This is a genomic window from Pseudomonas sp. MIL19, assembly GCF_028680365.1.
Classification (GTDB): domain Bacteria; phylum Pseudomonadota; class Gammaproteobacteria; order Pseudomonadales; family Pseudomonadaceae; genus Aquipseudomonas; species Aquipseudomonas spirodelae.
In genome coordinates, this window is sequence record NZ_JAPPVG010000008.1 from 1 (window position 1) to 56,729 (window position 56,729).

Here is a 56,729-nt window from a genome sequence, read left to right on the forward strand (position 1 = left end):
CAGGAAGCCTTGGCTATGCGGCATGATGCTCCGGCTTCAATTCAATAACCGTGTTGCACTCAGCTCCTGCAACCGCCCAGGCATTAATGCACGCGCTGATCGTTGGAGTGCCTCGACACCGGCGCAGCCCGCATCGGCTGAAGTCGACAAAAACAATATAACGCCATCAAATCAGCCATAGAAAAGGTAGCCCCACCCGACGCTGTTTATTGCAGTGCGCTGAACATTATCTAGATTATTACCCGTACGCTTTCCGTTAAAAACTCAAGGCCATACTGCATACATAAAGTGCGCCTTCACACAGGGCGCCTACTGCGTAAAAAGCAATCGAGCAATAAAGGCTCGCACGGCACTAAAACAGCCCCTCTATCACCGTGAAAAACTAAAATACATTGCATTCGCAGAACTGGCAGCAGGCTGCCGAGCCCGCCAGGCGGCAGGCTTGCTTATATTCCTAGATGCATTATGGTAGCGCCCATAGGTTGCTGGCTGACAATAAAGCAATCTGTTTACTGCGCCGTTAAATAACCACTTATCTACCGACAAAAACGCCAAGAACGTCTAACTTCTTGCGTTGCATCGGCAATAGCTGATGAGTCATTAAATCTTAGACACAAGAAATATTATTAACCCAGAAACCTCACCAAACACCGAAGCCCGCCTATTTAACCCATTAATAAACACCCATAGCCGTCTGTTTATTTATCCGGTTTAATCCGGACTTGTTGCGTCTAGGAGACACCATGACGTTGCATACACGCAAAGCCCTGTTAAAAAACGCCCGCGTCTGTTTGATTGGTCCACGTGACCTGACGGCGCTAATCGGCAAACTTGAGCGTATCGAGCGCTTACGCTCGAGCGGCCACCTGGCTCAGGTAGCCAGCATCGGTAGCACGCTCAAGCTACTCGACCTTGAGGCCGACAGCATGGCCGAACTGACTTTGGTGGCAAACAGCCAAAGCAGCCCAGATATCCATGAAGTTTCAATCTTTTCGCCACTCGGCAGCGCGCTACTTGGCGCGGTATCAGGCGAGGTCATTTCCTTGCAAAACTTCGCAAGAGGCTGTCGCTACTTGGTAATCAGCGTGGCGGACGCAGACGCAGAGACCGACTAACCAGCCCCTCTGCGCTCCGCCTCGCAGACACTGCAGCTCGTTTCAGCGGCCATCCGGCTTATCGCTTGGCCGCTGCTCAGGCGCTATCGGCTGATAGGGACGCACCTGCCAAGCGCGCGCACTCGGGCGCGGAAACAGTCGAGCAATCTGCACGGCCAAATGCGCACCAAGCCGCGCATCCTCACGCAGCCCAACATAGCCGCTCACCGTGCATACCACAGGCGAAAAAAGCCTATAGCCACTAGCAGTGCGACCTGCCCCAGCGCCGCACACAAACTCAAGAACGATTGCACCACACGACTCTGGGCGGCGTTGACCAGCCCAGTTAGACCTTCCCAGAACGCCTCCGGCAACAGCAGCAGGCTCAACTGCGCCAGCGGTTGGCCGGTTAGCTGCAGGCCTTTGATCAGGTCAAACTGACCACAGAACATCAACCCCAATAGCCCCCCTATGGCCACTGCCAGGCCCAGGGTGAAACAGGCGGAAAACTGAATGAATAAGCGCATTGTGTTTATCTCTCCAAGGCGGGCGCAGCCTGAGCGGCGCCCTGGCTAAGTCAAAGGCTGCTGGCCGGACCCGCTTTACCCACGCCGTACCAGTCGAGTTTGCGCGTCAGCACCATCACCCCGGTCAGCACAGCAAACACCAGGAGCGAGCCCATCAGCAGGGCGTAATCCTCAGCCCCAAGCAGACCGAACAACATGCCGTAGAGCAGCGCCAACAAGGCGCCGAAACCCGCGCCGCGCAGGACGCTGTGCAACACGTAGCTGACGTAGAAACCAATCAGCAGCACACAGGCCGTCGCAGCAATGCCATAGGCCAAGGCAAAACTCAGGTGTTCAGAGAGCGACAACAGCAGCAGGTAAAACAGCGCCAGCGACATGCCCACCAGGGCGTATTGCACCGGGTGCACGGCCATGCGCTTGAGCACTTCAAAGAGGAAGAACACGGCGAAAGTCAGGCCGATAAACAGCAGCGCATATTTGATTGCCCGTTCGGTTTTCAGGTACTGGTCCACCGGGTCGACAAAACTCACGCCAAAGTGGCGAGTGGTCAACGCCTTGCAGCTGTCGCCCCGCACACAATCGGCCAACGCCTCTTCCAGGTTGGTGGCAAAGAAACTGGTCTGCCACTGTGCCTGGAAACCCTTGGCCGTGACTTCTCGGCTGCTCGGCAGGTATTCACCGATAAAGCTCGGATGCGGCCAGCTCGAGGTCAACTCAACCCGGCTATCACGGCCCACCGGGGTGATGCTCAGTTGCTCGGTGCCCTGCAGTTTCAGGTCAAAGGCAAACTCCAAGCTTTGCCCGCCTTGGATATTCAGCGCCGGCAACGGCGCATGCACACCCGCGCCGAAACGCTCATCGGCACTGCCAGGGGCAAAGCTCAGGTTTATCCCGTTGAAGCGCAATTGCAGGTCATTACTGATACCGCGAATGTCGCTGATGCCGACCGAGAGGAATGGCCGGTCGAACTGGTACAGCCCCAGATCGTCCCCCAAGCCAAGCCGAACCGGCAGCTTGAAGGCGCCACTGATCTGGTTGTCGCTGCGGTACAGCAAAGCCTTGTAGATGCCACGCGCACGCTCTTCGGTGCTGACCGTACCGTTGAGTACAAAACGCTCCGGCAGGAAGTACAAGCGGCCTCGACTCTTCTGCTCTTCCAGGTAGCGCTCGCCGGTCTTGGCGTGGGTTTTCCACTGGTTCCAGACCTTGGTGTAAGGCATGACCAGAATTGGCCCGGTGAGCTGTTGGCGATAACTGGAACTGCGGGCGATATCCTGCAACACCTGAGCCCGCTGCTGCTGCCGCTCGCCCACTAGCCCACCGATCATCAGCAACGGTATCAGCAACAACAGGATCAATAAGGCGATAGCGCCCAACTTGAAACCCAGAATACGGTTCATGGTGCAACTCTCCGCTACGGTTTAGGTAGGCAGAGTCTGGGCAGCGCAAGTGGGGGTTTTATGGCGGGAAGATGGAGAGTGTGTGGAGAGTCGCTGCAAACGGCCAAGCACCGCGCGCCGGTAAGTTGAACGGAGCCGCCCTGGTAAACCGGGGCGGTTTAGCCCTTAAAAACTCAAGTTAAAATTACCCGTGCCGAATATGCCGACTAAGCCGACCACAATCAGATAGATCGCCACGATGTAATTCAGCAAGCGCGGTACCACAAGGATCAAAATACCGGCGATAAGCGAAAGCAGCGGAGTAAGGGCTAGGGTCATGATCGTTACCTGAGGGTTATTGAACCGCCAGTATGCGCGCCACGCCCAGACCGCACAGCACTATCTACGCGCACGCGTTGGCGCTTACCCAATGGGTCAAGACAGGCTGCGCAGCCGCTGCAATGGCCCTACTCACCGCGGATATATTGCTCCAGCTGCTGAATCAGGCTGGCTTGTTCGGCGATGGTGGTTTTGACCAAGTCACCAATCGACAGCAGGCCGATAAGTTCGCCTTCAGCCAATACCGGCAAGTGGCGTAAATGGCGGTCAGTCATCAGCTGCATGCAATGCTGCGAGGTGTCGCGCGGGCTCACCGTTAAGACATCTGCTGTCATAATTTCGCTGATCGAAATGTCGCCTGCAGAGCGCTCCAGCAGCACCACTTTACGCGCGTAGTCACGTTCGCTGACGATGCCGGCCAGGCGGCCCTTGTCCAACACCACCAGCGCACCGATGCCTTTTTCGGCCATCAGCTTGATCGCTTCGAGTACCGAAGTGGTCGGGGTGACGCTATAAACCGCGGCCTGCGGCTTGGCACGGAGTATCTCGGCGACTGTGATCATGCAGTGGCTCCTGCTCAGTTTCTTCTTAGACAGTAAGGATAGTGCGCGGACTGGCCCTCGTCGCCAACCCAACGACTCGATCAGAGCATCTGCCCGAACTCAACGCAACCTGCAAACGCAGTACCAAGCGAACCGCTCACTCACCCAGGAAACGCGGTAATCGCAGGCACACCTCGACGCCGCCTTGCGCATTACAGATCTGCAAGGCGCCGCCGTGCAGTTGCATCACCTCCTCGACAAAGTTCAGCCCCAAGCCGGTGCTCTTGCGCCCGCTATTGGGGCGCGGCAGCGAATAGAACCGTTCGCTCAGGCGCGTTAAGGCGTAGTCGGGAATGGGCGAGCTCTGGTTGAACAAGCGCACTTCAACCTGCTCACCACGCGCCTGTGCACTAAAGCGAATCAGGCCGCCAGGGGGCGTGAAGTCCAGGGCGTTATCCAGCAGATTGGCCAACGCCTGACGCAGCAGAAACGCCTCACCGCAGACACTGAGCGCAGGCTCAATCAGGTTCTCAACTTGTAAGTCGCCGGCCTCGATGCGCGCCATCTGCGCCTGCAATAACGCGTCGATCAATGGCCGCAGCGGCACTTCCACCTGCTCTTCCAAGCCTTGACGTTGCTCGACCTGAGCCAGGTGCAGCAGGCGCTCAATCAGTTGCTGCATGCGCGCGCTTTCCTGCTCGATATTGGCCACGAAGCGCTGGTGTTGTGCAGCCGGCATTTCGCCGTCGAGTAATTCCGCCGCGCCGCGAATTGCTGCCAAGGGGCTTTTCAGTTCGTGGGTCAGCGTGTGCACGTAGCGCTCGACATAGGCCTTGCCTTCCAGCTCGGTGCGCATGTGTTCGATCGCCTCGGCCAGTTGCGCCAGTTCGCCACCGCGCACGCTGGGCAACTCTGCACGCTGCCCTGCGCTAACCGCCTGGGCGTAGTGGGTGAGCTTGCGCAGCGCGGCGCTGAGCCACCAGGACAGCAACGCACCAATCAACAAACCGAGCACGATCAGCCCACCGCCGAGCCAGGCCAGGCGTTGCTCGGAACGCTCGATATAGGGCTGTAGGGTGCGATTGGGTTTGGCCACCGAGACCACGCCGATAATCTGCGCGCCATCCATGATTGGCGCCGCCACGTACATCACCGAAGAATCGGGATCGCTTGGGTCTTCCTTGGTTGAACGCGCACCGTATTCACCGCGCAGAGTCAGCAGCACATCGTTCCAACGCGAATAATCCTGGCCCACCGCAGCGCCCGATGAGTCGAGCAACACAACGCCCTTGGCGTCGGTTACATAGATGCGGTGGTTAACCTGGGTTTTCTCCACACCCCAGATCTGCGCGCGCGGCTGACGTTGACCGTAGGCCTGTAGCACCTGCGGTAAACGGCTCTGTTGCAGGCGGCCGGCTTTGACCTCATCGCGCAGAATCTCCGCCAACAGGTTGGCGGTATCGACCAAGGTTTCCTCGGTGGACTGACGCACGCCGGGGCGGATTTCATCCATCACCGTGCTCAGGACAAACCAGCCGGCCAGGCCGACAAACAGGAAGTACACCAGAAAGATGCGAATCCCCAAGGACATCAGGCGTGCCTCGGTGAGTAGCTGTAACCCAGTCCGCGATGAGTCTGGATCGGCTCGGCATCAGCGCTCACCTGGCGCAGCTTGGCGCGCAGGCTTTTGATATGGCTGTCGATGCTGCGCTCGTAGCCGGCATCGGCGGCGACACCCAGACCATCAAGCAGTTGCTCGCGGGAAAACACCCGTTCGGGCTGGGCCAGCAGGCTTTGCAGTAGACGGAACTCATGACGGGTCAGGCTGAGTAATTGGCGGTGGTAGTGAATCTGCACCCGCTCGCTGTCGAGCTGGAACGGCCCGTCGACCGGGCTCGCTACGGGCATCTCACGCGGCGCCATACGCTTGAGGATGGCTTTGACCCGCGCCGCCACTTCACGCGGACTAAAGGGCTTGACCACGTAATCGTCAGCACCTATTTCCAGGCCCACCACACGGTCGATCTCCTCGCTGCGCGCGGTGAGAAAAATCACCGGCACCTCAGAGAACCGCCGTAGGCGCTTGCAGGCTTCAAAGCCGCTGATATCCGGCAGGCCAACATCGAGAATCAATAGATCCGCCGGATTGCGCTGCTGTTCGGCCAGAGCCTGCTCGGCCAGGCTTAGCCAGGTGGTGGTAAAGCCTTCGTTCTGCAGAGCGAAGATCAGGGTGTCGGCGATCGCAGCTTCGTCTTCGACAATCAGAATGTGCGGCATGGCGTCCTGCTCGTGGCAACTCGGCGAGGAGCCTGCGACAGCCAGCCGATAGCGTCAAGGTCGGGCGCGGAGCCGGTGGACAAGCTGCGCATTGTCCACCCTACACCGGCCTGGCCTTAATCGAGCTTGAAGCGCGCCGTGTTCTGCGCCAGCACCTGACTCCCCTGGCGCAGCTCTTCGGCCGCGTGACTCACCGCCTGCGCGCCTTCAAGCAAGGCACTGGCGGCCTGATCGACCTGCTGAATATTGCCACTGACTTCATCGGCCGTAGCGGCCTGCTGCTCGGCAGCCGTGGCGATTTGTGCCAGGCGGTCGGTCACCAACTGCACCGACTCGACAATCGCACTCAAGTCTTCGCCCATGGTCAGCACGCTGCCCACATCCCCTTCGGCCTGACGTACAGCCTCTTCCATCTGGGTGACTGACTGACCGACCACGCGGTGCAGGTTGGCTACCGTCTCGGCAATTTCCGCGGTGGAGTTTTGCGTGCGCTGCGACAGCGAACGCACCTCATCAGCGACCACCGCAAAACCGCGCCCCTGCTCACCGGCACGCGCGGCTTCAATGGCAGCATTGAGCGCCAGCAGGTTGGTTTGCTCGGCAATGCCCTTGATCACATCAACCACTCGGGTGATCTGTTCAGTCTGCGTGCGTAGTTGCTGCAAGGTGGTGGCGCTTTCACCCAGACGGCTACTGAGTATGCGCATGCTCTGGCTGGTGCGGGTGCTGCGCTGGTTACTTTGGCTGGCAATCTCACGGGTTTGATTGGCCTCCACCGCGGCTTGCTCGCAACTCTGTGCCACGCTTTGTGCGGTGGCGGCCATTTGTGTGGCGGCGGCGGCAATCTGGCTCATTTGCGCCTGCTGCTGCTCGACCGACGCCAGCGCATTGCGCGCTTCGCCATTGAGCACCTGCACCGTACCGCCTAACTGTTGGCTCTGCTGGTCAACCCCCTGCATGGAGCCACGTAACTGCTCGACAGCCGCATTCAGGGCCATGGCGATACTGGCCAGGTCATCCGCGCCGTGCACCTGCATGCGCACACGCAGATCGCCGTCACGCAGCCCCTCTGCAGCCTGGATGATGCCGGCCGTGCTGCGACGGATAGAGGCATTCAGGCAGAACAACACATACAGCGCCAGCACACTCAGCAGACTGAATACACCGACAACCTCAAGCATGGCGACCTGAGCCTTCTGCCGGTAATAACCGAGGCTGCCAGCAAACTGCTGGTACAGCGCGGCCTGCAAACCGAGCAGCTGACCCTGCAGGGTTTCAATGCGCTGCACGAACTGCTCGGGGGTCAGGGCCATCGGGCTGGCTTCGAACATGTCGCGATCGATACCCGCGAGGAAGGCCTCATAGCCCTGCAACGCTTCATCACAAGGACCTTGCAACTGCTGCATTGCGCGCGGCGCTTCGAGGCCAAGGGTCGATTGCGCCTTGAGTAGCTGACTGCGCGACTCATCCAGGCTGCGCCGCAGGTCGCGGATCAGTACGCGACTCTGCAGGGTGAAATGCTGCGACACCACCGCGCCATACCCCTGGCTGGCAAAACTGCCCAATTGCTCAAGCAGGCGCGGCAAGGTGTAGGTCAACTGCTCCATCATCAGATAAGTGTCGAGATGCGGATCGAGGATCAGGCCACTGTCGGTGGCCACTTGCTCGCGCAGTGCAAGCAGCGTCAGGAGGTTCTTTTGGTAACGCTCAAGCGCATCCGGCAGGGCGAGTTTACCCAGCACATCAAGGCTCAAATCGGCCTTCCCGGCGTTGAGGGTATGCACATGCTGGCGGGCCTGGTCACTCAGTAGCGCTGACTGGAGTGGTTGCTCCAAGGCCTGCAAGGCAGTCCCGAGGTCAGCCTCACGCTCACGTAACAATGCTTCGGCGGCTTTCTCTGTGCCCTTCCAGCGCGACAGCAAGGTGCGCTGCTGAATCAACGCGTGTTGTACGCCGGCCATGACCTGCAGCGCACTACTGCCTTCGAGTTCATGGTCGATGGCGTTGAGCCGATCGAGGTTATTGCTAATGATGACCCACAGTGAAAACCCCAACGGCAGAGCAAACAACACAAACACCAGCTGAAATTTACGCGCAAAGCTGAACCGTTCCAGCAGCCGCACGCCCGGTTTGAGTACTCCAGTCATACACACCTCAACCTGTGAAGCGCGCCAACTACAAGGGCACGCCAGAGCAAAGTCTCAAGCAAGAAGCACGCCCAGGCCGCGAATCTGTGGGGGTTGATGGACACGAGCAAGGGTGAAGGGTACATAGCGCGAGCACGGCAGATTGCCGACTCAGCGCACGGGATTAATTGGCGAGACCGCTCCAGAGCTCGTCGACATGGCGAAACCCCCAGGTTTCGGCGCTCTCACGCCCGATGATTTTGTCGCGCCCGCCCAGCTTGCTCAGGTCGAGGACCTCCTGAGGAATCGGGGTTTTCGCCTTGGCCGAAAAAAATACTTTGACCTTGGGTGCGAGCAGGGATTTAGCCTGCTGCTCAATGACCACACCAATGCGCCCGCTTTCCAGGCGCACCAGCGAGCCCACCGGGTAGATGCCCACAGTTTTGACAAACGCCTGAAACACCACCGGGTCAAAGTGGCCTTTCCATTCGGCCATCTTGCGGATTGATTCAGCCGGGTCCCAGCCTTGTTTATAGGGCCGATTGGAGGTGATGGCGTCATAGACATCGCACACCGCCCCCATACGCGCATACAGGCTGATTTGTTCACCGACCAGGCGATGCGGGTAGCCGCTACCGTCCATTTTCTCGTGGTGGTGCAAGCACACGTCCAACACCAGTGCGCTGACTTGCTTACTCTCCAACAACATGCGCGAACCGGCCTCGGGGTGATCGCGCACCGTGGCAAACTCATCATCGCTAAGCTTGCCCGGTTTATTCAGCACGGCATTGGGAATCGCCATTTTGCCGATGTCATGCAGCAAGCCGGCAAGCCCGGCTTCGCGCACCTGCCCCTCGTTAAGGCCTAAATTGCGCGCCAGGGCGATCATCAGCGCACAAACGGCCACTGAGTGCATATAGGTGTATTCATCGGCGTTTTTTAGCCGCGCCAGGCTGATCAACGCATTGGGATGGCGCATGACCGATTCGGAGATTTCCTCGACCAACTCACCGGCCTGCCCAAAGTGCAGCGCCTGGCCCATGCGCGCATCGCTGAACATGCTGATAACCGCTGCTTTGGAGCGGGCGCAGAGTTTGACCGCACGCCGCACCTCGTCCTCCATCGACATTGCCAGGCTGACGACGGGTGCCTGCACAGCCGCGAGCAATTTCGCCTCGGCCTGAGCTGCCACCTCTTCAGGGCTCACGCTGGGGACGCCGGCATCGACATCCAGCCCCTTGCTGACGTCGATCCACAACTCGCCAATGCTACTGACCTTGATCCGCTGCAGGTCTTTTGCCGACTTGAGCAAAAACTTGGACTTCCAAAAGGGGTGGTCCATCCATGCGCCACAGAACTCGTGGATATACATACCGATACGCACGTCGGCCACAGCAATGCGCTTCAACATGGGTTGCCTCAGGTGAAAAAACCAATACCGCATAGACAGCGTAGATGATCACGCCGTCTGTATTGGTATGAACTTAGGCCGTCGATGGCAATAAGACATCAGTCGCGGACAAGCACCTGCCGACGGACCTGATTTATCCAAATAAACCCTAAAAAACACTACATTTACTGCTCTTTTAGCCGAATATAGCCACTCAATCACCACAAACACTTCGCGCCTTGAATGCATCCGCGCGCCCCACTCAAGGGCCAAGCCCTGCCTTGAACGCAAAACCGCACAATTCCACCTGAACAACGAGCAAAAACCGCACTCAATCGGCCGCCATTCTGAGCGACTCAACCACGACCCCGCGGCTGGTTTTTTGATTCCCTTGCCACCCACTTTTTGACTGCCGTGAGTGGCGATTTTTTGTTTTAGACTGAACAGTCAAACAACAAAAACAGCTAAAAAAGCCCTTCGTTCAAAAAAAATTACAGCTTTTTGCGATTGCCGCGCAGCCCCCTAACCACCTTACCTGCGGCCGATTCAACGACTACGCGCCACGGCTGGCGCGGCCTCCAGCCTTGCCCAAGGCAGCGAAACATCTGTTATGGTTTTTATAGGCAGTCGCTAGGCCGTCGCACTTCAGCATGCTCACTTTCGCGATTTTTCGCCGCTGATCGTTAACGATTTGCCGGTGATGATCACGCCCCGCTGAAGCCGTTCGCCATGGCGAACACGACCTGGCTGACGCTCGAACTGACAACACACCTCGTAACGAGATGTGTTTGCCCGAACCATCGGGCGGTTTTACCTGCAGAGGATATGGATCACGGTTTGCAATACGGCAAAGAACGGTTTACTCAACAGCACTCCCGCGTTTCGCCCACGGTCATTGCGTACCTGGAGCGGGGCCGCCCCCATGCCCGACGCCACCCGCGTCATCCCGCCGTGTCATCCCTCCCTGCCTTCACCCACTCAAGCCTGCCACGCTCGCCAATGTCAGCGCGCGCTGTCCGTTATTGCCTTGGCATTTGCCCCGCGCAGCTACGCAGGCCCCTTGAAGGGACACCCACTGCATGCCATCTGGAAAAATCGTTGTCGAAAATCTCTACAAGGTCTTCGGTGACAATCCACAAGACGCCATCGACCTGCTGAAACAGGGCTGGGATAAAGAGCGCATCCTCGCCGAAAAAGGCGCTGTAATCGGCGTTCGCGACGTTTCATTCAGCGTCGAAGAAGGTGAGATTTTTGTGCTGATGGGCCTCTCCGGCTCCGGCAAATCGACCTTGATTCGCCTGATCAACCGTTTGGTCGAACCCAGCGCGGGTAACGTCTTTATCGACGGCCAGAACGTCGCCAAGATGCCGCAAGCGGAGCTGGTGGAACTGCGCCGCCGCGACATGAGCATGGTCTTCCAGTCCTTCGCCCTGATGCCTTCGCTGAGCGTGCTGGATAACGCCGCCTTCGGCCTGGAAGTGGCCGGCATCGCGCGCAAGGAGCGCGAAGAGAAAGCCATGGAGGTGCTCACCCAGGTTGGCCTGAACAGCTTTGCCGACAAGTACCCGCACGAGCTGTCTGGCGGCATGCAGCAACGCGTCGGCCTGGCACGCGCCTTGGCGGTCGACCCGTCGATGATGATCATGGACGAAGCCTTCTCCGCCCTCGACCCACTCAAGCGCCGCGAGATGCAGGACCTGCTGCTGGACCTGCAGAAAGAACACCGACGCACCATCATCTTCGTCTCCCACGACATCGAGGAGGCCATGCGCATCGGCACCCGCATCGGCATCATGGAGGGCGGCAAACTGGTACAGGTCGGTACGCCACAAGAGCTGGTGGATAACCCCGCCAACGATTACGTGCGTAATTTCTTTGACACCGTCGACACCAGCCGCTACCTCACCGCCGGGCAAATCATGACCGACACGGTGCCGCTGTATGTGCACAACGGCGAAGCGCCGGATGCCGCGCAGATCTGCCAGGAACTGCAGGACCAGGATCAGCACTACGCGTTTATCGTCAATGAGAACAACGAATTCCAAGGCTCCATCAGCCTGGAAAAAATCGCCCTGATGGTCAACGGCGATGCCGTTCAACCGCTGGAGCCCGACGCCCTGCAACAGATCGAGCCGCTGTCGCATGACATGCCCCTGGAGCAGATCATTGGACGCGTGGTGGAAACCGACGGCCCAGTGCCAGTAGTCGACGAGGACGGCCAATACAGTGGCTCGATTAGCAAGGGCAGCCTTCTGAGCCGCATGCAGGGAGAATCCAATGAGTGAGAAAAAAATCGACCTGGGCACCTGGGTCAACGACGGCGTGGAATACCTGCTGGATAACTACAGCGGCGCGTTCGACAGCATTGGCGGCGTGGTCAATGGCTTCTCCGAGGCCCTGGAAAACCTGCTGATGTGGCCGCCCGCCTGGCTGCTGATCGCCCTCTTCGTCGCGCTGGGCTTGTGGCGCATCGGTGTGAAGTTCGCGGTGTTTACTGCCGTTTCCTTTGCCCTGATCGTGCTGACCGGCTTCTGGGAGCAGACCGTGGTGACCCTCGGCCTGACCTTCTCCGCCACCCTGATCAGCCTGCTGCTGGGCATTCCACTGGGCATCTGGGCCGCCAGCAGTGAGCGGGTGGCCACCACCATTCGTCCTGTGCTGGATTTCATGCAGACCATGCCGGCGTTCGTTTACCTGATCCCGGCGGCCATGCTGTTCGGTCTCGGCCGCGTGCCCGGGATCATCGCCACGGTGATCTTTGCCATGCCACCGGCGGTACGCCTGACCAACCTGGGCATCCGCCAGGTCAACAAGGAAATCGTCGAAGCCGGCCAGTCGTTCGGCTGCACCGGGCGCCAGCTGCTGTTCAAGGTCCAGCTGCCCAACGCCATGCCTTCGATCATGGCTGGGGTTAACCAGACCATCATGATGGCCCTGTCGATGGTGATCATCGCCTCAATGGTCGGCGCTGGCGGCCTGGGTAACGAGGTGCTGGCCAGTATTCAGCGCCTGGATATCGGCCTCGGCTTTGAAAGCGGCATGGCGGTGGTGCTGCTGGCGATCATCCTCGACCGCATCACAGAAAGCTTCGGCAACCCGCAAATCGCTAATCGTCCCGGCGTGTTCGCCTGGCTCAGCGCCAAGCTGCAACGCGCGTAACGCCCCCACTTTTTGCTTAAGGAGTTAGCCATGAACCCGATCAAAAGCCTTGCTGGCGTCACCCTTATCAGCTGCGCCCTGACCCAGGCCGCCTGGGCCCAAGAACCAGAAAGCTGCAAACAAGTGCGCTTCGCCGAAATCGGCTGGGCCGACATTGCCGCCACCACCGGCGTGGCCATGACCCTGACCGAAGGCCTGGGCTACCAGCCGCGCAAAATCATGGCCTCGGTGCCCATCGCCTTTACCGGCGTGAAGAAAGGCCAGATTGATGTCTTTCTCGGTTACTGGGCACCGTCCATGGATGCGGTGATCGAGCCGTTCCTCAAGGATGACGGGGTAAAAGTGTTGCCCAAAGCCAACCTCGAAGGCGCCAAGTACACCCTGGCAGTGCCGACTTACGCCGCCGAAGCCGGCCTCAAGAGCTTCCAGGATATTGCCAAGTTCAAGGACCAGCTGGGCGGCAAGATCTATGGCATCGAGCCCGGCAATGACGGCAACCTGCTGATCGAGAAAATGATCGAGGACAACCAGTACGCGCTGGGCGACTTCCGCATGGTCGAGTCCAGCGAAGCCGGCATGCTGGTGCAGGTGCAGCGCGCCGTGAAGAAGCAGCAGCCGGTGGTCTTCCTCGGCTGGGCGCCGCACCCGATGAACACCCAGTACGACCTGACCTATCTGGCGGGTGGTGACGAGGTATTCGGCCCCGATTACGGCGCCGCTAAGGTCTATACCGTCGTCTCGAAAGACTACGAGGCGCGCTGCGCCAACGTTGGCAAGCTGCTGAACAACCTGCAGTTCAGCGTCGAGATTGAAAGCCAGTTGATGGACAAGGTGCTGCAGAAAGAAGACCCAACCAAGGTCGCCAAAGACTGGATCCGCGCCAACCCACAGGCGCTCGACCAGTGGCTGCAGGGCGTAACCACCTACGACGGCAAAGACGGAGCCGCTGCGGTTAAGCAGTACCTGGCGCTCTAACCCCGCCGGGCAGGCCTCAGCGCCTGCCCACACGTCTATATGTTCGCCAACCTCACCGCTACTACTTAGCGGCTATCTGATATGGAGCACACTTCGTATGCGCACAATCAAGACTCGTTGCCTGCAAGCACTCGGCGTCGCCACCCTGGCGCTGGGCATGTCCAGCGCCAGGGCGGCCGACCCGGTCACTCTCAAAATCGGTTACGTAAACGGCTGGGACGACAGCGTAGCGACCAGCCATGTGGCCGCAGAAATCCTGCAAAGCAAGCTCGGCTACGACGTAAAACTGCTACCGGTTGAGCCTGCCATCATGTGGAACGGCCTCGCCCGCGGCGACCTCGACCTGACCCTCAGCGCCTGGTTGCCGGTCACACACGGCGAGTATTACGCCAAGGTCAAAGACAAGGTCGAAAGCCTCGGCACCAACTACGACGGCGCGAAAATCGGCCTGGTTGTGCCGAACTACGTCAAGGCCAAAAGCATTGAAGACCTGAACGCGTCAGCCGCCGACTTCGATGGCCAGATCACCGGCATCGACGCGGGTGCGGGCATCATGCGCCGCACGGAAGAAGCGATTGACGCCTACAAGCTCGACCTCAAGCTGCTGAGCAGCTCTGGCCCAGCCATGGCGTCCGCATTGGCGCGCGCCGAGAAGTCGCAAAAAGCCATTGTCGTACCAGGTTGGGTACCGCACTGGATGTTCGCCAAGTGGGACCTGCGCTTCCTCGAAGACCCGAAGAATGTCTATGGCGATGCCGAACATGTCGACACCATGGCCAACCCAGGCGTGAAGGACAAAGCCCCGCAAGCCGTCGCGTTCCTCAACAAGTTCAACTGGGACAGCGCTGAGATTGGCTCGGTCATGCTCGCCGTACGCGACGGCACCAAGCCCGCTGCGGCGGCCAAAGACTGGGTGGCCAAGCACCCAGAGCGCGTTGCTGAGTGGCTCAAGTAAGCCGCCCCGGCTGATATAAAAAAGGCGAGCGAATGGCTCGCCTTGTTCGGCCTACTCGTCGATGGCCGCCAGCCCCTTAGCGGCCTGGCGGCGCTGGAGTGTCACGGCGTGGCGCTGGCCCTCGCCCTCACGCGCGGCCCTGCCGTGAAAAAGCCGCGCCAGCGTGGCAAACTGGCCGGCCGTTTAGGCCGTGACGCCTCCATCCTTCACCCAACGACTCAAGAGGTTTACATGACCTGGACTGTCTATCTCTCCGGCGAAATTCACAGCGACTGGCGCCAGCAAATCATGTCGGGGGCCGAACAACTTGGCCTCGACATCCACTTCACCTCCGCCGTCACCGACCACGAAAGCAGCGACGCCGCCGGTGACGTGCTGGGCGCCGAAAGCCAGCCCTTCTGGCGTGACCACAAGTCTTCCAAGGTCAACGCCATCCGTACCAAAAACCTGATTGAACAGTGCGACATTGCGGTGATCCGCTTCGGCGATAAGTACAAGCAATGGAACGCCGCCTTCGACGCCGGTTACTGCGCGGCGCTGAGCAAGCCGTATATCACCCTGCACAATGACGACATCATTCACCCGCTGAAGGAAGTCGACGCCGCCGCCATGGCGTGGGCGCAAACCCCGGAGCAGGTGGTCGAACTGCTGCGTTACGTCACCAGCGCATAAGCACCGAGCCTCTGCGCTGCCTGCGCAGAGGCTCGCCACCGCCCACATCCTGCACACGGAGTCGCCCATGCCCAAGGTTGGCATGCAACCCATCCGCCGCTCGCAACTGATTAAAGCCACCCTGCAGGCTGTCGACCAAGTCGGCCTGGCTGACGCCAGCATTGCCTACATCGCGCGCCTGGCCGGGGTGTCTAACGGCATCATTAGCCACTACTTCAAGGACAAAAACGGACTGCTTGAGGCGACCATGCGCCACCTTATGCAGGCGCTCAATCTGGCGGTCCGCGAACGCCGCGCCGCGCTACCCGACGACAGCGCACGGGCGCACCTGCGTGCCATCATCGAAGGCAACTTCGACAGCAGCCAGGTCAACGGCCCGGCCATGAAAACCTGGCTGGCATTCTGGGCCAGCAGCATGCACCAGCCCTCCCTGCGCCGCTTGCAGCGGGTCAACGACCAACGCCTGTATTCCAACCTGTGCAGCCAATTCCGCCGCACTCTGCCAGTTCCCGAGGCGCGCCAAGCAGCGCGAGGGTTGGCGGCCCTGATCGACGGTTTGTGGCTGCGCGGTGCCCTGACCGGGGAAACCTTCGACACCCAGCACGCCGCCAAAATCGCCTGCGATTATCTGGATTTACAACTGGGCATCAACACGCCCTGACCTTTAGACAAGGCCTACGAAAACGCTGCACGCCACGAATGGCAAGGGCTGCAGCTTGCCCCAGACTTTTTATTAATTGAACGATCAATAAAAATAACGTAGGATCAAACGCTAATTCCCCGCGCCGGGCGGCTCCAACGTCCGCGCTTCACCGACGAGAGGAACGATCATGCCGCGCTTCCCCGAACAACCCCTCTACATCCATGGCGCACCCAGCGCCGCCAGCAGCCAGCAGACCTTCAACAGCCTCAATCCGGCGAATGGCGAGCTACTGGCCGTGGTGCAACACGCCAGCCAGGCCGACGTCGAGCGCGCCGTAACCAGCGCCGCCGCCGGGCAAAAAGTCTGGGCCGCGATGACCGCCATGCAGCGCTCACGCATCCTGCGCAAGGCCGTGGACATCCTGCGCGAACGCAACGATGAGCTGGCCGAGCTGGAAACCCTCGACACTGGCAAACCGCTGTCGGAAACCCGCTACGTCGACATCGTCACCGGCGCTGACGTGCTGGAGTACTACGCCGGCCTGGTTCCGGCCATCGAAGGCGAGCAGATCCCGCTGCGCGACAGCAGCTTTGTCTACACCCGCCGCGAGCCGCTGGGGGTAGTCGCGGGCATCGGCGCCTGGAATTACCCGATTCAGATCGCCCTGTGGAAATCCGCCCCAGCGCTGGCCGCCGGTAACGCGATGATCTTCAAACCCAGCGAAGTCACGCCGCTGTCGGCGCTCAAACTCGCCGAGATTTACAGCGAAGCCGGCGTACCGGATGGCGTTTTCAACGTGCTGAATGGCGACGGCCAGGTGGGCCAGTGGCTTACCGAACACCCAGGTATCGAGAAAGTCTCCTTTACCGGCGGCACCGTGACCGGCAAAAAGGTCATGGCCAGCGCCTCCAGCTCGTCACTGAAAGAGGTGACCATGGAACTGGGCGGCAAATCGCCCTTGATCATCTGCGCCGACGCCGACCTTGATCGCGCGGCCGACATTGCGATGATGGCCAACTTCTACAGCAGCGGCCAAGTCTGCACCAACGGCACCCGGGTGTTTGTACCCCGTGCGCTGCTAGCCAGCTTCGAAAGCAAATTGCTTGAGCGGGTCAAACGCATCCGCATCGGCGACCCACAGGATGAAGCCACCAACTTCGGCCCACTGGTCAGCCTCGCCCACCTGGAAAAAGTCATGGGCTATATCGACAGCGGCCGTGCCGAAGGCGCCCGCCTGCTGATTGGCGGCCAACGCCTGGAAGACGGCGAGCTGGGCCAGGGCGCCTATGTCGCGCCGACGGTATTCACCGACTGCACCGACAGCATGCGCATCACCCGCGAAGAAATCTTCGGCCCGGTGATGAGCCTGCTGGCCTACGACAGCGAAGACGAAGTGATCCAGCGCGCCAACGCCACCGACTACGGCTTGGCGGCCGGTGTCGTGACGCGCGACGTAAACCGCGCGCACCGCCTGATCCACCAGCTCGAAGCTGGGATTTGCTGGATTAACACCTGGGGCGAATCCGCCGCGCAAATGCCCGTGGGCGGCTACAAGCAGTCCGGCGTCGGCCGCGAAAACGGCCTGACCACCCTGCAGCACTACACCCGCCTGAAATCCGTGCAGCTCGAACTGGGCGACTTCGCCTCGGTGTTCTGATCGAGACCGTAGGGTGGGTTAGCGGCGCGGCGCAGCACGTTTATGCGCACCGCAGCGCAAGATGCCGCGTAACCCACCCGCTCGTAAATCCGATCGACCCGGTGGGTTACGGCGCACCGAGATCGGATGCATAACCAAGCCCGGTCTTGCGCCTAACCCACCCTACGGGTTGCGCAGACCCGCTATTACAGGTGACGCCCATGTCCCAAGAATTCGACTACATCATCATCGGCGCCGGCTCGGCCGGTAACGTACTGGCCACCCGCCTGACTGAAGACGCCGACGTCAGCGTGCTGTTGCTGGAAGCCGGCGGACCCGATTACCGCCTGGATTTCCGCACCCAGATGCCCGCCGCCCTGGCCTTCCCACTGCAGGGCCGGCGTTACAACTGGGCCTACCTGACCGACCCCGAGCCGCACATGAACAACCGCCGCATGGAGTGCGGGCGCGGCAAAGGTCTGGGCGGCTCGTCCTTGATCAACGGTATGTGCTACATCCGCGGCAACGCCCTGGATTACGACAGCTGGGCCAAAGAGCGGGGGCTGGAAGACTGGAGTTACCTGGATTGCCTGCCGTACTTTCGCAAGGCGGAAACCCGCGACATCGGCGCCAACGCCTACCACGGTGGCGACGGCCCTGTGTCGGTAACCACGCCGAAGAACGGTAACAATCCGCTGTTCCACGCCATGACCGAAGCCGGCGTGCAGGCCGGTTATCCACGTACCGACGACCTAAACGGTTACCAGCAAGAAGGCTTCGGCCCGATGGACCGTACCGTCACGCCCAAAGGACGGCGCGCCAGCACCGCGCGCGGTTACTTGGATCAGGCCCGCGAACGACCGAACCTGACCATCGTCACCCACGCCCTGACTGATCGCATTCTGTTCGACGCCAAACGCGCCATCGGCGTCGACTACCTGCACGGCGACAGCAGCACAGCCACCACCGTTAAAGCACGCCGTGAAGTATTGCTGTGCGGCGGCGCGATTGCCTCGCCGCAAATCCTGCAACGCTCAGGCGTCGGCCCGGCAGCGCTGCTACGCGAGCTGGACATCCCCTTGGTGCATGACCTGCCTGGCGTTGGCGAGAACCTGCAGGACCATTTAGAGGTGTACCTGCAGTACGCCTGCAAGGAGCCGGTGTCTCTGTACCCGGCGCTGCAATGGTGGAACCAGCCAATGATTGGCGCGCAGTGGCTGTTCCAGGGCAAAGGCATCGGCGCCAGCAACCAGTTCGAGGCGGGCGGCTTTATTCGCTCCAGCACGGACTTCGCCTGGCCGAACATCCAATACCACTTCCTGCCGGTGGCGATTAATTACAACGGCAGCAACGCGGTTAAAGAGCATGGTTTCCAGGCGCACATGGGCTCCATGCGCTCGCCCAGCCGTGGGCGTATCCAGGTCACATCCAAAGACCCGCGCCAGCACCCGAGCATCCTCTTCAACTATATGAGCAGCGAACAGGATTGGAGCGAGTTCCGCGATGGCATCCGCATCACCCGCGAAATCATGGCGCAGTCGGCGCTGGACCCGTATCGCGGTCGCGAGATCAGCCCAGGCCGGGACGTGCAGTCCGACGCCGAGCTGGATGCCTTTATCCGTGAACACGCGGAAACCGCCTACCACCCATCCTGCTCCTGCAAGATGGGTGAAGACGCCATGGCCGTGGTCGACGGCCAGGGCCGGGTGCATGGTGTGCAAAGTCTGCGCGTGGTGGATGCGTCTATCATGCCGCTGATCACCACCGGCAACCTGAATGCGCCGACCATCATGATGGCCGAGAAGATTGCCGATAAAATCCGCGGCCGCAGCCCGCTGCCGCGCAGCACGGCGCCGTATTTCGTCGCCGGCAACGCGGCTGTACGCGGCACCGAGCAGCGCTGCGCTTAAGAGCCTAACCCAGGTTGGCTCTCAGAACGCGCAGCGCTTGTAGGAGCGGGTTTGCCCGCGAATCAAGGGCGACAGAAAAACATCGCGGCCAATGACTAGGCGCCCCGCCGCTCCTACGGGTTCGCAGCATCCGCCGCACTATTTGATTGAGCACAGCCTTCTAGATAGACCTGGGCGGCGTGCTCTGCAACCCATCGCGGCGACCTTTAGCCCGGTGAAACCACGCGCTGCTTGAAGCTGCGGGCGAAGGGCGTCGATAATGCGCAGTTTTCAACCAGCGCCTTTGTGCGCCGCCGCCCCAACGGCCGACCGAGCAGACCATGAAAGACACCATTCGCCACCTGATCCAGCAAGCCCTGACCCGCCTCACTGCCGAAGGCGTGCTGCCTGAAGGCCTGAGCCCGGCTATTCAGGTGGAGAACACCAAAGACAAGACCCACGGTGACTTCGCCAGCAATATCGCCATGATGCTGGCCAAGCCGGCCGGCATAAAGCCGCGCGACTTGGCCGAAAAGCTCATCGCCGCACTGCCCGCGGACGAGGCCATCAGCAAAGTCGAAATCGCCGGCCCGGGTTTTCTCAACTTCTACCAGAACACCCAAGCCCTGGCCGCACGCCTGGATGCCCTGCTGGCCGATGCCAAGCTCGGCGTACGCAAAAATGGCCCTGCGCAGCGCGTAGTGGTCGACCTGTCCGCGCCTAACCTGGCCAAAGAGATGCACGTGGGCCACCTGCGCTCGACCATAATCGGCGACGGCGTGGCGCGGGTGCTGGAGTTCCTAGGTGACGAAGTAATCCGGCAGAACCACGTTGGCGACTGGGGCACCCAGTTCGGCATGCTGCTGGCCTATATGCAGGAAAACCCAGAGGCCGCTGAAAGCGAGCTCGCCGACTTGGAAGGTTTCTACCGCGCGGCGAAGAAGCGTTTCGACGACTCGGCCGAGTTCGCCGAGCGTGCCCGCGAGCTGGTGGTGCAGCTGCAGGCTGGCGATGCCGAATGCCTGCGCCTATGGCACCGTTTCAACGATATTTCCCTGAGCCACTGCCAAGCACTGTACGACCGCCTCGGTGTGAAGCTGAGCATGGCCGACGTCAAGGGCGAGAGCGCCTACAACGACGACCTGGCCAATGTGGTCGCCGACCTCAAGGCCAAGGGCCTGCTCAGCGAAAGCGATGGCGCGCAGTGCGTGTTTATGGACGCGTTCAAGAACGCCGAAGGCAACCCACTGCCGCTGATCGTGCAGAAGGCCGGCGGCGGTTACCTATACGCCACCACGGACCTGGCTGCCACCCGCTACCGCGCCAACGTGCTCAAAGCCGACCGCGCGCTGTACTTCGTCGATCAACGGCAGGCCCTGCATTTCCAGATGGTCTTCAGCGCCGCGCGTCTGGCCGGTTTCGTCCCCGCCAGCATGCAGCTGGAGCACATGGGCTTCGGCACCATGAACGGCGCCGACGGCCGCCCATTCAAGACCCGCGACGGCGGCACGGTGAAGCTGGTCGACCTGCTCGATGAGGCCGAAGAACGCGCCTACACCTTGGTCAAAGGTAAAAACCCTGAACTCGACGAAGCCGAACTGCGGCAGATCGCCCGCGCAGTGGGCATCGGCGCGGTGAAGTACGCCGACCTGTCCAAGCACCGCACCAGCGACTACCGCTTCAACTTCGAGCTGATGCTGAGCTTCGAGGGCAACACCGCGCCCTACCTGCTGTACGCCTACACCCGCGTGGCCAGCGTGTTCCGCAAACTGGGCAAGGGCTTTGATGAAATTCAAGGCAGCCTCAGCCTGCAAGCCGCCCAGGAAATCGAGCTGGCCGGCAAGCTCGCGCAGTTCAACGAAGTGCTTGGCAGCGTCGCCGACAAGGGCGAACCGCACCTGCTCTGCGCCTACCTTTATGATCTGGCCGGGCTGTTCTCCAGCTTCTACGAGAACTGCCCGATCCTCGCCGCCGAGGACGAGGCCACGCGTAACAGCCGCCTGCGCCTGGCCGCACTGACCGGCCGCACCCTCAAGCAGGGCCTCGAGCTGCTCGGCCTGGAAACCCTGGAGCGCATGTAAGTGGCGGTGAAAAAGAAGCCCGCCGCCAAGCGCGGCGCCAGCCGTTACAAGGCACCAGCGAAAAAGCCGGTGCCGGGCTGGTTCTGGCTGGTCTGCGGCCTGGTGATCGGCGGCTTTATGGTGTTTTTGTTCAGCCTCGAACCCGGGCGCGATGAAATCAAACGCAGCAAGGTCGAACAAGCCCGCGCCAACCAGGCCAGCAAAGCGGCGAGCGCCAAGCCCGCCACTCAGGAGCCGGCCAAGCCCAAGTACGACTTCTACACCCTGCTGCCAGAGTCGGAAGTGATCTTGCCGCAGCAGGCCGTCGAAGAGCCTGTGGTTGCGCCGCCGCAGAAACCAGTAACGCCGGAAGAAGCTGCCAAGATCGATGCGGCACGTGCCCAGGCGGCGCTCAATGGCCAGGTGCCGCCACCGCCACCGGTGGTCGCCAAAGGCCCGATCAGCTCGCAGTTCTTCCTCCAGGCCGGCTCATTCCGCCGCAAGGACGACGCCGACAGCCTGCGCGCGCAGATCATCCTGCTCGGGCAGAACGTCAAAGTGGAATCCGGCACGGTGCGCGAGGAAACCTGGCACCGCGTATTGGTTGGCCCCTTCGCCAGCCGCGAACAGCTCGGCCAAGCGCAAAAATCCCTGGCCGCCAGCGGCTTTAGCAATCTGTTGTTACAGCAGCGCCAGGTGCAATAAACCCCAGGAATTCAGGCCCTGTGGCGTGCTCTGACGACTATTTGTCGGACGGGAATCATTCCAGGGCTTGAAGCGGGCCACCGCTGCCCCCACTTCATTCGGCATTGGGCACTTTCGCCCCGCTGCGTGGAGACTCTCCCCTTGACCACCATCGTTTCAGTACGCCGCAACGGCAAAGTCGTCATGGGCGGCGACGGCCAGGTGTCCCTTGGCAACACCGTGATGAAAGGCAACGCGAAAAAAGTTCGTCGCCTGTACCACGGCCAAGTACTCGCCGGTTTTGCCGGCGCCACCGCCGATGCCTTCACCCTGTTTGAACGCTTTGAAGGCCAACTGGAAAAGCACCAAGGCAATCTGGTCCGCGCCGCCGTCGAGCTGGCCAAAGACTGGCGCACCGACCGTTCCCTGAGCCGCCTGGAAGCCATGCTGGCCGTCGCCAACAAAGATGCTTCGCTGATCATCACCGGCAACGGCGACGTGGTTGAACCCGAGCACGGCCTGATCGCCATGGGTTCCGGCGGCGGTTTCGCCCAAGCGGCGGCCATGGCCTTACTGCAGAAAACCGAATTGAGTGCCCGTGAGATCACCGAAACCGCGTTGAACATTGCCGGTTCCATCTGTGTCTTCACCAATCAAAATCTGACTATTGAAGAGGAAGACTGCGCCGATTAAGGCGCGGTCTTTTCTGGAGTACCTCCGCATGTCCATGACGCCCCGCGAGATCGTTCACGAGCTCAACCGCCATATCATCGGTCAGGACGACGCCAAGCGCGCCGTGGCCATCGCCTTGCGCAACCGCTGGCGGCGCATGCAGCTGCCGGTTGAGCTGCGCGCTGAAGTCACGCCCAAGAACATTTTGATGATCGGCCCGACCGGCGTCGGTAAAACCGAAATCGCCCGCCGCCTGGCCAAACTGGCCAATGCGCCGTTTATCAAGGTGGAAGCGACCAAGTTCACCGAGGTCGGCTATGTCGGCCGTGATGTCGAGTCGATCATCCGCGACCTCGCCGATGCGGCGATCAAGATGCTGCGTGAGCAGGAGATGATTAAAGTTCGTCACCGCGCCGAAGATGCTGCCGAAGAGCGTATCCTCGATGCCCTGCTGCCGCCAGCGCGCACCGGCTTCAACGAAGAAGCGGCTTCGAGCAACGACTCCAATACCCGCCAGCTGTTCCGCAAGCGCCTGCGCGAAGGCCAGTTGGACGACAAGGACATCGAGATCGAAGTCGCCGACGCCCCAGCCGGTATCGAAATCATGACCCCACCGGGCATGGAAGAGATGACCAACCAGCTGCAGAACCTGTTTTCCAGCATGGGCAAAGGCAAGCAAAAGAGCCGCAAGCTCAAGGTCAAGGAAGCCCTCAAGCTGGTGCGCGATGAAGAAGCCGCGCGCCTGGTCAACGAGGAAGAACTCAAGGCCCTGGCCCTGGAAGCCGTGGAACAGAACGGCATCGTGTTTATCGATGAGATCGACAAGGTCGCCAAGCGCGGCAACACCGGCGGCGCCGATGTATCGCGCGAAGGTGTACAGCGCGACCTGCTGCCGCTGATCGAAGGCTGCACGGTCAACACCAAGCTGGGCATGGTGAAAACCGACCACATCCTGTTTATCGCTTCCGGCGCGTTCCACCTGAGCAAGCCGAGCGATCTGGTGCCGGAGCTGCAAGGTCGCCTGCCGATCCGTGTCGAGCTCAAAGCCCTCACACCGGAAGACTTCGAGCGCATCCTAACCGAGCCGCACGCCTCGCTCACCGAACAATACGTCGCGCTGCTGAACACCGAAGGGCTAGGCGTTCAGTTCGTCGCCGAAGGCATCAAGCGCATCGCCGAGATTGCTTATCAGGTCAACGAGAAGACCGAGAACATCGGTGCACGCCGCCTGCACACCCTGCTCGAACGCCTGCTGGAGGAAGTCTCCTTCAGCGCCGGCGACCTGGCGGGCCAGCAAAATGGCACGCCGATCGTGATCGACGCGGCCTACGTCAACAGCCACCTCGGTGAGCTGGCGCAGGACGAAGACCTCTCGCGCTATATTCTGTAACCCCCGCCGCAATCAGCCTGGCCGCGCTTACCGCGGTCAGGCTGAATGACCTTTAACGGAAAGCAGACATGCGCATCCCCACCGCGATCAAATTGCACAAAGCCTCGAAAACCCTGGAGCTGCACTACGGGCCTGACGAGCAGTACACCCTGCCCGCCGAGTTTCTCCGTGTGCATTCGCCCTCGGCGGAAGTCCAAGGCCACGGCAAGCCTATTTTGCAAACCGGCAAGCTCGGCGTTGGTCTGAGCAAAATCGAACCTGCCGGCAACTACGCACTCAAGCTGACATTCGATGACGGCCACGACAGCGGCCTGTTCAGCTGGGAATACCTTGAGCAATTGGCCCTGCGCCAAAGCGAACTGTGGCGTGACTACCTGGCCGCGCTTAGCGCTGCCGGCAAATCCCGCGACCCCAGCGAAAGCCTGGTCAAGTTAATGCTCTGAAGCGCCAGCAGCGCTCAGCCTCAGCAATTGCCCTAAACGCTCGGCATCTTCTCCTATTCGTCCTCTTTGCGGCGCGATAACCCATAGCGCCACGCCAGCCCTCTAGCCGGTGGTTGCTGGCCGGTTAGAGCGCATTTTCTAATCCTTCTCTGCATACTTCCTCCCTATACCGTCCAACATGCGGCTCGCTTGCACAAAGCCATAAACTCGGGTAACCAAGTAACTGGAAAATCTATCGTGGCTGGCCTGACCAGTGACAGGACGATTGCGGAGCGATCCGCCCTTGGTAATCCGGGCAATACCTGGCCTTTAGAACGTGTTCAAAGCCTCGTGAGCTAGAGCCATGCAAGACGCCGGTATTTCGTCTCAGGACAATGGAGCGTTGTAGATGACAAATAAGAATAATGATGACCTGAAGCACCAGGCTTCGGAAAACACCCTAGGCCTCAACCCGGTCATTGGTATCCGTGGTAAAGACTTGCTCAGCTCCGCCCGCATTGTGCTCAAGCAGGCTCTCAAGCAACCCCTGCACAGCGCCAAACACCTGGCCCACTTCAGCATCGAGTTGAAGAATGTGATGCTCGGCCAATCCGAACTCACGCCGAACGACGGCGACCGACGCTTTGCCGACCCGGCCTGGAGCCAGAACCCGCTCTACCGCCGTTACCTGCAGACTTACCTGGCCTGGCGCAAAGAACTGCATGACTGGGTCGAACACAGCAACCTGTCCGAGCAGGATGCCAGCCGCGGTCACTTCGTGATCAACCTGATGACCGAAGCCATGGCGCCCACCAACACCATGGCCAACCCGGCGGCGGTCAAACGCTTCTTCGAAACCGGCGGCAAAAGCCTGCTCGACGGCCTGGGGCATCTGGCGAAGGACATCGTCAATAACGGCGGCATGCCCAGCCAAGTCGACATGAATGCCTTTGAGGTCGGCAAAACCCTGGCCACCACCGACGGTGCCGTGATTTTCCGCAACGACCTGCTGGAGTTGATCCAGTACAAGCCGATCACCGAGCAGGTGCAGGAACGCCCCCTACTGGTGGTGCCGCCGCAGATCAACAAGTTCTACGTATTCGACCTGTCGCCGGAAAAGAGCGTGGCGCGCTTCTTGTTGCGCAACGGTATCCAGACCTTCGTGGTCAGCTGGCGCAACCCGACCAAAGCGCACCGCGAGTGGGGCCTATCGACCTATATCGAAGCGCTGAAAGAAGCCATCGACGTGGTCAGCGCCGTCACCGGCAGCAAAGACATCAACATGCTCGGGGCCTGCTCCGGCGGCCTCACCACCACCTCTCTGCTCGGCCACTATGCGGCGCTGGGCGAGAAGAAGGTGCACGCCCTGACGTTGCTGGTCAGCGTATTGGATAACCGCCTGGAAACGGATGTCGCGCTGTTTGCCGACGAGAAGAGCCTGGAAATGGCCAAGCGGCGCTCCTACCAGGCCGGCGTGCTGGAAGGCAAAGACATGGCCAAGGTGTTCGCCTGGATGCGTCCCAATGACCTGATCTGGAACTACTGGGTCAACAATTACCTATTGGGTAACGAGCCGCCGGTGTTCGACATCCTCCACTGGAACAACGACACCACGCGCCTGCCGGCTGCTCTGCATGGCGAGTTTATCGACATGTTCACCTCCAACCCGCTGATCCGCCCGGGCGCACTGGAGGTGTGCGGCACGCCAATCGACCTCAAGCAAGTCACCACCGACTTGTTCTGCGTAGCAGGCACCACTGACCACATCACGCCATGGGAGTCTTGCTACAAATCGGCCACCCTGTTCGGCGGTAACGTCGAGTTCGTACTGTCCAACAGCGGGCATATCCAGAGCATTCTTAACCCGCCAGGCAACCCGAAAGCACGCTACATGACCAACACCCAGATGTACGCGGACCCGAAAACCTGGCAGGCCAGCTCAACCAAGCACGCTGATTCCTGGTGGCTGCATTGGCAAACCTGGCTCGCCGCGCGCTCCGGGGAACTGAAAAAAGCACCTACCCACCTGGGTAATAAAAAACACCCCGCCGGCGAAGCCGCCCCCGGCACTTACGTTCACGAACGTTGATCCCTGCGCATTGCGCAACATTGCCCGCGGCACTGGACGTGCCGCTCCCCCACCCGCTGATTGACAGAGGTGGGGCGAACCAGGCTTCGCCCTGGCGCTTCTGAAAAAGACCCGGAAGGTCTGATTCAGCGTTTTAACTGACTAGGGCCTCTGCGCATGTCGCTACCTTTCGTATTCCGCACCATCGAACTGGACGGCCAGACCATCCGTACTGCCGTTCGCCCCGGCAATGGCGAGATGACGCCCCTGCTGATTTTCAACGGCATCGGCGCCAACCTGGAGCTGGTCATGCCCTTCGTACGCGCCCTGGACCCAGGCCTGGAAGTGATTGCCTTCGACGTCCCCGGGGTTGGCGGTTCCTCCACGCCCAGCACGCCCTATCGCTTCCCCGGCCTGGCCAAGCTGGCCTCACGCATGCTCGACTACCTCGACTACGGTCAGGTCAATGCGATTGGCGTGTCCTGGGGCGGCGCCCTGGCGCAGCAGTTCGCCCACGATTACCCGGAGCGCTGCAAGAAACTGATTCTGGCCGCCACCTCAGCCGGCGCCGTGATGGTCCCCGGCAAGCCCAAGGTGCTTTGGTGCATGGCCAGCCCACGGCGTTATGTGCAGCCGTCCTACGGCGTGCAGATTGCTCCGGAGATTTACGGTGGTGCGTTCCGCCGTGACCCCAAGCTGGCCTTGGCGCACGCCAGTAAGGTCCGCTCGGGCGGCAAGATGGGCTACTACTGGCAGCTGTTCGCCGGCCTCGGCTGGACCAGCATCCATTGGCTGCACAAGATCCGTCAGCCAACGCTGGTGATGGCCGGTGACGACGACCCGCTGATCCCGCTGGTGAATATGCGCCTACTGGCTTGGCGCATTCCCAACTCGGAATTGCACGTGATCGACGATGGCCACCTATTTCTGGTGACCCGCGCTGAAGCGGTTGCGCCGATCATCATGAAATTCCTCGAAGAGGAACGTCAGCGCGCAGTCATGCACCCACAACCCTTGCCCGCACGCACGCACGGCTAATCACGCCCCACACCAGCTGTTCGCACCGGGAAGGTGCTGACAGCGCAGCGCTTGACCCACTTTCGGGCACGTTGTATTACCTGAGAATTGCCGCGCGGCAGTCTGGAATGCACTTGCGCGCGCCTTGGTACAAGGCTTGCTGATCAAGGGTCTGTTGCTGTTTCACTTGCGCGTCACGTAGCCGCGCACCAACAGCAATAAACGCAACTAGCCATTTTGCAGTCTCACGGTTTGACGACGGAGTGTTGCCCCATGCGAGACCTACCGGCCAAACGCGCGCTACCCGCTAACAAAAGCGTGATGAACGTACAAAATGCGGTGGTCGGCCTGCGCGGCCGCGACCTGCTCTCCACCCTGCGTACGCTAGCCCTGCAAGGGGTCAAGCAACCCATCCATAGCGCTCGTCATGCACTGGCCCTCGGCGGCCAACTGGGCCGCGTACTGCTCGGCGACAAGCCGTTCAAGGTCAACCCGCAAGACCCACGCTTTGCCGACCCGACCTGGCGTGACAACCCGCTCTACAGTCGCAGCCTGCAAAGCTATCTGGCCTGCCAGAAACAGCTGAACAACTGGATCGATGAGAGCAACCTGGACGCCGACGATCGGGCCCGTGCGCGCTTTGTCACCACCCTGCTCGGTGATGCCCTGGCGCCGTCTAACACCTTGCTTAACCCACAGGTAATCAAAGAGCTGTTCAACAGCGGTGGCAGTAGCCTGTTTAAGGGCGTGAGCCACTTGTTTGATGACTTGGTAAACAACGATGGCATGCCCAGCCAGGTCAGCAAGCATGCCTTCGAGGTCGGCCGTAACCTGGCCACTACCAGCGGATCCGTGGTGTTTCGCAGCGAATTGCTGGAGCTGATCCAGTACAAACCGATGAGCGAAAAGCAGTACGCCAAGCCGCTGCTGATCGTGCCGCCGCAGATCAACAAGTTTTATATTTTCGACCTCTCCAGCGAGAAGAGCTTCGTCCAATACGCCCTGAAAAACGGCTTGCAGACGTTCGTGGTCAGCTGGCGCAATCCTGACCCCAAGCATCGTGAGTGGGGCCTGTCGAGCTATGTGGAAGCCCTGGAGGTCGCCATTGATGCCTGCCGCGAGATCACCGGCAGTAAAGACGTCAACTTACTCGGCGCCTGCGCCGGCGGCCTGACTATTGCCGCCCTGCAAGGCCACCTGCAAGCCAAACGCCAGCTGCGCAAAGTGGCCAGCGCCACCTATATGGTCAGCCTGCTCGATAGCCAGATCGACAGCCCAGCCATGCTGTTTGCCGACGAAAAAACCCTAGAAGCTGCCAAACGCCGCTCTTATCAGCAAGGCGTACTGGATGGTCGCGACATGGCGCGGGTGTTTGCCTGGATGCGCCCCAATGACCTGATCTGGAATTACTGGATCAACAACTACCTACTCGGCAAACAGCCTCCGGCCTTCGACATTCTCTACTGGAACAACGACAACACCCGCCTGCCCGCCGCCCTGCATGGCGACCTGATCGACTTTTTCAAACACAACCCACTGACCCACCCGCGCGGCCTGGAAGTCTGCGGCACACCAATTGACCTGCGCAAAGTCAACGTGGACAGTTTCAGCGTCGCGGGCATAAACGACCACATCACCCCTTGGGATGCGGTGTACCGCTCGACCCTGCTGCTGGGCGGCAACCGACGTTTTATCCTGTCCAACAGCGGGCATATCCAGAGCATTCTCAATCCGCCGGGCAACCCAAAATCCAACTACCTGGAAAGCCCCAAACTCACCGGCGACCCGCGCGCCTGGTATCACGACGCCGAACACCTGCCGGGCAGTTGGTGGCCGGTATGGCTGAGCTGGATGCAAGAGCGCTCCGGCGAACAGCGCGACACCCAAATGACGCTGGGCAACCCAGATTACCCGGCCATGGAAGCGGCACCGGGCACCTACGTGCACGTGCGTTAACGCGCCACTCCGGACATCATCAACCGTGGCGCAGCCTGCTGCGCCACGCCACTTTCAGCCTTTCTGCGCACAGAATAAGAAGAACCGATGAAGACCCGCGACAAAATCCTTGAGTGCGCCCTGCTGCTGTTCAACCAGAAGGGCGAGCCGAATGTCTCCACCCTGGAAATCGCCAACGAGCTGGGCATCAGCCCCGGCAACCTGTACTACCACTTTCATGGCAAAGAACCGCTGATCCTCGGCTTATTCGAACGTTTTCAGGCCGAACTCGCACCGCTGCTTTCGCCGCCCGAAGACGCACAGCTGGATGTGGAAGACTACTGGCTGTTTCTGCACCTGATCGTCGAGCGCCTGGCCCACTACCGTTTTCTATTCCAGGACCTGTCCAACCTGACCAGCCGCCTGCCCAAGCTTGAACGCGGCATGCGCCATTGGCTCAATAGCTTAAAACGCACCTTGGCCGAACTGCTGGCGCAACTGCAGATAGAGGGCCAACTGCGCAGCGATACCCAAGCGCTGGGACAACTGGTCGAGCAGATAACCCTGACCCTGATGTTCTCCCTCGACTACCAGCGCATCATCGGCCGCGAAGGTGAGAGTCGCCTGGTGGTGTATCAAGTGATGATGCTGGTCGCCCCGCACCTGGCCGAAGAACCCCGTTACGCCGCCGAACACTTGGCGCAGCGCTATCTGGAAGAGTAAGACAGCACAAACGCAAACGCCCAGCATGAGCCGGGCGTTTGCGTGAGCTGCAGCGCAGTTTTACGGCTGTGTAGCAGGTGTTACCGGTGCAGCTGGCACAACGGCCACAGCAGGCGCGGCAGGTGCAGCGACTACCGGCGCAGCGGGCTTGGCTGCAGCAGGTTTGGCGGCCGGCTTAGCGACGGGCTTGGCCGCTGGTTTTACCGCAGGCTTCGCAGCGGCTTTAGCAGCAGGCTTGGCCGCAGCCTTGGCGGCAGGTTTAGCCGCTGGCTTAGCCGTGGCTTTGGCAGCGGGCTTAGCCGCAGCTTTAGCGGCCGGCTTGGCGGCTACTTTCTTGACGGCAGGCTTAACCGATTTGACCGAGACACCGGTCAGCTGCTCAATCTGCTTGGTCAGGCTTTCAACTTTCGCGTTGAGCGCTTTCACTTCATTGCGGCTCGGTACACCCAGACGCGAAATGGCATTGTTCAGACGCTTGTCGAAGGCTTCTTCCAGCTCGTTCCACTTGCCCAGCGCCTTGTCTTTAACTTCATCAACGCGCGACTTAGCGGTGTCCACTTTCGTGTTCACGGTGCTTTTCACAGCGCCAACTTGCTTGTCGACTTCGCTCTTGGCTTGCTTCTCAGCTTTTTCGCCATCCTTGACCAGCGTGTCGAACAGCTTGTTGCCGTCCTTGCTGACCTTGGAATAGGCGCCCAAACCTGCCAACCAGATTTGACGCGAGTATTTTTCGACTTCACCGACCCAAGAGGTGGCTTGCTTTTCGGTTTTCTTTTTGACGGCCATTCTGCAGCTCTCCTTATTTGGTGCGCGCGACGTGATCGAGCAACGCGCTCAACTCGTCGAGCTTAGCAGACAGGACTTCTACGTCCTGCTTAGACGGGATGCCCAGGCGGTTTAGGGCACTGGCTACACGGTTATCGAACGCCTTCTCGATTTTGTCGAGACGCCCTTCGAACTTATCTTTGACGCTGCTGACATTGCTGGTGACTGTGTTCTTCACACTGTCGATCTGGCTGTTGGCCGCTTCAACTTGTTCGTTGACCAGCTTCTTGCCTTGTTTTTCAACACCTTCGCCGCTTTTCACGAGTTCTTTGAAGTACTCGGAACCTTCTTGACCGGCTTTGGCGTAAGCGCCCAGACCCGCCAGCCAGATTTTACGGGCGTAAACTTTTGCGTCGCTCAGCACGCTGCTGGTTTCTTCAACGACGGCTTTCTTTTTAACGGCAACTTTCGACATGGTGCACCTCACTCTAATGTTTCGAGGAAACGCCCACGGAATGCAGGCTTAGCAACACGGTATCGATGAAAATTAGAAACCGCATACTAAGCCGCTTAAAAACTGCCGAAGCCTGTTGAGGCCCTGGCGTCAGGCCTGCAGGTTCTTGTCCAGCGCGTCTTCGATTTCGCGCTTGATGCTGCTGCTCATCGCCGAGAGCAACAAGCCCAGGCTGAGCTGCACACGCACGCTACTTTCATGCACCTCAATACGGCCGTCAGCACCGCTGCGTTTAAACTCCAGGTTGTCGCCATTCCAGCGGTAACGCACGTCATATTCGCGCGCCAATCGCTCAGCTAGTTGCTCAGCTTTCTCACGGGCGGCCTCGCGGCCTAGGTTGTGGGGGCGTTCAACGGTGATCTTGGCCATGGCATTTCTCCTCGCCAGTTAACTGCGACCTTAAGTCGCGAGACTATAGCAAGCTGCACACATGCAAAGCCCTCAGGCTTTTACTTCACGCGTGCGGTTTGGAGCCTATGCCTGCATTTAGGTTTAGAATGGCCGCCTCTTTGATTCAGCCTCTCTGTTTAGGAAAGGGCACGATGAACGACCCGCGCAAGAACAGCGACAGCGAACCCACCACGCATTTTGGTTTCCAGGATGTGCCGGAAAGCCAGAAGGCGGAAAAAGTCGCCGAGGTCTTCCACTCGGTGGCGGCCAAGTACGACCTGATGAACGATGTGCTGTCCGGCGGCATGCACCGCCTGTGGAAGCGCTTCACCATTGAACTGTCCGGTGTGCGCAGCGGCAACCGGGTGTTGGATATCGCCGGTGGCACGGGCGACCTGACCCGCAAGTTCTCCAGCCTGGTTGGCCCGACCGGCGAAGTGGTACTGGCCGACATCAACGAGTCGATGCTGCGCGTTGGCCGTGATCGTCTGCTCGACAAAGGCGTGTCCGGCAACGTCAGCTTCGTCCAGGCCGACGCGGAAAAACTGCCGTTCCCGGATAACCATTTCGATGTGGTGACCATCGCCTTCGGCCTGCGCAACGTGACGCATAAAGAAGATGCAATCCGCTCAATGCTGCGGGTGCTCAAGCCTGGTGGCCGCCTGTTGATCCTGGAGTTCTCCAAACCCTCCAGCCCGCTGCTGTCGAAGTTTTACGACGCGTATTCGTTCAAGTTCATGCCGTTGGCCGGCAAGCTGATCACCAACGACGCCGAAAGCTACCGCTACCTGGCCGAGTCGATCCGCATGCACCCGGATCAGGACACCCTCAAGGCGATGATGGTTGAAGCCGGCTTCGAGCGCGTGACCTTCCACAACATGACCGGCGGCATCGTCGCCCTGCACCGCGGCATCAAGCCCTGATGTTAATCACCGGGCTGCTGGCCGGGGTCGAGCTTGGCCTCAATCGCGTATTGGCCATGGACAGCACGGCGCTGCCGCGCCTGGCGCGCTTGAGCGGTCGCGTAATAGCAGTGGAGTGCACGGCGCCGAGCCTGCAACTGTTTATTCTGCCCAGCGCGACCGGCCTGCAATTGGCCGCGCAGTGGGCCGGCGAGGCTGATTGCAGCCTACGCGCGCCGGCGGCCAGCCTAGTACGCCTGGCCACCAGTAAGAATAAGACCAGCATCCTGCACAGCCCCGAAGTCAGCCTGGACGGTGACAGCGCCGCCCTGCTGGAACTGGCCGGCATCCTTCAGGACCTCGAACTGGACTGGGAGTATGAGCTGTCACGCTGGCTCGGCCCGGTTGGCAGCCAGTTGCTTGGCGGCCACCTGCGCAGCCGGGTGAGCTGGAGCAGCCAAGCCCTCGACAGCCTGCGCCTGAACCTGGCTGATTACCTCAGCGAAGAGTCCCGCAGCCTGGTCGGCCAGCGCGAGGCCGATGCGCGCTTCGCCGAACTCGATCACCTGAAGTTGTCACTCGACCGTCTCGATGCCCGCATTGAGCGCCTTGCCCAAAACCATAAGCCCATCGCATGAAGCTGCTTGCCGTCCGTCGTCTGCTGCGCATTCAGCGCGTGATTATCCGCTATCAACTGGATGACCTGTTGTTCGCCCTGCCGCTGCCACTCTGGCTGCGCGCGTTGCGTTTTGCCCTGCCCTGGCGCTGGTTGCCACGTCGCACGCTTAACCTGTCGCGCGGCGCACGCCTGCGCTTGGCGCTGGAAGAGCTGGGGCCGATCTTCATCAAATTCGGCCAGGTGCTCTCAACCCGCCGCGACCTGCTGCCACTGGATATCGCCGACGAACTGGCCAAGCTACAAGACCAAGTACCGCCGTTTGACCCTGCTCAGTCGCAGGCGCTGATCGAAGCCCAGCTGGGTGCCAAGGTCAGCGAGGTGTTTGCCCGCTTCGATGCCCAGCCGCTGGCGTCCGCCTCGGTGGCGCAGGTGCATGGCGCACAACTGAAAAGCGGCGAAGAAGTGGTGGTCAAGGTGATTCGCCCCGGCCTGGAACCGGTGATCGAGCAAGACATCGCCTGGCTGTTCCTGCTCGCCAAAATAGCCGAGAAGTCCTCCGCCGATGCACGCCGCCTGCGCCCGGTGGAAGTGGTCAGCGATTACGAGAAAACCATCTACGACGAACTTGACCTGCTACGTGAAGCGGCCAACGCCAGTCAGTTACGGCGCAATTTCGAAGGCTCGCCGCTGCTCTATGTCCCTCAGGTTTACTGGGACCTGTGCCGACCGAAAGTACTGGTGATGGAGCGCATCTATGGCATTCAGGTCACCGACCTGGCGACCCTGGCTGACCAGCGCACCGACATGAAGCTGCTGGCCGAACGCGGCGTAGAGATCTTCTTCACCCAGGTGTTCCGCGACAGCTTCTTCCACGCCGACATGCACCCCGGCAATATCTTTGTCAGCACGCGCACGCCGTGGAACCCGCAGTACATCGCCATCGACTGCGGCATCATCGGCAGCCTCACCGCCGAAGATCAGGACTATCTGGCGCGTAACCTGCTGGCCTTTTTCAAGCGTGACTACCGCCGTGTGGCGCAGCTGCATATCGACTCTGGCTGGGTGCCTGCCGAGACCAAGGTGAATGACTTCGAGGCCGCCATCCGCACCGTCTGCGAACCGATTTTTGAGCGGCCGCTGAAAGATATTTCTTTTGCTCAGCTGCTGCTGCGTCTGTTCCAGACCGCGCGGCGCTTCAATATGGAAGTGCAACCGCAGCTGGTGCTATTGCAGAAGACCCTGCTGAATATCGAAGGCCTCGGCCGCCAGCTCTACCCGGATCTTGATCTGTGGAGCACTGCTCAGCCGTTCCTTGAGCGCTGGATGCGCGAGCGCATCAGCCCACTGCATCTGCTGCGTAACCTGCAACTGCAAGCTGAGCAAGTCCCACACCTGTCGCAAATCGCCCGCGAGACGCTGGAGCGCCTTAACCAGCAGCCCGCGCAGCGTCAGGAGCAGCCGGCGACTACCCAGCACTGGCTGGGACGGCTGTTGGGCGCGGCCCTGATTGCCGGCGCCGTCAGCCAAGGCCTGGCCTTGACCCTGCTCGTCTGGCCGAGCTGGGTAATGGCTGTGGCGGGGGTTTATCTGGTGTTGCGCCGATAGCCACACTGGGTGCGCACTGGCACAATAGCTTTCTGAACCAAGCAGCCCGTTACGGGCGGATATAGCGATGACTGACTGGCTCGACGAAATCAACTGGAACAGCGACGGCCTGGTGCCGGCAATCGCTCAGGACCACCAAACCGGCCGTGTACTGATGATGGCCTGGATGAACCGTGAAGCCCTGGCGCTGACGGCCACCGAGCAGCGCGCCATCTACTGGTCGCGTTCGCGCGGCAAACTCTGGCGCAAGGGTGAAGAGTCCGGCCATGTGCAGAAGCTCCACGAACTGCGCCTGGACTGCGATGCTGACGTGATCATCATGAAGGTCGAACAACTGGGCGGCATCGCCTGCCATACCGGCCGCGAAAGCTGCTTTTACCGCGTATTCGATAACGGCAGCTGGAAAACCGTCGATGCGGTGATCAAAAACCCGCACGCCATCTACAACCCAGGACACAACCATGAGTGACACGGCCATGACTGATACCCTGAGCCGCCTGGCCGAGGTGCTGGAGTCGCGCAAAGGCGCGGCCGCCGACAGTTCCTATGTCGCCAGCCTGTACCACAAGGGCCTGAACAAGATTCTGGAAAAGGTAGGCGAGGAGTCGGTGGAAACCATTCTGGCGGCCAAAGATGCTGCCGTCAGCGGCGACTGCAGCGATGTGATCTACGAAACCGCCGACCTGTGGTTCCACAGTTTGGTCATGCTTGCCGCCCTCGGCCAGCACCCGCAAGCGGTACTGGACGAACTGGACCGGCGCTTTGGCCTGTCCGGCCACGCGGAAAAAGCCGCACGCCCGCAAAACTAATCAACCTCTTACTACGGAGTACGCATTATGGGATTCGGTGGCATTAGCATCTGGCAACTCCTGATCATCCTGCTGATCGTGGTCATGCTGTTCGGCACCAAGCGCCTCAAGGGCCTGGGTTCTGACCTGGGCGACGCGATTAAGGGCTTCCGTAAGTCGATGGACAACGGCGACGCTGAGAAGCCGGCCCCTGCCGTGGACGAGCCGAAAGGTCAGACCATCGACGCTCAGGCGCGCAAGGTCGAAGAACCGGCGAAAAAAGACTAAGCCATGTTCGATATTGGCTTTACCGAGCTGCTGCTGGTGGGCATCGTCGCCCTGCTGGTATTGGGCCCTGATCGCCTGCCCGGTGCTGTGCGCACCGCTGGCTTGTGGATCGGCCGGATAAAACGCAGTTTTAGCGCGATCAAAGCAGAGGTCGAGCGCGAGATTGGCGCAGACGAAATTCGCCGCCAGCTGCATAACGAGCAGATTCTCGACCTTGAGCGCGAAATGAACGCGGCCAAGCAGAAGCTCAATGCACCGCTCAGCAGCCTGGGCGAAACCACCCCCACGGCCGAAAGCGTCAAAAACAGCAGCCAGGATAAAAGCCCGCAGCCATGAGCCAACGACCGGACAGCGACCAGGAAATGCCCCTGGTCTCACACCTGACTGAGCTGCGCACCCGCCTGTTGCGTATTGTTGGGGCCGTGTTCCTGCTGTTTGCCGGGCTGTTCTATTTTTCTCAGGACATTTACGCCCTAGTCGCCGCCCCGCTGCGCGCTTACTTGCCGGAAGGCGCGACGATGATCGCCACTGGCGTGGCTTCGCCCTTCCTCACGCCCTTCAAGCTGACCCTTATGGTCGCGTTGTTCCTGGCGATCCCGATCATCCTGCATCAGATCTGGGGCTTTATCGCGCCGGGCCTGTACAAGCACGAAAAGCGTATTGCCGTACCGCTGCTGATTTCTAGCATTCTGCTGTTCTATGGCGGCATGGCCTTCGCCTACTTTGTGGTGTTCCCGATCATGTTCGGCTTCTTCGCCAGCGTGACCCCGGAAGGCGTGGCGATGATGACCGACATCGGCCAGTACCTAGATTTTGTCCTCACCCTGTTCTTCGCCTTTGGCGTCGCATTTGAGATCCCGATCGCCACCTTCCTGCTGATCTGGATCGGCGTGGTGGATGTCGCCACACTGCGTAAAAGTCGCCCCTACGTGGTGGTCGGCTGCTTTGTCGTCGGCATGGTGCTGACGCCGCCCGACGTGTTCTCGCAGACCTTGCTGGCGCTGCCCATGTGGATGCTGTTTGAGGCCGGCTTGTTGTGCGGCAGCCTAGTCAAGCGACGCCCTGACGAGGATGCAGCAGACAACACCGACAGCGAAGACGCGCCCCACGATCAACCGCCAGCCGCACAACCGTGAACCTGCTGCTACTCGAAGACGGCGACTTTATCGCCGCAGACCGCGTATTGCTGAGCGGGCGCCGCCTTAAACACCTGCAGGACGTGCACCGCGCTGAAGCCGGCGACAGCCTGCGGGTCGGTCGCCTCAACGGCCTGATGGGCAGCGGCCAGCTGCTGCGCCTGGATGCCGAGCACGCCGAACTGTCGGTGCAGTTCGATCAAGCGCCGCCTGAGAAACTGCCGCTTACCTTGCTGCTGGCCCTGCCCCGGCCGAAGATGCTGCGGCGCGTGCTGCAAACCGTCAGCAGCATGGGCGTACCTCGACTGATTCTGCTCAATAGCTATCGCGTTGAAAAAAGCTTCTGGCAGACCCCCTTTCTGGAGCCAGCAGCCATTCGCGAACAGCTGATTCTCGGTTTGGAACAAGCCCGCGATACCGTGCTACCCGAGGTGATCATCGAGAAGCGCTTCAAACCCTTTGTCGAAGATCATCTGCCACACCTCACCGCCGGCACTCTGGGCCTTGTCGGTCACCCTGGCGATTACCCGGCTTGCCCACGGGCAGTCGAACAGGCCATCACACTGGCCATCGGCCCGGAAGGCGGCTGGATTCCCTACGAAGTGGAAAAGCTTTCCGAAGCCGGCCTGCAACCCGTGCAACTGGGTGCGCGAATACTGCGGGTGGAGACAGCGGTTACTGCACTACTAGCGCGACTGTTTTAACCGGCATCCCTGCCCCGCAGGCGGGATGGCGCTGTATCCATCCACTAGCTCAAGGGGGTAGATGAGCAAAGCGTCATCCACCCTACACAACCTGCTTTTCGTGCCAATGCGCCGGCAGTAGCTGCCCCTTGAGAGCCGGCGCTTCCTCCAGCTGTACATCCCTCGCCGCCAACGGTTCACCACAGTCCGAGCACACCAGCACACCATGCATCGGCTGACCGCACGTGCGGTGAACATGCCGGATCGGTGCACCCTCGACTCCGCTCATATGGCGGTCGCCCCAATGCACCAGCGCCATGATGGCCGGGTACAGATCACGGCCTTTGGCGCTCAGGCAGTACTCCTCACGCAACGGCCGCTGCTGATAAGCCACTTTGTCCAGCACACCCGCTTCAGCCAGTTTTTTCAGGCGATCGGCCAGCACATGCCGGGTAATCCCCAAGCGTTTCTCGAACTCGTCAAAGCGACGAATTCCGAGAAAACACTCGCGCAGCACCAGCAACGTCCAGCGATCACCCACCACCGCCATCGTACGCGCCAGCGAACAGGGTTGTTGATCAAGCTCTTCCCAACGCATGACTCATCTCCGCAATCGATAAGGCACATTAGCTTGACAGGTTCCAAAATGGAACCGAGTATCGAGCCAGGTTCCAAAATAGAACTGACGGAGACTGCAATGACCGCACGTAACGCAATTCTGGTAGTCGGGGCCGGCGACGCCACCGGTGGCGCCATCGCTAAACGCTTCGCCCGTGAGGGCTATGTCGCCTGCGTGGCACGCCGTAATACCGATAAACTCGGCCCGCTGGTAGCCGAGATTGAAGCGGCCGGTGGTAGCGCGAGGGCCTTTGGCTGCGATGCTCGGGTAGAGGAGCAGGTGATTGACCTGTTCGCTACCATCGAGCGCGAGGTCGGCCCGCTGCATGCGGTGATCTTCAATATCGGCGCCAACGTGCAGTTTTCCATCACCGAAACCACTGAACGGGTCTACCGCAAGGTTTGGGAAATGGCCGCCCTGGCGGGCTTTCTCACCGGTCGTGAAGCGGCCAAGGTCATGCTACCGCGTGGCCAGGGCACCATCATCTTTACCGGTGCCACCGCCTCGTTACGCGGCCGGGCCAACTTCTCTGCCTTCGCCAGCGCCAAGTTTGCCCTGCGCGCCCTGGCCCAGAGCATGGCCCGTGAACTGGGCCCACAAGGCATCCATGTCGCTCATCCAATTATCGACGGCGCCATCGACACCGCTTTTATCCGCGACACCTTCCCCGCGCTGTACCAGCGCAAGGAACAGGACGGCATCCTCAACCCCGCGCATATTGCCGACACCTACTGGCAGATCCATTGTCAGCCGCGCGATTGCTGGGTGCATGAGCTGGATCTGCGCCCTTGGACGGAAACCTTCTAGCCACCACACGCCCAGCCAATAACAAGACCGCCCCGAGGAACATGCAATGAGCAAAACCGTTGAATTCTTTTTCGACTTTGGCAGCCCGGCCAGCTACCTGGCCTGGACCCAGCTACCGCAGATTGCCGATAAAGCCGGCGCCCAAATCATCTGGCGGCCGATGCTGCTCGGCGGTGTATTCAAAGCCACCGGCAACCAGTCGCCCGTGATGATCCCGAGCAAGGGCCGCTGGATGCTGCAGGATCTAGCCCGCTTCGCCGCACGCTATGGCGCCAGCATGCAGTTCAACCCGCACTTTCCGATCAATACCCTCACCCTGATGCGCGGCGCAGCCGGTTATCAGGGCAGCGAACGCTTCGAGCACTACGTGAAAACTCTCTTCGAGGCACTGTGGGTGCAACAGAAAAACCTCAGCAAGCCAGAGGTCGTGGCCGAAGTATTGAGCAGCGCGGGTTTCGACCTGACTGAGTTTGAGCAACTGGTCAGCGATGAAGCGGTCAAGGAACGCCTCAAGGCCACCACCGAAGAAGCCATCAAACGCGGCGTGTTTGGCGCACCGACCTTCTTCATCGGCGAGGAAATGCACTTCGGCCAGGATCGCCTGGACTTTGTCGCCGAAGCCCTCGCGCGCTAGCCGCGCTGTTAGCTCTCCAGCAGAAAGGTCACCGGCCCATCATTGACCAGATGCACCTGCATATCGGCGCCGAACTGGCCGGTAGCGACCTGCGGGTGTTTGGCGCGGGCCTGGGCAACCAGCAGGTCGAACAGCTCGGCACCCAACGCCGGCGGCGCGGCGCTGGAAAAGCTCGGGCGCAGGCCACTCTTGGTATCGGCGGCCAGGGTGAACTGCGAAACCAGCAACAAGCCACCGCTGACATCACTGAGCGACAAATTCATCTTGCCCGCCGCGTCGCTGAATACCCGGTAATTGAGCAGCTTGTGCAGGATTTTTTCGACGCTGCCCAGGGTGTCTTGCGGCTCGACGCCGACCAGCGCCAGCAGGCCCTGATCAATCGCACCAACCACTTCGCCTGCTACTTCTACTCGGGCGGCGCGTACGCGTTGGATCAGCGCCTTCATGCTTCATCCGGCGTCAGGTTGAGCAAGCGCCGCGCCATTTCATCTGCAGCCCGCACCAGAGCATCGGTAATGCCAACTTCGGCAGCCGAATGGCCGGCATCACGAATGATCTGTAGCTCGCTGTTAGGCCAGGTCTGGTGCAGGGCCCAAGCGTTATCCAGCGGGCAAATCACGTCATAACGGCCATGCACGATGACCCCAGGCAGGTGGGCGATTTTCGGCATATCACGCAGCAACTGGTCTTGCTCAAGAAAGGCGTTATTGACGAAATAATGGCATTCGATCCGGGCAATCGACAGGGCGCGATGGCTATCGGTGAAACGGTCGACCACCTGTGGATTAGGCCGCAGGGTGGCGGTACGGCCTTCCCAGCTAGACCAGGCCTTAGCCGCGTGCATTTGGGCGATCTGGTCAGGGCCGGTCAGGCGTTTATAGAACGCTTGCACCAGATCAGCGCGCTCATCCAGCGGGATCGGCGCCAGGTAATCCTCCCAATAATCAGGGAACAGGCGGCTAGCACCGGCCTGATAAAACCAGCTGATTTCCTGCGGGCGGCAAAGGAAGATGCCCCGCAGAATCAGCCCATGCACCCGTTCTGGATGCGCCTGCGCGTAAGCCAGGGCCAGGGTCGAGCCCCAAGAGCCGCCAAACAGCACCCATTTGTCGATACCCAACTGCTCGCGGATCACTTCCATGTCCTCGATCAGCGCCTGGGTGGTGTTGTTTTCCAGGCTGGCGTGAGGAGTGGATCGCCCACACCCGCGCTGATCGAAGGTCACGATGCGATAGAGATTAGGGTCGAAATAGCGGCGACTGGCCGCATCACAACCGGCACCAGGACCGCCATGGATAAACACTACAGGCAAGCCATCCGGCGAACCGCTTTCGTCCACATAAAGCACATGCGGTGCCTGCACCGCCAGCTCATGACGGGCGTAGGGTTTAATCTCCGGATACAAGGTCTGCATGGCATGCTCCTGACTTGACCTGAATAAAGCGTTGCGTAACGTAGACGGGCTTGCGCTAGATAACCGCGGCGCAGCCGCTTGACGCTCTGCCGGGCATCATAACCATGAAACAGGAGTTGAGCATGCCAACACGGATATTTGCCTGGGCTTTCTTGATGTTTTGCGCCCTGCTCACCGGTTGCGGCGCCAAGGACGATCCGCAGGCCGCGCTGGAGGCCGCGCTGGAGGCCGCCTTACAACAACTGCAGGACAATCTGGAAGCGAAGAACAACAGCGCAGTGCTTGAGCAGTTGCACCCGCAGTTCTCGGCGCAGGGCGAATTGGATCGCGAGTGGGCAAAGCGCACCTTGTTGCTACTGTTTATGCGCCACAAGAACATCAAGGTGCTGGCCCTGAGCAAGCACAGCGACATCGACGCGACCTACCGTGAGAAAGGCCACACCGAGGCTCAGATCGGCCTGACCGGCGCCGAAGGCCTGATCCCCGACAGCGCCCGCCATTACAGCGTGAAGCTGGAGTGGTGGCGGGAAGGCGATGAGTGGAAGCTGGCACGCCTAAGCTGGGAATAGCCTCTCAGTGCTGACTTCAAAAAGCTGAAGGACTAAACAGCCTGCTGCGGGCACAGCGTCGCGTAAGCTTCACCGAACACATCAGCACCCCCGCTTTGACACACTGGCGATCAACCCGGTCCAGGCCAATCACATGAGAGCCTGGCCCGCTGCGCTGATTTAGCGCGCTTGATCCATCTCGGCATCCGTGCGCCGCCAGATCAACTCGCGGGTGTCATAGCCGCGACTGCGCGCTTCTTCGAGTAGCGTCGTGCGGTTTTGCGCGCTGAGTTCCTGATCACGCGTCAACAGCCAGAGGTACTGGCGATTGGGGTGGCCGACCAGTGCTGTTTGATAGTCGTCATCCAGGTAGAGCACCCAGTACTCGCCCTTGGTCAGACCAGGCAGTAAGTTACTGGCCCAGTTATCGAAGCGCACCCACAGCTTGCTGGTTTCGCCTGGTACCTGAGCCACGGCCTGGCCCTGCACTTGCTGCACGTCGCCATCGAAGGTACGGCAGCGGTTGATCACGCCAAGCGCGCCACCTTCTTGCACGCTGTAAATGGCCTCGGACTGCGCGCAGTTGCGCTGGAAGAACATCGGCAAACGCGCCTGTTCATACCACGTGCCCTGATAGCGCTGCAGATCAACCTGCTCCACGGTTTTCGGCGGCACTGTTCCCGTACCAGAGTTCGCACATCCCACCAAGGCTACCGCTGCGGCCAACACCGCCAACAGGCGCATCACTGCAGTCCCTTGCCGGAAAACAGCAAGACCTGCTCACCCGCGTACTGCACGCTGATAAAGCGCTGTTCATTGCCCCAAGTGCAGCTGGAGATACCGAGGGCACCGGAACACTCAGATGGTTTACCCAGCAAGTTTTCGACCTCGACCTTGCTCATCCCCGGCTTAAGCTGGGCGTAATTATCCTGATTAACCTTGTTGCAAGCCGTCAATAACAGGCAACTGGCAAATAGTGCGGCAACGCGCAGAGACATAATGAACTCCTGAGGGAATAACCAAGACCAGCTTGGCATAGCAATAACCAACCTGCCCGCTTGGACGCTAAAAGCGCGAGCCTGGTTCCAACAGAAAGGCAGATTCTTCAGCGCTGGAGCTACGCCCAAGAATTTGATTGCGATGGGGGAAACGGCCAAAACGGGCGATGACCCGCTGATGACGCTCGGCATAGTCCAAGTAACCGGCAAACAGCTCGTGCTCGGCGGCTGTCGCCTCCTGAGTAAGCGCTTGAAACAGCCGAACGGCCTGATTCTGTAGCGCCAGGTCCTCGGCATGTTCGAGCACCAGGTAGACAAATACCCGCTGAATCGGCGGTAACTGCTGATCCCACCCCTGGGCCAGCCCGCGCAACGCTGACGCACGGGCCAGTGCGTCGCCAGCAAAGGCGCGCGGGGTGTCACGAAAAATCATGCGCGGCAGCTGATCGAGCAACAGCAAGGTTGCCAGCCAGCCTTCAGGCTCGCCAAGCCAGTCTTGCAATTGCCCGGCGAGCGCCTGTTCGACCAGCCCGCCACATTGCTCGCGGGCCAGTTCATCCTGGCGCTCCTGCTTGGCAAACCACAGCGCCGTACGATTGGCCGCCACCTCGGCAGCCGTCACGCTGGGGCCGCTGCCGGCCGCACCAAATCACCAGTCGAGCAACGGCTGCCAGGGCGCGCTCATCGCTTACTCGCGGTGATAGGCGCTGATGCGCAGCACTTCTTCCTTGGAACCGAGGAAGACCGCGACACGCTGGTGCAGCGAGGTCGGCTGAATATCGAGGATACGCTGGGTGCCGTTGGTGGCCACGCCGCCAGCCTGCTCGATGATCATCGCCATGGGGTTGGCTTCGTACATCAGGCGCAGCTTGCCCGGCATCGACGGGTCACGGCTGTCACGCGGGTACATAAACACGCCGCCACGGGTGAGGATGCGGTGCACATCGGCAACCATCGCCGCGACCCAGCGCATATTGTAGTTCTTGCCCAACGGTCCGGTCTCGCCCGCCAGCAACTCGCTGACATAACGCTGTACCGGCGCCTCCCAATGGCGCTGGTTGGACATGTTGATGGCGAACTCTTTGGTGGCTTCCGGCACCTTGATGTCATCGTGAGTCAGAACGAAGCTGCCCAGTTCGCGGTCGAGGGTGAAACCTTTGACGCCGTCACCGAGGGTCAACATCAGCATGGTCTGCGGGCCGTAGATCGCATAACCCGCGCATACCTGCTCGGTACCCGGCTGCAGGAACGCTTCTTCGCCCAGGTCACCCTCAGCGCCGTTGCGATCTGGGCAACGCAGCACCGAGAAGATGGTGCCGACCGAGACGTTCACGTCGATGTTGCTGGAGCCGTCCAGCGGATCGAATACCAGCAGGTAAGCACCTTTCGGGTACTTGCCAGGGATCTGGTAAGCGTTGTCCATCTCCTCGGAGGCCATGCCGGCCAGGTGACCGCCCCACTCGTTGGCTTCCAGCAGAATCTCGTTGGAAATCACGTCGAGCTTTTTCTGCACCTCGCCCTGCACGTTTTCGGTGCCCATGCTGCCCAATACGCCGCCCAGTGCGCCCTTGGATACCTGATGGCTGATTTCCTTACAGGCGCGGGCCACTACTTCGATAAGAAACCGCAAATCCGCCGGAGTATTGTTGCTGCGGGTTTGTTCAATCAGGTAGCGGCTGAGGGTAACGCGGGACATGGAGGGCTCCGGAGGGTATGAAATCGCGCGCAGTTTACCTCTTTAGAGGGCAACGTGCCTTAGCGCTGGATGGAAGGCTGCGTCCAGCCACTCAGGCCAGACTGCACACCCGATTACGTCCTTCGTGCTTGGCCTGATAAAGCGCGGCATCGGCCACTTGCAACAACTCATCCAACGCCTGCCCTTGCTCAGGCCACAGCGCCAGGCCAGCCGACAGGGTCACATAGCGGGCGCCGCCGCGTGTTGGCAGCGGGTGGGCCGCTAGCTCACGGCAGATGGAATCCAAGCGCGCGCGTGCCTCTGGAGCATCGGCACGGGGCAGAATCAGCAGGAACTCTTCGCCACCAATGCGAAATACCGCATCTGAACTGCGCAGATTCTCCAACAAGTGCTGCGCGACGCCCTTGAGCACATCATCGCCTTCTAAGTGACCGTACTCGTCGTTGAGTAGCTTGAAGTGATCAAGGTCGATCAGGGCCAGTGAAATCGGCGAATGCTCACGCTGCGCCACCGCCAGCTCACGGGCAAAGAACTCATCCAGATAACGGCGGTTGTACAGCCCAGTGAGCGGATCACACAGTGCCTGTTCCTGCAGCTGCTCATGCAGCCTGGTGATGGTGCGCAAACGCTCTTCACTCAAGGCAAGGGCTTCGGCCAGTTTCAATTCGCTGAGATGCCGCTGGGTAACATCACGCAAATAGAGCATTTGCCCCAGCGTTAACGTGCCACGCTGGGTAATCCGCTCGATGGCGCGTATGCGTACTTCGAAATAACGGGCTGAGCTGGCCAGGGTCAGTAACCGGTCATGCTCAACCTGCACCGATTGGCTCAACAGCTGGTGCAAATCCGCGCCGAGGATCGGCCAATCCACCAACTGTCGCCCCTGCCAGCCACTGCGCAGGCCAACCAGCTTTAAGGCTGCCGGGTTGGCCTCAATCACGCGCAACTGTGCATCCACCACCAACACCGGGTCGAGCAGCGCATCCAGTAACAGATGACGGGCCACGGGCAGTAGGTCAAACAGCCGCACCCCCACAATCAACCAGGCAAACGCCACCAGGGTAAAAGCAAAACTGAAGGGCGTCGGGTCGAAGCCGAACAGCATCCAGCCGAACACCACGTAGCTGATATTGGCGACCCAGGGCACCGCCGTGACGACAACGAAGGCCAGATAGTGGCGACGATGCACGCCATAGCTGACGATGGCCGCGCGCAGCACCACGCCCATGCAGAAGGTCATAAACAGGTAGACATACACGGCCGCGGCGTAGAACAACGGCCCATGTTGGTAGCGGATGGGGGCGCCCGGCGCATCACTCATCGGTGCCGTGCCGACAGCGTAAAACAAGCCATGCCAGGGATTGCTTAGGGCAACCAGCCAAATCAGCAACGGCACCACGGCCAGGCCTAGCGCGCTGCGCAGCGGCAACGGCTGCCGCACGCTGTTGACGTACTGCCAGAGGAATACCGCCCAAAAGGTCGGCGTCATCAGAATCCCCGGCCAGGCCATGCTCGCCCAGAACACTTTGCACTGCGGGCCTTGCGCCGCCATCTCCAGACTCGCCGCAACCATCCACCAGAGACTGGCCAGATGCAGCACGATAAAGCTCTCGCGCCCGGGGAAATAGCGCTGGCGCTTAACCCAGCGCGCCAGCAACAGCACGCCAATGCACACCGCGCCCGTCAAAAGCACCGGGGCACTCAGCGCCCAGCCGGAATTACCGCAGGCATTCATCGGGAGGGCACTGCCAGGGAGAACAGCTGTATGTGATCGCCCGTCACATCCGGCAAGCACGCGGAGAAGCCCAAAAGACGGGTCATAGTTGTAATACGCAAGGGCCTTCCTGACCTCTAACGCCGAACAATTGAAGGCGCTAACCATACTGCAAAATCGTTAAAGGGCCTGCCTTTATTTCTGCGTGCAAGCGCTACCCGGTACTCGGCTGGCAAACAGACGCCGCGCCGCCGAGGCAGCCGCATCCTATCTAATAGCGCGAAACACTCGACGCATCAGCGCAAACAAGACCATTCCTCCGCCACGCAGCCGTACAAAAGATGACCAGCGAGCAGATTGTCATTCCAAAAAACTTCAGGCCCGCTATCATCGCCCGCCGCCTAACCGACGCACGCCCTCGCTGATGAAAAACAACCTGATTGCCGCAGCCGAACTCGACCGCCTGGACACCTGGGCCAAATACACTGCTGACATGTGCCACAGCTGCATGTCCAGCTGCTGCACGCTGCCGGTCGAGGTGCGCCTCAACGACCTGATCCGCATTGGCGTGGTCGACGAGTTTGAGCGCAGCGAGCCGCTGAAAAATATCGCCAAGCGCCTGCAAAAAGACGGCCTGGTCGAACGTTTCCACCAGAAGTCGGGCATCTTCACCCTGGTGCGCATGAGCAACAACGACTGCTACTACCTCGATCGTAAAACCCGCCTGTGCACCATCTACGAAAAGCGCCCGGACACCTGCCGCAACCACCCGAAGATCGGCCCGCGCCCAGGTTATTGCGCGTACAAGCCAAAGAGCTAAGTAACGGGGTTGAGCGGATGCGCGGCGCAATCGCTCGCCTGGAAAAACGTGTGCGCTAGCGCCCTGAACGCCTTAAGCACGCAGCCCGTCTGCGACTAAAAAACGCATCTGCACCATCATCAACAGTCCCTGCGGCCACTAAAAAGCCCCCATCAACATCTGCTGACGGGGGCTTTTTAGTGATCAATGTCCAGTGAATTACAGCTCAGCCGCGCGCGCCTCATCACGTTGGGCTAAGCGCCCTGCACTGGTCTTGGGCTTGATCAGGCTGAAATCGATCAGGCTCTTAGGCTGCGCGGGGTTGCCGATCAGTAGCGGCATTGCTTGGAAGTCACTGCTCACCACGCTCTTGTGCGCGTCGTACTCATCAAAGCTCAGGCCGGCCAAGTCGGCCCAGGTGTGGATAAAGTGCGATGAGCTGTACGGCCGCGACAGCGTGGCGGTGAAGTCACGGGGTTGCTGCGCCTGCCACTGGGGCGAATTCCACAAGATAAACGGCACGGTGTACATCGGGCTGGTCGGCGCGGCCTCGTTACGGCCCAGCACGTCGGGCTTGGGTGCATCGAATACCGCTTCGCCGTGATCAGAGAGGTAGAGCAACATGCCATTGGCCTGCGCGCCTGCTAAATCCTTGATCAAGCTGGCCACCACATGGTCGTTATACAGCACCGCGTTGTCGTAGCTGTTATAGGTCGGCAGCTGATCATCCGTAACATTGGCCGGGACACCAGCACGGTCCGTAAAGCGTTCGAACTCAGGCGGATAGCGGTACTGGTAGCTCATGTGCGTGCCCAACAGGTGCACCACAATAAATTTGCGCGGCGCGCCATCGGCCAGCACCCTGGCAAAAGGCGCCAGCACGTCACCGTCATACTGGCGGGCGTTCTGTTCACGGTTATTGTTCAGGTAAAACTGCTCATCTGCCTGCTCAGAAAAGGTCGTGAGCATGGTGTTGCGCTTGGTCATGGTCTGCTGGTTGGTGATCCAGTAGGTCTTGTAGCCCGCCTGCTTCATCAGGTTGATCACCGATGGCGTGGTCAGGTAGCGCTCGGGGTGTTCCTGATCGGCAAAGGTCAGCACCTGCTGCAAGGCTTCGATGGTGTAAGGACGCGGGGTCACCACGTTATCAAACACCTGCAACTGATCGCGCAGTGCATCCAGCTCCGGTGTGGTCGCACGCGGGTAACCATACAGGCTCATGCGCTGACGGTTGGTCGACTCACCGATCACCAAAACCAACGTAGCGGGCTGTCCCGCATGGGTATCCTGCAAATTGGCCAAGGGTGGGATGCTGGCGTTTTCAGCCAACAGCACCTGCATATTGGCCAGTTGCTCACTGTAATTCTTATAGCCCACCGCCAACTGCCAAGGCGTGGCCGCTTCAATGCGCTGGGCAAAGTTATCAAAGCCTGCCTGCCAGCTGTCGTGTTTAGTGAACTGGCGTAGTGCCGGATAGCCCACCGAGACGAACACCGCCAGGGCCGCCGCAAACAATGCGCCAGGACGCGACAGGTAGACCGGACGCACCTTGCGCCACAACAGCCAACCACCCAGGCCATAGGCCGCGAAGGCTGGCAGCATCCACCAGGCGAAATACTGAATCAGGTACTCGCGGCTCTCATTCATGTTCGATTCGAACATGATAAAAATCACGCTCTGCGAGAACTCCTGACCGTAGACCAGAAAGTAGCCAAAACTGCCCAACGAGCACAGCCACAGCAATGTGCCAATCACCGCCGCCAACTGGCGGGCGCGGGCCGGCCACAGCAACAACGGCACCAGCCACAACGCGCTGACCAGAAATGCCTGACGAAAGCCGGAAAACCCCGCCGTACCGGTCAGCTGAATCAATAACTGGGTAACGCCGGAGAAATACCAGAAGAATAAAAAAGCCCAGCCTAACCCAGCCCAATCCACGCGCTGGCGCGGCGACGCTTGTAATGCTGCAGACATGGCGACCTCATGACATCTAAATGACTGCGGTCTTTATGCCAGCCGCTCTGTGAAAATTCCGTCAAACACCCTGATTCAGTGAGCAATTTTTTACCCACCCAAGAAAAAGCCCCCGCCGGCTCTCGCCGGCGGGGGCTTTTCAGTTAGCTAGAACTGGATCAGTTCTTGGCTTTCTTGGCAGCGCGGGTACGCTCGCCTTCGTCGAGGATCTTCTTACGCAGACGGATCGACTTCGGCGTCACTTCACACAGCTCGTCGTCCTGGATGAATTCCAGAGCCTGTTCCAGGGTGAAGCGAACAGGTGGAACCAGAGCGATGGTTTCGTCTTTACCCGAAGCACGCATGTTGTCGAGCTTCTTGCCCTTGGTAGGGTTAACGCCCATATCAGTATCACGGCTGTTCAGGCCGACGATCTGACCGTTGTAGATTTCCTGACCGTGCTCAACAAACAGCTTGCCGCGTGCTTGTAGGGTTTCCAGGGAGTAGGTCAGTGCCTTGCCGGTTTCAACCGAAACCAGTACGCCGTTCTGACGACCGGACATCTGGCCCGACTTCATGGTGTCGTAGCGATCGAAGATCGAGGTCAGGATGCCAGCACCGTTGGTCAGGGTCAGGAACTGGTTACGGAAACCGATCAGACCGCGCGCTGGGATGTTGTATTCCAGACGTACACGGCCTTTGCCATCCGGCACCATGTTGGTCAGGTCGCCTTTACGCAGGCCCATTTCTTCCATGACCTTGCCCTGGGATTCTTCCGGGGTGTCGATGGTGACGTTCTCGAACGGTTCCTGCTTCACGCCGTCGACTGTACGGATGATCACTTCCGGACGACCCACACCCATTTCGAAGCCTTCGCGACGCATGGTTTCGATCAGTACCGAGAGGTGCAGCTCACCACGGCCGGAGACCTTGAACTTGTCAGCGCTGTCGCCTTCTTCAACACGCAGGGCCACGTTGTACAACAGCTCTTTGTCCAGACGCTCTTTGATGTTACGGCTGGTGACGAACTTGCCTTCTTTACCGCAGAACGGCGAATCGTTGACCTGGAAGGTCATGGATACGGTTGGCTCGTCGACGGTCAGCGGGGTCATCGCCTCAACATGGTTGATGTCGCACAGGGTGTCGGAGATGAACAGCTGGTCCATACCGCTGACGCAAACGATGTCGCCGGCGCCTGCTTCTTCAACGTCTACACGGTGCAGGCCATGGTGACCCATCAGCTTGAGGATACGACCGTTACGCTTCTTACCGTCAGCGCCAATCGCCACAACTGGGGTGTTCGGCTTGACCTTGCCACGCGCAATACGGCCAACGCCGATGATGCCGAGGAAGCTGTTGTAGTCCAGTGCGGAGATTTGCATCTGGAACGGACCATCAACGTCAACCGCTGGGGCCGGCACGTTGTCGACGATGGACTGGTACAGCGGGTCCAAGTTCTCGCTCATTTCAGCGTGATCCAGGCCAGCAACACCGTTCAGTGCCGAGGCGTAGACGACTTTGAAGTCCAGCTGATCTTCGGTCGCGCCGAGGTTGTCGAACAGGTCGAATATCTGATCCAGAACCCAGTCAGGACGCGCACCCGGACGGTCAATCTTGTTGATCACGACGATCGGACGCAGGCCAGCTTCGAAGGCCTTTTTGGTCACGAAGCGGGTTTGCGGCATCGGGCCGTCTTGGGCGTCAACCACCAGCAGCACGGAGTCAACCATCGACATCACGCGCTCTACTTCGCCACCGAAGTCGGCGTGGCCGGGGGTGTCAACGATGTTGATGTGGTAGCCACCCCAGTTGATCGCGGTGTTCTTGGCCAGAATGGTAATGCCGCGCTCTTTTTCCTGGTCGTTGCTGTCCATCACGCGCTCGTCGTTGAGCTCGCTGCGTTCCAGGGTGCCGGATTGACGCAGCAGGGCGTCAACCAGGGTGGTCTTACCATGGTCAACGTGGGCAATGATGGCGATGTTGCGTAGTTTCTCGATCACGTGTGTATCTCAATCAGAGGATTCGGTGTGCCGCCTAGTGTAGGCGGCGAGTATTAACTAAATGCGATTTCTGCTCGGCGGCGTAAAAGCCTGCTTCACGCCGCCGGTATGTCGGGAGGGCGATGGCGAATGCTACCGCCATTCAACCCAGGCGTCTTATGTCGGACGATAAACGCGCACATTGGCATGCCCCTCGCTCAACAGGTGATGGGCATGCAAACGGCTCATGACGCCCTTATCGCAATACAGCAGGTATTGCCGCGCGTCATCCAGCTCTTTAAAGCGGCTGTTCAACGCATAGAAGGGCAGCGTTTGCACCTCTATACCGGGCAGTTCGAGCGGATGCTCTTCGGCATTATCCGGGTGACGGATATCGATGATGACCTGGCCGGCCAGCGCTTCGCTAACCTCCTCAACCTTAACGTCCTTGCCCAGCTCGTCGATCACTTTATCGATCGGCAGCAAGGTCGCGCGCTCTAGGGCGCGGTCGAGGACCGCCATGTCGAACTGACCTTCTTCATGCTCGACCCGCGGCTTCTTTGCCCGGGTGGTCGGGTTGACCGAAATCACCCCGCAGTATTCCGGCATGTGCTTGGCAAATTCGGCGGTGCCGATCTGCGTGGCGGTGTCGATGATGTCTTGTTTATGGCTGGCCAGCAGCGGACGCAGCACCAGCATATCGGTGGCCGAGTCGATTACCGCAAGGTTGGTCAAGGTCTGGCTGGAAACTTGGGAGATCGCCTCACCGGTCACCAGCGCCTCAATCTGCAGGCGCTCAGCCATGCGTGTAGCCGCGCGCAGCATCATGCGCTTGAGGATCACGCCCATGTGGCTGTTATCGACTTTACCGAGAATCTCGCCCAGCACTTCCTCAAATGGCACGCTAATAAACAGCACGCGCTGCGAGCTGCCGTACTTTTGCCAGAGGTAGTGCGCCACTTCCATCACGCCCAGCTCGTGAGCACGACCGCCGAGGTTAAAGAAGCAGAAATGCGTGACCAGGCCGCGGCGCATCATCTGGTAGGCGGCAACAGTGGAGTCGAAACCACCGCTCATCAACACCAGGCTCTGCTCCAGCGAACCCAGTGGATAACCGCCCAAACCTTGGTGCTGGTGATGAATCACGAACAGGCGCTGGTCGCGGATTTCCATGCGCACCACAACGTCGGGGTCTTTCAGCGAGATACCGGCCGCACCACACTGCTGACGCAACTGGCTGCCAACATAGCGCTCGATATCCATGGAGCTGAACGCATGTTTACCGGCACGCTTGCAGCGTACGGCGAAGATTTTGCCCGGCAGCTGATCGGCGAAGTGCTGTTTGCACTTTGCCAGCACGTCATCGAAGTCACCCAGCGGGTATTCATCGACCTGCAAAAAATGCGTGATACCCGGCGTGCAGCTCAGGCGTTCGATCATCGCCTGCAGGGTTTTCGGCTCACTGATCTGGGTTTCGACTTCCAGGTTGTCCCACACACCACTGACCTGCAGCTGTGGATCGAACTCACGCAAAACCGATCGAATATTCTTCGCCAGCTGCCGGATAAAGTGCTTACGCACCGGCCGACTTTTAATGGTGATTTCTGGGAAGACTTTAACGATCAGTTTCATGAAAACTATGAGTGCCGAGGCTGCGAAAAAACAGGGGCGCGGATTATAGCGGAAATTGCTCACGCTTTGATCAAAAATCCTCACCGAGACAAATCGCGCACCATAAAAGAGCACAAAGAAAATAAGGTGCATTTAAATGGTGCAAATAATACTACCGAAAGGCCGCTCAGCCCCCGCCACCCCTGAGTTTCAAGGCTCGCATCCATTTCCGTGCACTGGCATGCAATTTGCTCCCTTGTGAGGCAGGGTACGCCGACGGACTATGCCGGCGCGCCGTACCATATTATTGAGGGGCTCAGCATTCGAGCCTTAGCCACCTGGAGGACAGCATGTCGAAGTCGATTCAACTTATTAAAGAACACGACGTGAAGTGGGTTGACCTGCGCTTCACTGACATTCGCGGCAAGCAGCACCACATCAGCATGCCAGCACGCGACGCACTGGACGAAGACTTCTTCGAAGTCGGCAAGATGTTCGACGGCTCCTCCATCGAAGGCTGGAAAGGCATCGAAGCATCCGACATGATTCTGCTGCCGGATGACAACTCCGCGGTACTGGACCCATTCACCGAAGAGCCGACTCTGATCCTGGTGTGCGACGTGATTGAGCCGTCGACCATGCAGGGCTACGAGCGCGACCCACGCGCCATCGCCAAGCGTGCCGAAGAGTTCCTGAAAACCACCGGCATCGGCGACACCGTATTTGTTGGCCCGGAGCCAGAGTTCTTTATTTTCGACTCGGTTAAGTACAAGTCGGATATGTCGGGCTCGATGTTCAAGATTTTCTCCGAGCAGGCTTCGTGGAACAGCGACGCTGACAACGATGGCCGCCAGGGCAACAACGGTCACCGCATAGGCGTGAAAGGCGGCTACCTGCCGACTCCGCCAGCTGACTCGGATCACGAAATCCGTACCGCCATGTGCAACGCTCTGGAAGAAATGGGCCAGATCGTTGAAGTGCACCACCACGAAGTGGCAGCCGGGCAAAACGAAATCGGGGTGAAATTCAACACTCTGGTTGCCAAAGCTGACGAAGTGCAGACCCTCAAGTACTGCGTACACAACGTTGCTGAAGCCTACGGCCGTACCGCCACCTTCATGCCGAAGCCACTTTACGGCGACAACGGTTCGGGCATGCACGTACACATGTCCATCGCCAAAGATGGCAAGAACACCTTCGCGGGTGAAGGCTATGCCGGTCTGTCCGACACTGCCCTGTACTTCGTTGGCGGCATCATCAAGCACGGTAAGGCGCTGAACGCCTTGACCAACCCGGCTACCAACTCCTACAAGCGTCTGGTACCAGGCTTCGAAGCGCCGGTCATGCTGGCCTACTCGGCCCGTAACCGTTCCGCATCGATCCGTATTCCTTACGTCGCCAGCCCACGCGGCCGTCGTATCGAAGCACGCTTCCCGGACCCGGCTGCCAACCCGTACCTGTGCTTCGCGGCACTGCTGATGGCAGGTATCGACGGTATCCAGAACAAGATCCACCCTGGCGATGCAGCCGACAAGAACCTCTACGACCTGCCACCAGAAGAGTCCAAGCTGATCCCGCAAGTGTGCGGCAGCCTGAAAGAAGCACTGGAAGCACTGGAAGCCGACCACGACTTCCTGCTCAAGGGCAACGTCTTCACCAAGGACTTCCTGGAATCCTTCACCGAGCTGAAATCGGAAGAAGAAATCAAGGTTCGCACCTTCGTACACCCGCTGGAATACGACCTGTACTACAGCGTCTAACACCGCACGCCACACAAAAGGCCACCTTCGGGTGGCCTTTTTGCATATCTATTCTGCCTACTGCCAAGCACCCAGCGCCTTTAAGCCCGATGTTTTCTGCGCCGGTATACGCCACACCATCTGCGCGCTTGCCAGGGCGTCTAAGCAGTGCAACGCTTAGGGCACATTAACTGGGAGAGTCCGGCATGCGCCCTCTACTCATCTGCCTACTGCTGGGCCTGGCTTTACCGGCCAATGCACAGATCTACAAATACACCGACGCCAATGGCAACACGGTATTCACCGACCAGCCGCCAGAGGGCCAAGCGGCAGAAAGTATCGCGCTACCCGCCACCAATAGCGTGTCGATGCCGGCGCCCAGCGTTCCAGCTGCACCGCCAACCGACAACGCCCTTGAAAAGGCTGCACCCTACAGCACCCTAGAGTTGACGGGGCTACCCACGGATGAGGCCATGCGCGCCAACAATGGCACCTTCAGCGTCGGTGTGACGATAGAGCCGCGCCTGGCCAATAACCACCGCCTGCGTCTACTGCTCGATGGCAAGCCCTATGGCCAGCCGAGCAACGTGCCGCGCCTGCAAGTCATCAATGCCGATCGCGGCGAGCACAGCATGGCCGTGGAAGTACTTAGTGGCGAGCAGTCGATCCAGCAAAGCGCCACCACAACCTTTACCGTGCAGCGGGTCAACACCAGCAGCCCGGCCCTGCGACCGCCAGCACCCACGCCAAAACCCAAACCGGCACCCTAACCTATGCGCAACCTGTTGTTCTGCAGCCTGATGCTGCTGGCCCTGCCCTCCCTGGCGCAGGTCTACACCTATATAGACGCCGAAGGAAATCGGGTTTTCACCGACAAACCCAAGTCGGGCAATGCCGAGCGCGTCGAGTTGGCGCCCAGCAACTCAATGCCGGCAATCCAGACACCCAGCGTCACCCAGGTTGTCAGCGCACCACCAGAACCGGCGCAGCGTTACAGCCTGCTGCGCATTCTGGTGCCGCAGCCCGACGCCACCATCCGCGACAGCGCCGGCAACCTGATAGTCAGCATCAACAGCGAGCCCGGCCTGTTTGCGCAGCACAGCTATCGCCTGCTACTGGACGGCCAACCCGTGGGCGAAGTGGGCAGCAGCCCGGTGTTCCCGCTGGAGAATATCGACCGCGGCACCCATCAACTGGCGGTGGAAGTCATTGACCAGGCAGGTCGCATCATCGAGCGCACGCCCACGCAACCCTTCCATATGCAGCGCATTTCCCTGGCGCAGAAGCGCAAGGTCAATCCCTGCAAGAAAGCGGATTACGGCGTACGCCCGGAATGCCCGCTTAAGGACAAGCCACCGGAAAAGAAAGACATCCCCTTCGTTCCGTTCATCTAACCACCACAGCGCACCAAACCAGTGCGCATATTGCCCGGCATTTCTATACTCTCCCTGTTTTGGGTCGCGTCATACGGCCCCGCTGCGCTGAAAAGCAGCTAATTTCCGGCATCCCACGGCCAAACACGCTTCTTTTCGGGGCTTTGGTTTGCTTCTTGCATTTTCCAGCTGCATTGCTGGAACCCAAGGGTCTGCTGACATCCCACTATGATCATCAATGACGCACTGCATCGCCTGCTCCTGGACAACCTGACCACTGCCACGCTGCTGCTCAACGACGACCTGCGCCTTGAGTACATGAACCCGGCAGCGGAGATGCTCCTCGCCGTCAGCGGCCAGCGCAGCCATGGCCAGTTCATCAGTGAGCTGTTTACCGAGTCCAGCGAAGCACTGAGTGCGCTGCGCCAGTCCGTGCAACACGCACATCCGTTCAACAAACGCGAAGCCGTGCTGACCTCGGTTAATGGCCAGACGTTGACCGTCGACTACGCCGTGACCCCGGTCCTCAGCCGCGGTGAAACCCTGCTGCTGCTTGAAGTGCACCCGCGCGACCGCCTGCT

The 56,729-nt window shown here is 59.9% G+C and carries 55 protein-coding genes and 2 pseudogenes (1 of these 57 running past the window's edge); 35 read left to right on the forward strand and 22 right to left on the reverse strand.

Going from position 1 to position 56,729, the window contains the following annotated elements; all coding sequences use genetic code 11:
* Positions 1–743: 743 nt before the first annotated feature.
* Positions 744–1,115 (forward strand): GreA/GreB family elongation factor, encoded by a 372-nt coding sequence (locus tag N1078_RS07445; protein WP_274087576.1) that lies wholly within the window; start codon positions 744–746, stop codon positions 1,113–1,115.
* A gap of 203 nt (positions 1,116–1,318) precedes the next feature.
* Here N1078_RS07445 and N1078_RS07450 read toward each other — a convergent pair whose 3' ends face one another.
* The 8 genes from N1078_RS07450 to N1078_RS07485 form a co-directional block, all read right to left on the reverse strand.
* Positions 1,319–1,621: a hypothetical protein gene (locus N1078_RS07450; protein ID WP_274087577.1), complete on the reverse strand. Its 303-nt coding sequence runs from the start codon at positions 1,619–1,621 to the stop codon at positions 1,319–1,321.
* Positions 1,622–1,671: 50 nt separating this feature from the next.
* The gene (creD, locus tag N1078_RS07455; RefSeq protein ID WP_274087578.1) at positions 1,672–3,021 is read right to left on the reverse strand and encodes a cell envelope integrity protein CreD; all 1,350 of its coding nucleotides are present in this window, start codon (positions 3,019–3,021) and stop codon (positions 1,672–1,674) included.
* 165 nt (positions 3,022–3,186) lie between these two features.
* Entirely contained in the window at positions 3,187–3,339 is a 153-nt protein-coding gene (locus tag N1078_RS07460) for a DUF3096 domain-containing protein (RefSeq protein WP_167376774.1), read from the reverse strand.
* A 128-nt stretch (positions 3,340–3,467) separates the two neighbouring features.
* Positions 3,468–3,902 carry a CBS domain-containing protein gene (locus tag N1078_RS07465; protein ID WP_274087579.1) on the reverse strand — a complete coding sequence of 145 codons (435 nt, stop codon included), beginning with the start codon at positions 3,900–3,902 and terminating at the stop codon, positions 3,468–3,470.
* A gap of 136 nt (positions 3,903–4,038) precedes the next feature.
* Positions 4,039–5,472 (reverse strand): two-component system sensor histidine kinase CreC, encoded by a 1,434-nt coding sequence (gene creC, locus N1078_RS07470; RefSeq protein WP_274087580.1) that lies wholly within the window; start codon positions 5,470–5,472, stop codon positions 4,039–4,041.
* Positions 5,472–6,158 carry a two-component system response regulator CreB gene (gene creB, locus N1078_RS07475; RefSeq protein ID WP_274087581.1) on the reverse strand — a complete coding sequence of 229 codons (687 nt, stop codon included), beginning with the start codon at positions 6,156–6,158 and terminating at the stop codon, positions 5,472–5,474. The genes creC and creB overlap by 1 nt, the downstream gene beginning before the upstream one ends.
* A gap of 116 nt (positions 6,159–6,274) precedes the next feature.
* Entirely contained in the window at positions 6,275–8,305 is a 2,031-nt protein-coding gene (locus N1078_RS07480) for a methyl-accepting chemotaxis protein (RefSeq protein ID WP_274087582.1), read from the reverse strand.
* Between the two features lie 163 nt (positions 8,306–8,468).
* Complete coding sequence (locus N1078_RS07485; protein ID WP_274087583.1) at positions 8,469–9,695, reverse strand: HD-GYP domain-containing protein; 1,227 nt, start codon at positions 9,693–9,695, stop codon at positions 8,469–8,471.
* Between the two features lie 1,058 nt (positions 9,696–10,753).
* On the opposite strand from N1078_RS07485, the gene proV reads away from it, so the two are divergent.
* The 17 genes from proV (at position 10,754) to N1078_RS07570 (ending at position 30,574) form a co-directional block, all read left to right on the forward strand.
* A complete protein-coding gene (gene proV, locus N1078_RS07490; protein WP_274087584.1) occupies positions 10,754–11,959 on the forward strand; it encodes a glycine betaine/L-proline ABC transporter ATP-binding protein ProV in 1,206 nt (401 codons plus the stop codon).
* The gene (locus N1078_RS07495) at positions 11,952–12,833 is read left to right on the forward strand and encodes an ABC transporter permease (RefSeq protein ID WP_274087585.1); all 882 of its coding nucleotides are present in this window, start codon (positions 11,952–11,954) and stop codon (positions 12,831–12,833) included. Before proV ends, N1078_RS07495 begins: the two co-directional genes overlap by 8 nt.
* Before the next feature lie 30 nt (positions 12,834–12,863).
* Positions 12,864–13,808, forward strand: a complete 945-nt coding sequence (locus N1078_RS07500; RefSeq protein ID WP_274087586.1) for a choline ABC transporter substrate-binding protein — start codon at positions 12,864–12,866, stop codon at positions 13,806–13,808.
* 97 nt (positions 13,809–13,905) lie between these two features.
* A complete protein-coding gene (locus tag N1078_RS07505) occupies positions 13,906–14,763 on the forward strand; it encodes a glycine betaine ABC transporter substrate-binding protein (RefSeq protein WP_274087587.1) in 858 nt (285 codons plus the stop codon).
* A 231-nt stretch (positions 14,764–14,994) separates the two neighbouring features.
* Positions 14,995–15,435 (forward strand): YtoQ family protein, encoded by a 441-nt coding sequence (locus N1078_RS07510; RefSeq protein WP_274087685.1) that lies wholly within the window; start codon positions 14,995–14,997, stop codon positions 15,433–15,435.
* A gap of 67 nt (positions 15,436–15,502) precedes the next feature.
* Positions 15,503–16,096 (forward strand): transcriptional regulator BetI, encoded by a 594-nt coding sequence (gene betI, locus N1078_RS07515; RefSeq protein ID WP_274087588.1) that lies wholly within the window; start codon positions 15,503–15,505, stop codon positions 16,094–16,096.
* Between the two features lie 169 nt (positions 16,097–16,265).
* Complete coding sequence (gene betB / locus N1078_RS07520; protein WP_274087589.1) at positions 16,266–17,735, forward strand: betaine-aldehyde dehydrogenase; 1,470 nt, start codon at positions 16,266–16,268, stop codon at positions 17,733–17,735.
* A 200-nt stretch (positions 17,736–17,935) separates the two neighbouring features.
* The gene (betA, locus tag N1078_RS07525) at positions 17,936–19,624 is read left to right on the forward strand and encodes a choline dehydrogenase (RefSeq protein ID WP_274087590.1); all 1,689 of its coding nucleotides are present in this window, start codon (positions 17,936–17,938) and stop codon (positions 19,622–19,624) included.
* A gap of 320 nt (positions 19,625–19,944) precedes the next feature.
* The gene (argS, locus tag N1078_RS07530) at positions 19,945–21,684 is read left to right on the forward strand and encodes an arginine--tRNA ligase (RefSeq protein ID WP_274087591.1); all 1,740 of its coding nucleotides are present in this window, start codon (positions 19,945–19,947) and stop codon (positions 21,682–21,684) included.
* Positions 21,685–22,368: an SPOR domain-containing protein gene (locus N1078_RS07535; protein WP_274087592.1), complete on the forward strand. Its 684-nt coding sequence runs from the start codon at positions 21,685–21,687 to the stop codon at positions 22,366–22,368.
* A 141-nt stretch (positions 22,369–22,509) separates the two neighbouring features.
* Positions 22,510–23,040 carry an ATP-dependent protease subunit HslV gene (gene hslV, locus N1078_RS07540; protein WP_274087593.1) on the forward strand — a complete coding sequence of 177 codons (531 nt, stop codon included), beginning with the start codon at positions 22,510–22,512 and terminating at the stop codon, positions 23,038–23,040.
* A 28-nt stretch (positions 23,041–23,068) separates the two neighbouring features.
* Positions 23,069–24,409 (forward strand): ATP-dependent protease ATPase subunit HslU, encoded by a 1,341-nt coding sequence (hslU, locus tag N1078_RS07545; RefSeq protein ID WP_274087594.1) that lies wholly within the window; start codon positions 23,069–23,071, stop codon positions 24,407–24,409.
* Positions 24,410–24,477: 68 nt separating this feature from the next.
* Complete coding sequence (locus N1078_RS07550; protein ID WP_274087595.1) at positions 24,478–24,852, forward strand: DUF971 domain-containing protein; 375 nt, start codon at positions 24,478–24,480, stop codon at positions 24,850–24,852.
* Positions 24,853–25,240: 388 nt separating this feature from the next.
* Positions 25,241–26,920 (forward strand): class II poly(R)-hydroxyalkanoic acid synthase, encoded by a 1,680-nt coding sequence (phaC, locus tag N1078_RS07555; protein ID WP_274087596.1) that lies wholly within the window; start codon positions 25,241–25,243, stop codon positions 26,918–26,920.
* 156 nt (positions 26,921–27,076) lie between these two features.
* On the forward strand, positions 27,077–27,937 hold the full coding sequence (phaZ, locus tag N1078_RS07560; RefSeq protein ID WP_274087597.1) for a poly(3-hydroxyalkanoate) depolymerase: 861 nt from the start codon (positions 27,077–27,079) through the stop codon (positions 27,935–27,937).
* A 252-nt stretch (positions 27,938–28,189) separates the two neighbouring features.
* Positions 28,190–29,872, forward strand: coding sequence for a class II poly(R)-hydroxyalkanoic acid synthase (phaC, locus tag N1078_RS07565; protein ID WP_274087598.1), 1,683 nt, complete (start codon positions 28,190–28,192; stop codon positions 29,870–29,872).
* Between the two features lie 87 nt (positions 29,873–29,959).
* On the forward strand, positions 29,960–30,574 hold the full coding sequence (locus tag N1078_RS07570; protein WP_274087599.1) for a TetR/AcrR family transcriptional regulator: 615 nt from the start codon (positions 29,960–29,962) through the stop codon (positions 30,572–30,574).
* 63 nt (positions 30,575–30,637) lie between these two features.
* Here the strand turns inward: N1078_RS07570 and N1078_RS07575 are convergent.
* The 3 genes and pseudogenes from N1078_RS07575 to N1078_RS07585 form a co-directional block, all read right to left on the reverse strand.
* Positions 30,638–31,360, reverse strand: a pseudogene (locus tag N1078_RS07575) (phasin family protein); the annotation flags it as partial.
* Positions 31,361–31,373: 13 nt separating this feature from the next.
* On the reverse strand, positions 31,374–31,814 hold the full coding sequence (locus tag N1078_RS07580; RefSeq protein ID WP_274087601.1) for a phasin family protein: 441 nt from the start codon (positions 31,812–31,814) through the stop codon (positions 31,374–31,376).
* Between the two features lie 129 nt (positions 31,815–31,943).
* Complete coding sequence (locus N1078_RS07585; RefSeq protein WP_274087602.1) at positions 31,944–32,222, reverse strand: polyhydroxyalkanoic acid system family protein; 279 nt, start codon at positions 32,220–32,222, stop codon at positions 31,944–31,946.
* A 173-nt stretch (positions 32,223–32,395) separates the two neighbouring features.
* On the opposite strand from N1078_RS07585, the gene ubiE reads away from it, so the two are divergent.
* The 9 genes and pseudogenes from ubiE (at position 32,396) to N1078_RS07630 (ending at position 38,285) form a co-directional block, all read left to right on the forward strand.
* Complete coding sequence (gene ubiE / locus N1078_RS07590; protein WP_274087603.1) at positions 32,396–33,166, forward strand: bifunctional demethylmenaquinone methyltransferase/2-methoxy-6-polyprenyl-1,4-benzoquinol methylase UbiE; 771 nt, start codon at positions 32,396–32,398, stop codon at positions 33,164–33,166.
* Positions 33,166–33,783, forward strand: a complete 618-nt coding sequence (locus N1078_RS07595; RefSeq protein ID WP_274087604.1) for a ubiquinone biosynthesis accessory factor UbiJ — start codon at positions 33,166–33,168, stop codon at positions 33,781–33,783. The genes ubiE and N1078_RS07595 overlap by 1 nt, the downstream gene beginning before the upstream one ends.
* Positions 33,780–35,369 (forward strand): ubiquinone biosynthesis regulatory protein kinase UbiB, encoded by a 1,590-nt coding sequence (ubiB, locus tag N1078_RS07600; protein ID WP_274087605.1) that lies wholly within the window; start codon positions 33,780–33,782, stop codon positions 35,367–35,369. The genes N1078_RS07595 and ubiB overlap by 4 nt, the downstream gene beginning before the upstream one ends.
* 67 nt (positions 35,370–35,436) lie before the next feature.
* Positions 35,437–35,838, forward strand: a complete 402-nt coding sequence (gene hisI, locus N1078_RS07605; protein WP_274087606.1) for a phosphoribosyl-AMP cyclohydrolase — start codon at positions 35,437–35,439, stop codon at positions 35,836–35,838.
* Positions 35,839–35,845: 7 nt separating this feature from the next.
* A complete protein-coding gene (locus N1078_RS07610; RefSeq protein WP_274087686.1) occupies positions 35,846–36,178 on the forward strand; it encodes a phosphoribosyl-ATP diphosphatase in 333 nt (110 codons plus the stop codon).
* Between the two features lie 27 nt (positions 36,179–36,205).
* Positions 36,206–36,445, forward strand: coding sequence for a twin-arginine translocase TatA/TatE family subunit (tatA, locus tag N1078_RS07615; protein WP_090254894.1), 240 nt, complete (start codon positions 36,206–36,208; stop codon positions 36,443–36,445).
* Between the two features lie 3 nt (positions 36,446–36,448).
* Positions 36,449–36,710: pseudogene (gene tatB, locus N1078_RS07620) on the forward strand (Sec-independent protein translocase protein TatB); the annotation flags it as partial.
* A gap of 67 nt (positions 36,711–36,777) precedes the next feature.
* The gene (tatC, locus tag N1078_RS07625) at positions 36,778–37,581 is read left to right on the forward strand and encodes a twin-arginine translocase subunit TatC (RefSeq protein WP_274087608.1); all 804 of its coding nucleotides are present in this window, start codon (positions 36,778–36,780) and stop codon (positions 37,579–37,581) included.
* On the forward strand, positions 37,578–38,285 hold the full coding sequence (locus N1078_RS07630) for a 16S rRNA (uracil(1498)-N(3))-methyltransferase (RefSeq protein WP_274087609.1): 708 nt from the start codon (positions 37,578–37,580) through the stop codon (positions 38,283–38,285). The genes tatC and N1078_RS07630 overlap by 4 nt, the downstream gene beginning before the upstream one ends.
* 82 nt (positions 38,286–38,367) lie before the next feature.
* Here N1078_RS07630 and N1078_RS07635 read toward each other — a convergent pair whose 3' ends face one another.
* Positions 38,368–38,862 carry a winged helix-turn-helix transcriptional regulator gene (locus tag N1078_RS07635; protein WP_274087610.1) on the reverse strand — a complete coding sequence of 165 codons (495 nt, stop codon included), beginning with the start codon at positions 38,860–38,862 and terminating at the stop codon, positions 38,368–38,370.
* A 99-nt stretch (positions 38,863–38,961) separates the two neighbouring features.
* On the opposite strand from N1078_RS07635, the gene N1078_RS07640 reads away from it, so the two are divergent.
* Complete coding sequence (locus tag N1078_RS07640) at positions 38,962–39,690, forward strand: SDR family oxidoreductase (protein ID WP_274087611.1); 729 nt, start codon at positions 38,962–38,964, stop codon at positions 39,688–39,690.
* Positions 39,691–39,736: 46 nt separating this feature from the next.
* The gene (locus tag N1078_RS07645) at positions 39,737–40,324 is read left to right on the forward strand and encodes a 2-hydroxychromene-2-carboxylate isomerase (protein WP_274087612.1); all 588 of its coding nucleotides are present in this window, start codon (positions 39,737–39,739) and stop codon (positions 40,322–40,324) included.
* A gap of 8 nt (positions 40,325–40,332) precedes the next feature.
* On the opposite strand, the gene dtd is transcribed toward N1078_RS07645, so the two are convergent.
* Both dtd and pip read right to left on the reverse strand, forming a co-directional pair.
* On the reverse strand, positions 40,333–40,770 hold the full coding sequence (dtd, locus tag N1078_RS07650; protein WP_274087613.1) for a D-aminoacyl-tRNA deacylase: 438 nt from the start codon (positions 40,768–40,770) through the stop codon (positions 40,333–40,335).
* A complete protein-coding gene (pip, locus tag N1078_RS07655) occupies positions 40,767–41,738 on the reverse strand; it encodes a prolyl aminopeptidase (protein ID WP_274087614.1) in 972 nt (323 codons plus the stop codon). Before pip ends, dtd begins: the two co-directional genes overlap by 4 nt.
* A 122-nt stretch (positions 41,739–41,860) precedes the next feature.
* Between pip and N1078_RS07660 the strand changes: the two genes are divergently transcribed.
* Positions 41,861–42,307, forward strand: a complete 447-nt coding sequence (locus N1078_RS07660; RefSeq protein ID WP_274087615.1) for a hypothetical protein — start codon at positions 41,861–41,863, stop codon at positions 42,305–42,307.
* A gap of 159 nt (positions 42,308–42,466) precedes the next feature.
* On the opposite strand, the gene N1078_RS07665 is transcribed toward N1078_RS07660, so the two are convergent.
* From N1078_RS07665 to N1078_RS07685, 5 genes are all read right to left on the reverse strand, one after another.
* Positions 42,467–43,030 (reverse strand): lipocalin family protein, encoded by a 564-nt coding sequence (locus N1078_RS07665; protein ID WP_274087616.1) that lies wholly within the window; start codon positions 43,028–43,030, stop codon positions 42,467–42,469.
* Positions 43,030–43,284, reverse strand: coding sequence for an outer membrane protein assembly factor BamE domain-containing protein (gene bamE, locus N1078_RS07670; protein WP_274087617.1), 255 nt, complete (start codon positions 43,282–43,284; stop codon positions 43,030–43,032). The genes N1078_RS07665 and bamE overlap by 1 nt, the downstream gene beginning before the upstream one ends.
* Positions 43,285–43,351: 67 nt before the next feature.
* Positions 43,352–43,906: a DUF924 family protein gene (locus N1078_RS07675; RefSeq protein WP_274087618.1), complete on the reverse strand. Its 555-nt coding sequence runs from the start codon at positions 43,904–43,906 to the stop codon at positions 43,352–43,354.
* Between the two features lie 66 nt (positions 43,907–43,972).
* Positions 43,973–44,980: a class 1 fructose-bisphosphatase gene (locus tag N1078_RS07680; RefSeq protein WP_274087619.1), complete on the reverse strand. Its 1,008-nt coding sequence runs from the start codon at positions 44,978–44,980 to the stop codon at positions 43,973–43,975.
* A 91-nt stretch (positions 44,981–45,071) separates the two neighbouring features.
* Positions 45,072–46,715, reverse strand: coding sequence for a histidine kinase N-terminal 7TM domain-containing diguanylate cyclase (locus N1078_RS07685; protein WP_274087620.1), 1,644 nt, complete (start codon positions 46,713–46,715; stop codon positions 45,072–45,074).
* Positions 46,716–47,115: 400 nt separating this feature from the next.
* On the opposite strand from N1078_RS07685, the gene N1078_RS07690 reads away from it, so the two are divergent.
* The gene (locus tag N1078_RS07690) at positions 47,116–47,514 is read left to right on the forward strand and encodes a YkgJ family cysteine cluster protein (RefSeq protein ID WP_274087687.1); all 399 of its coding nucleotides are present in this window, start codon (positions 47,116–47,118) and stop codon (positions 47,512–47,514) included.
* A gap of 198 nt (positions 47,515–47,712) precedes the next feature.
* On the opposite strand, the gene cptA is transcribed toward N1078_RS07690, so the two are convergent.
* The 3 genes from cptA to thiI form a co-directional block, all read right to left on the reverse strand.
* On the reverse strand, positions 47,713–49,467 hold the full coding sequence (cptA, locus tag N1078_RS07695) for a phosphoethanolamine transferase CptA (RefSeq protein WP_274087621.1): 1,755 nt from the start codon (positions 49,465–49,467) through the stop codon (positions 47,713–47,715).
* Between the two features lie 158 nt (positions 49,468–49,625).
* Entirely contained in the window at positions 49,626–51,446 is a 1,821-nt protein-coding gene (typA, locus tag N1078_RS07700) for a translational GTPase TypA (protein ID WP_274087622.1), read from the reverse strand.
* 156 nt (positions 51,447–51,602) lie between these two features.
* Positions 51,603–53,057, reverse strand: a complete 1,455-nt coding sequence (gene thiI / locus N1078_RS07705; protein WP_274087623.1) for a tRNA uracil 4-sulfurtransferase ThiI — start codon at positions 53,055–53,057, stop codon at positions 51,603–51,605.
* 329 nt (positions 53,058–53,386) lie between these two features.
* Here thiI and glnA point away from each other — a divergent pair, with 329 nt between their 5' ends.
* The 4 genes from glnA to glnL form a co-directional block, all read left to right on the forward strand.
* Complete coding sequence (gene glnA / locus N1078_RS07710; RefSeq protein WP_274087624.1) at positions 53,387–54,796, forward strand: type I glutamate--ammonia ligase; 1,410 nt, start codon at positions 53,387–53,389, stop codon at positions 54,794–54,796.
* A 185-nt stretch (positions 54,797–54,981) separates the two neighbouring features.
* A complete protein-coding gene (locus N1078_RS07715; RefSeq protein ID WP_274087625.1) occupies positions 54,982–55,545 on the forward strand; it encodes a DUF4124 domain-containing protein in 564 nt (187 codons plus the stop codon).
* Positions 55,546–55,548: 3 nt separating this feature from the next.
* Positions 55,549–56,169 carry a DUF4124 domain-containing protein gene (locus tag N1078_RS07720; protein WP_274087626.1) on the forward strand — a complete coding sequence of 207 codons (621 nt, stop codon included), beginning with the start codon at positions 55,549–55,551 and terminating at the stop codon, positions 56,167–56,169.
* 207 nt (positions 56,170–56,376) lie between these two features.
* Positions 56,377–56,729, forward strand: the 5' portion of a protein-coding gene (gene glnL, locus N1078_RS07725; protein ID WP_443218096.1) for a nitrogen regulation protein NR(II). 733 nt of this gene lie beyond the right edge of the window; only the first 353 of its 1,086 coding nucleotides appear in the window; its start codon is at positions 56,377–56,379; its stop codon lies off the right edge, out of view.

Excerpts from the sequence above, each read along its gene's own strand:
- N1078_RS07680 (WP_274087619.1), bottom strand. The coding sequence starts at position 44,980 with ATGTCCCGCGTTACCCTCAGCCGCTACCTGATTGAACAAACCCGCAGC.
- N1078_RS07450 (WP_274087577.1), bottom strand. The coding sequence starts at position 1,621 with ATGCGCTTATTCATTCAGTTTTCCGCCTGTTTCACCCTGGGCCTGGCA.
- hslU (WP_274087594.1), top strand. The coding sequence starts at position 23,069 with ATGTCCATGACGCCCCGCGAGATCGTTCACGAGCTCAACCGCCATATC.
- N1078_RS07715 (WP_274087625.1), top strand. The coding sequence starts at position 54,982 with ATGCGCCCTCTACTCATCTGCCTACTGCTGGGCCTGGCTTTACCGGCC.
- phaC (WP_274087596.1), top strand. The coding sequence starts at position 25,241 with ATGACAAATAAGAATAATGATGACCTGAAGCACCAGGCTTCGGAAAAC.
- N1078_RS07720 (WP_274087626.1), top strand. The coding sequence starts at position 55,549 with ATGCGCAACCTGTTGTTCTGCAGCCTGATGCTGCTGGCCCTGCCCTCC.
- phaC (WP_274087598.1), top strand. The coding sequence starts at position 28,190 with ATGCGAGACCTACCGGCCAAACGCGCGCTACCCGCTAACAAAAGCGTG.
- N1078_RS07570 (WP_274087599.1), top strand. The coding sequence starts at position 29,960 with ATGAAGACCCGCGACAAAATCCTTGAGTGCGCCCTGCTGCTGTTCAAC.
- N1078_RS07505 (WP_274087587.1), top strand. The coding sequence starts at position 13,906 with ATGCGCACAATCAAGACTCGTTGCCTGCAAGCACTCGGCGTCGCCACC.
- N1078_RS07495 (WP_274087585.1), top strand. The coding sequence starts at position 11,952 with ATGAGTGAGAAAAAAATCGACCTGGGCACCTGGGTCAACGACGGCGTG.
- cptA (WP_274087621.1), bottom strand. The coding sequence starts at position 49,467 with ATGTCTGCAGCATTACAAGCGTCGCCGCGCCAGCGCGTGGATTGGGCT.
- N1078_RS07580 (WP_274087601.1), bottom strand. The coding sequence starts at position 31,814 with ATGTCGAAAGTTGCCGTTAAAAAGAAAGCCGTCGTTGAAGAAACCAGC.
- thiI (WP_274087623.1), bottom strand. The coding sequence starts at position 53,057 with ATGAAACTGATCGTTAAAGTCTTCCCAGAAATCACCATTAAAAGTCGG.
- N1078_RS07465 (WP_274087579.1), bottom strand. The coding sequence starts at position 3,902 with ATGATCACAGTCGCCGAGATACTCCGTGCCAAGCCGCAGGCCGCGGTT.
- betA (WP_274087590.1), top strand. The coding sequence starts at position 17,936 with ATGTCCCAAGAATTCGACTACATCATCATCGGCGCCGGCTCGGCCGGT.
- pip (WP_274087614.1), bottom strand. The coding sequence starts at position 41,738 with ATGCAGACCTTGTATCCGGAGATTAAACCCTACGCCCGTCATGAGCTG.
- N1078_RS07595 (WP_274087604.1), top strand. The coding sequence starts at position 33,166 with ATGTTAATCACCGGGCTGCTGGCCGGGGTCGAGCTTGGCCTCAATCGC.
- phaZ (WP_274087597.1), top strand. The coding sequence starts at position 27,077 with ATGTCGCTACCTTTCGTATTCCGCACCATCGAACTGGACGGCCAGACC.
- ubiB (WP_274087605.1), top strand. The coding sequence starts at position 33,780 with ATGAAGCTGCTTGCCGTCCGTCGTCTGCTGCGCATTCAGCGCGTGATT.
- N1078_RS07550 (WP_274087595.1), top strand. The coding sequence starts at position 24,478 with ATGCGCATCCCCACCGCGATCAAATTGCACAAAGCCTCGAAAACCCTG.
- N1078_RS07635 (WP_274087610.1), bottom strand. The coding sequence starts at position 38,862 with ATGCGTTGGGAAGAGCTTGATCAACAACCCTGTTCGCTGGCGCGTACG.
- tatC (WP_274087608.1), top strand. The coding sequence starts at position 36,778 with ATGAGCCAACGACCGGACAGCGACCAGGAAATGCCCCTGGTCTCACAC.
- proV (WP_274087584.1), top strand. The coding sequence starts at position 10,754 with ATGCCATCTGGAAAAATCGTTGTCGAAAATCTCTACAAGGTCTTCGGT.
- N1078_RS07480 (WP_274087582.1), bottom strand. The coding sequence starts at position 8,305 with ATGACTGGAGTACTCAAACCGGGCGTGCGGCTGCTGGAACGGTTCAGC.
- N1078_RS07510 (WP_274087685.1), top strand. The coding sequence starts at position 14,995 with ATGACCTGGACTGTCTATCTCTCCGGCGAAATTCACAGCGACTGGCGC.
- glnA (WP_274087624.1), top strand. The coding sequence starts at position 53,387 with ATGTCGAAGTCGATTCAACTTATTAAAGAACACGACGTGAAGTGGGTT.
- N1078_RS07665 (WP_274087616.1), bottom strand. The coding sequence starts at position 43,030 with ATGCGCCTGTTGGCGGTGTTGGCCGCAGCGGTAGCCTTGGTGGGATGT.
- creC (WP_274087580.1), bottom strand. The coding sequence starts at position 5,472 with ATGTCCTTGGGGATTCGCATCTTTCTGGTGTACTTCCTGTTTGTCGGC.
- ubiE (WP_274087603.1), top strand. The coding sequence starts at position 32,396 with ATGAACGACCCGCGCAAGAACAGCGACAGCGAACCCACCACGCATTTT.
- betI (WP_274087588.1), top strand. The coding sequence starts at position 15,503 with ATGCCCAAGGTTGGCATGCAACCCATCCGCCGCTCGCAACTGATTAAA.
- bamE (WP_274087617.1), bottom strand. The coding sequence starts at position 43,284 with ATGTCTCTGCGCGTTGCCGCACTATTTGCCAGTTGCCTGTTATTGACG.
- hisI (WP_274087606.1), top strand. The coding sequence starts at position 35,437 with ATGACTGACTGGCTCGACGAAATCAACTGGAACAGCGACGGCCTGGTG.
- N1078_RS07660 (WP_274087615.1), top strand. The coding sequence starts at position 41,861 with ATGCCAACACGGATATTTGCCTGGGCTTTCTTGATGTTTTGCGCCCTG.
- betB (WP_274087589.1), top strand. The coding sequence starts at position 16,266 with ATGCCGCGCTTCCCCGAACAACCCCTCTACATCCATGGCGCACCCAGC.
- N1078_RS07445 (WP_274087576.1), top strand. The coding sequence starts at position 744 with ATGACGTTGCATACACGCAAAGCCCTGTTAAAAAACGCCCGCGTCTGT.
- creB (WP_274087581.1), bottom strand. The coding sequence starts at position 6,158 with ATGCCGCACATTCTGATTGTCGAAGACGAAGCTGCGATCGCCGACACC.
- argS (WP_274087591.1), top strand. The coding sequence starts at position 19,945 with ATGAAAGACACCATTCGCCACCTGATCCAGCAAGCCCTGACCCGCCTC.
- N1078_RS07685 (WP_274087620.1), bottom strand. The coding sequence starts at position 46,715 with ATGAATGCCTGCGGTAATTCCGGCTGGGCGCTGAGTGCCCCGGTGCTT.
- N1078_RS07640 (WP_274087611.1), top strand. The coding sequence starts at position 38,962 with ATGACCGCACGTAACGCAATTCTGGTAGTCGGGGCCGGCGACGCCACC.
- N1078_RS07610 (WP_274087686.1), top strand. The coding sequence starts at position 35,846 with ATGACTGATACCCTGAGCCGCCTGGCCGAGGTGCTGGAGTCGCGCAAA.
- N1078_RS07460 (WP_167376774.1), bottom strand. The coding sequence starts at position 3,339 with ATGACCCTAGCCCTTACTCCGCTGCTTTCGCTTATCGCCGGTATTTTG.
- dtd (WP_274087613.1), bottom strand. The coding sequence starts at position 40,770 with ATGAAGGCGCTGATCCAACGCGTACGCGCCGCCCGAGTAGAAGTAGCA.
- tatA (WP_090254894.1), top strand. The coding sequence starts at position 36,206 with ATGGGATTCGGTGGCATTAGCATCTGGCAACTCCTGATCATCCTGCTG.
- N1078_RS07485 (WP_274087583.1), bottom strand. The coding sequence starts at position 9,695 with ATGTTGAAGCGCATTGCTGTGGCCGACGTGCGTATCGGTATGTATATC.
- creD (WP_274087578.1), bottom strand. The coding sequence starts at position 3,021 with ATGAACCGTATTCTGGGTTTCAAGTTGGGCGCTATCGCCTTATTGATC.
- N1078_RS07585 (WP_274087602.1), bottom strand. The coding sequence starts at position 32,222 with ATGGCCAAGATCACCGTTGAACGCCCCCACAACCTAGGCCGCGAGGCC.
- N1078_RS07500 (WP_274087586.1), top strand. The coding sequence starts at position 12,864 with ATGAACCCGATCAAAAGCCTTGCTGGCGTCACCCTTATCAGCTGCGCC.
- N1078_RS07645 (WP_274087612.1), top strand. The coding sequence starts at position 39,737 with ATGAGCAAAACCGTTGAATTCTTTTTCGACTTTGGCAGCCCGGCCAGC.